Genomic DNA, 57,671 nt, shown 5'->3' with positions numbered 1-57,671 from the left:
GAATCGCAAAGAATTTTGATACTCTCAAGGTCGGAAATACCCGGGGCGAAAAGGACATCCGCTCCCGCTTCCTCAAATGCCTGAAGACGCTTGATCGTGTCATCCAGATCATTTTGTCCCCGCAAGAAGTTTTCGGCACGCGCGGTAAAGACGAAATCGCGCTTCAAAGCACGGGCTGCCTCAGCGGCTGCGGCGACCCTTTCGACGGCATGGGAAAACTCATAGACGGGCTTGTCGGGATCCCCGGAGAAATCTTCGATTGAACAACCTGCCAGCCCTGCAGCTTCCGCTGCAAAGATTGTTTCGGCAGCACTGTCCGCGCTGTCGCCTTTGCCCTTTTCCAGATCGCCGGATACAGGAAGATCCGTGGCGGCAACAAGGTCGCGGCAGTGCTGCATCATGACATCGAATGTTATGGCCCCGTCAGCAAGGCCGCGAGAAAAAGCAAAGCCTGCACTGCTGGTCGCCATTGCCTTGAAGCCAAGTGAAGCAAGAAACTTTGTAGTGCCGGGATCCCATGGATTGGGCATCAGCAACACATCTGGCCCTTGATGCAACAGACGAAATGTTTTGCCTTTGTCCATGGTACCCTCCTAATTGCTATGCAGTACCTGTCGAGCCAAATCCGCCAGAGCCACGTGACGTTTCGCTGGCATGCTGTCGCTCCTCAACGTTGAGCTGCACAACCGGTGCAAGAACAACCTGCGCAATGCGCATGCCCCTCTCAACGTAGAAATCGTCATCGCCCAGATTGATCAGTATCACTTTTACTTCACCGCGATAATCTGAATCAATCGTACCTGGCGTGTTGAGGCAGGTAATTCCATGTTTCAGAGCGAGACCCGAGCGAGGTCTGATTTGCGCCTCATATCCGGCCGGGATTTCGAAGATCAGGCCACTGGGAACCAATGCCCGTTTTCCCGGAAGCAACAGCAATGGTCTGTCTTCCGGAACAGCAGCTCGAAGGTCCATGCCAGCAGAGCCGGATGTTTCGTAGGCGGGCAGGTCCAGCCCCTTGGCGTGGTCAAGGCGGACCAGGCCGAGTGCAGGGTTTTTCGGGTGAGCGGAATCGATTTTCTGTGACATGAAGAGACCTTTTTCACCAGTCAGCGCACACCGTCAACTGACAAGATGCGCTGGGCCCATTGTTTGCACATAATCTGCTATTATCCCAGCAGCGTGCTGGCGATTCGCACAAGTGCAGTTACAGATAATATTATGTTACGAAATCGGGTGATTCATGTGCCGTTGGGCTGCCTATCTTGGACCTGAACTGTTTCTTGAAGATGTTATTGCCTCTCCCTGCCATTCGCTGATTGCGCAAAGCCATGATGCGCACGAGGCCAAAACGCGTACCAATGGTGATGGTTTTGGCGTGGCCTGGTATGGTGCGCGTGACGAACCTGGGCTTTACCGCGATATTCTCCCCGCATGGTCCGATCAGAACTTGCGAAGTCTTTCCCGTCAGATCAAGTCGCATCTTTTCCTGGCTCACGTTCGGGCATCGACCGGCGGGGTGACTAGCCGTATGAATTGCCATCCTTTCGTTTCGGGAAAATGGAGCTTCATGCATAACGGGCAGATTGGCCATTTTGACAGGCTGCGACGTGGTTTGGAGTCTCGTCTGGATGACTCAATTTATGCGCAGAAACTGGGTTCGACAGATTCCGAACTGATATTCTTGCTCATGCTGCAACATGGCCTTGATCAGCATCCCGCGCAGTCTCTTGCTGCAACGGTCAATACAATCAAAGCCGAAGCGGAGCGTATCGGCGTCCCCGCCTTTATCCGGCTGACAGCAGCCTTTTCCGATGGACAGCATCTCTATGCGGTCCGCTATGCAACAGATCGCTTTGCGCCGTCCCTTTATACCGCAACGCTTTCGCCAAATGCGGGTTTATGCGTTGTTTCTGAGCCTCTTGACGGTGAAGCAGGCAATTGGATGCCGGTTCCTCCGAACAGTTTCGTGACTGTCAAAGATACCAAACGCATTGCCATTGAGCCGTTCATGATTGCAGATGAATTCACGCCTGCGCTGGAAAGCGTTTGACCTATTGGAATTGAAGGTCGACGGGAAAGACTGGGGCTGATAGAAGGCGCCAACCTTTCCTTTAGTTTTGAGCCGATTTATGTCTTCTGCTGACCATCCTGTTTCCAAACGTCGTACATTCGCGATTATCGCGCATCCTGACGCCGGTAAAACCACGCTGACCGAAAAGCTGTTGCTTTTTGGTGGAGCCATTCAGCTTGCGGGTGAGGTCAAGGCGAAGAAAGATCGCATCCAAACGCGCTCGGACTGGATGAATATCGAGCGCGATCGCGGTATTTCTGTTGTGACATCCGTCATGACATTCGAATACAAGGATTGCATTTTCAATCTGCTCGATACGCCGGGTCACGAAGACTTTGCCGACGATACCTATCGTACCCTCACGGCGGTAGACAGCGCGGTCATGGTGATTGACGCCGCCAAAGGTATTGAGGCGCGCACGCTCAAGCTTTTTGAAGTTTGCCGTATGCGCGATATCCCGATTGTCACTTTCATCAACAAGATGGATCGTGAAAGCCGCGATCCTTATGAGATCCTTGATGAGATTGAGCAGAAGCTCGCCTTGGATACAGCACCGATCACATGGCCGATAGGACGAGGCAAGAGCTTCGCCGGAACGTATAATCTTCAGAACAATACGGTTCGCCAGCGGGATTCGGAAGAGACTCCGCGCCCCGTCAATGGACCGGAATCCTCCGGCGCAGCCGGTCTCCTGCCCGAAAATGAGCGTCAGGCGTGGATCGACGAAGTAACGCTGGCGCGTGATGCCTGCAACCCATTCGATCTTAAGGCATTTCGCGAAGGCCATATGACGCCCGTTTACTTTGGATCCGCATTGCGCAATTACGGCGTCCGCGATCTCATTGAAGCCTTCTGTGATTTTGGTCCGAGCCCCCGTGCACAGGATGCCGATACGCGCCGGGTCGAAGCCACGGAAGAAAAGATGACAGGTTTCGTGTTCAAGATTCAAGCCAATATGGATCCCAATCACCGTGACCGGATCGCGTTTCTGCGCGTTTGCTCGGGCAAGCTTTCACGTGGCATGAAGGCAAAGCTTGTGCGCACCGGTAAGCCGATGGGCCTTTCGGCGCCTCAATTTTTCTTTGCCCGTAGTCGCCAGATTGCCGATGAAGCATGGGCTGGCGATGTGGTCGGCATCCCAAACCATGGCACATTGCGTATTGGCGATACGCTGACGGAAGGCGAAGATTTGCTTTTCCGCGGTGTTCCAAACTTTGCACCGGAAATCCTGCGTCGCGTGCGGCTGGATGATGCAATGAAAGCCAAAAAGCTGCGCGAAGCGCTCCAGCAGATGGCGGAGGAGGGGGTGGTTCAGCTCTTCCTGCCTGATGATGGCTCTCCCGCTATTGTTGGTGTTGTCGGCGCCCTGCAGATCGACGTTTTGACCGAACGTCTAAAGGTGGAATACACCTTGCCTGTAGGCTTTGAGCCAGCACGCTTTACTGTTGCGCGCTGGATTTCTGCCGATGATCCCGCTGAGCTTCAGCGTTTCATCAATGGTCATCGCGCCGATATCGCGCATGATCTGGACAATGATCCAGTATTCCTTGCGCAAAATTCCTTCTCGCTTTCCTATGAAGCGGAGCGTTGGAAGGCGATCCGTTTCGCGGCGATCAAGGATTATCAGGTGCGCGACAAGGTGGCCTGAAGCTCTTTCCAGTAATAGATTGCCGTATTATAGGAACTGCGTGGGCACCGTCTCATGATCTTTTGGGAAAGTTACAGCCATCGCTTCGCCACCGTGCGTGAGTGATGGAATGTGCTTTCGATATTTGAGGTTATGAAATGAATGACAAGTCCACCAACGCTGTTCACTTCGGGCGTATTGCAGCCGTGCTTCCGGTCAAGGACATGGTCCGCGCACATGATTTTTATACGCGGGTATTTGGCTTCACCAAGACGTTCGAAAACGGAAATCCCGTCGGGTTTATGATTCTGAAGCGCGAGAGTGCCGAGCTGCACTTAAGTTTGCAGAAAGATTATGACGCACCACCGTTCAATGTGGCGCATATCATAGTAGATGATGCTGATGCTCTTCACGCAATTTGCCAGCGGGAAGGGCTACGTATCATCAAAGGACTGCGCGACCACGATTATGGTCTCAGGTCCTTCGTTTTTGAAGACAGGGACGGCAACAGAATTGATGTAGGGCAGCCCGCATAAAATAAGGGAGGGTCGAAGCAATTCCTGGAAAAGCGTGTCGCGGTTTTCCGATCGCAATTGCATAAAAGAGACCCTCCCTTTGTTTTTAGTCCCGCAATTCGCGGCGCAAAATCTTGCCGACATTGCTCTTGGGCAGTTCATCCCGGAATTCGACCACACGCGGACGTTTGTAATTTGTAAGGCGTTCGGCACAGAATGCTTTCACAGCCTCTTCGGTCAATGTCTTGTCCTTGCGCACGATATAAAGCTTCACGGCTTCACCGGAATGCTCATTGGCGATTGCTACGGCAGCAGCCTCGGCAATGCCTGGATGTTCCATGGCCACTTCTTCGATTTCGTTCGGATAAACATTGAAACCAGAGACAAGGATCATATCTTTTTTGCGATCGACGATCTTCGTGTAGCCACGCTCGTCCATATAACCCATATCGCCGGAGCGGAAAAATCCATCCGCAGTCATGACCTTGGCGGTCTCGTCCGGACGGTTCCAATAACCTGCCATGATCTGCGGTCCGCGAATGCAAATTTCGCCAACTTCCAGCAAGGGCAGTTCCTTGCCATCATCATCGCGTATGGAAAAATCCGTCGATGGCATGGGCATGCCAATTGTGCCGGAGAATTCTTTTGCATCAAGCGGATTGGCCGAGGCAACGGGTGAAGTTTCGGAAAGCCCGTAACCTTCGATCATAAGGCTGCCGGTCAACTCCTGCCAGCGATCCGCAACCGGCCTTTGCATGGCCATGCCGCCGCTGAACGACATTCTGAGTTCCTTGAAGTCTAGCTTGCGGAATTCTTCATTGTTCATGAGACCATTGAAGAGGGTACTCAGCCCAGGAAAGAAATGAAATTTGTGCTTCTGCAGCACTTTGACGAATGCGGGGATATCCCTTGGATTCGGGATAAGAATGTTCAGGCCACCCTGCTTGATACCGATCATCGCATTCACGGTAAGCGCGAAAATATGATAGAGCGGCAGCGCGCAGACATAAACAATGCTGTCGGGCTTGCCTTTGGCCCTGAAGCCAACATCACACCACAGACTCATCTGCTCTATATTGGAAAGAATATTGCTGTGAGTGAGAGTCGCGCCTTTTGAAATGCCGGTTGTGCCGCCTGTATATTGCAGGAAAGCAGTGTCGGAGCTTTTGACATCAACCGGCTTGAGGGACATGGAAGCGCCCTTTGCCAATGCTGTCTTGAAAGGAATGTGTCCAGGCAATGACCATGCTGGAACCATCTTCTTTACGCGCCTTACAACCAGATTTACCAGATGGCCTTTCAGGCCCATCATGTCGCCCATAGCGGTAACAACGACATGTTGCACAGAGGTTTTGGTGATGACTTTCTGCAGCGTGGCAGCAAAATTTTCAAGAACAATGATGGCCTTGGCACCGCTATCCTTCAACTGGTATTCCAGTTCGCGCGGCGTATAAAGCGGGTTGACGTTAACAACGATTAGTCCGGCTCGCAAAATACCGGCGATCACAATCGGGTATTGCAAGACATTCGGCATCATGATCGCGACACGGTCGCCTTTGACCAGTCCGCGAGATTGCAGCCAGGCCGCAATGGAGCGGGAGTGTTTGTCGAGCTCCCCATAACTCATGCTTTTGCCCATGCAATTAAATGCAGGCTTGTTGCTGAATTTTTTGAATGCATCGTCAAAGAATGCGCCGAGCGATTGATGAGGCAGGTCCGGAATGTCCGCCGGGACACCCTCGGGATAGTGTTTCACCCACATTTTTGGCGTCGGCAGGATCGGCTTATTGGCTGCCGCTGCCGGTTTGCTCTCAGCAGTCGTCTTGGCTGCAGGCGCTTTGGCCGTCACTTTGCTGGCTGGCACTGCTTTTGCGGCAGTTTTCGACTTTGCAGCAGATGTGGTGGTTGGTTCTTTTTTAGTGGTGGGCGTCGCTGATATCTTTTTTGCCGGGGCTTTTGCGGGTGTGGCTGGTTCTACCGATTTACTTTCAGCAGATTTCTTGGCTGCAGGCGCTTTGGCCGTCACTTTGCTAGCTGGCACTGCTTTTGCGGCAGTTTTCGGCTTTGCAGCAGGCGTGATAGCTGGTTCTTTTTTAGTGGCCGGTGCTTTGGATATGTTTTTAGCTGGCGTTTTTGCGGGTGCGGCTGGTTTTACAGCTGCAGCTACCGGTTTGCTTTCAGCAGAGTTCTGGGAGGCAGGCGCTTTCGCCGTTGCTTTGTTGGCAGCAGCCATTTTTGCAGTCGTAGCTGGTTTAGCAGCAACCGCAGCTTTCTTGGTGGATATTGCTTGCGCGCTGGCTACAGCCTCTTTGACATTTCCGGAGGATTTCTTTGCTGCAGATGGTGCCGTTTTTTTGGTTGCGATCTTGGACGCCGCAATTTTAGACTTTGTTACCGGATTCGCCTGTTTAGCCACATTAACCTCCCAGTTAGTTTTTTAGCTTGGTATCTTTCCCCTACACCATGCTACTCAACAATCTCTCCTATGGCGAGAGCCATACTGTTGCAAGCAATTACATTAACGTAAACGTAAAAAATCTTATTCATCATAGTTTCAATGTAACGCTCCATTTCTTTCATTTGGCCACATCTCGGCACAAAGTTGCCAAGGTTCACCTCGACAAAGCACCGGCACTTCTCTCTCCTGAATATAAGCCCGAAACAGGATTCGCCGTGGAAACGATTACCATTGTCCTTTTGATGCTGCTGGCGGTTGTTGTCAGTGACAGTATTGTGCGTGTGTTGCCTTTGCCGGTGCCGCTGCCATTGGTACAGATTGGTCTGGGCGCGGCGATCGCCTCGGTTGCCAAAGTCCGCGTCGAACTTGATCCCGATATTTTCTTTCTGCTGTTTTTGCCGCCACTATTGTTTCTGGATGGATGGCGCATACCCAAGGAAGGACTGTTCAGGGATAAGGGCATCATTCTGGAGATGGCGCTGGGGCTTGTAATCTTCACTGTTCTTGGCGTCGGTTTTCTGGTTCACTGGATGATACCGTCTGTACCATTGCCCGTTGCCTTTGCCCTGGCGGCAATCGTGTCGCCGACAGACCCGATCGCCGTTTCGGCAATTGCCGCCCGTGTGCCCATTCCGTCCCGAATGATGCATATACTTGAGGGCGAGTCACTGCTGAACGATGCGTCAGGGCTCGTTTGCATGCGCTTTGCGGTAGCAGCCATGTTGACTGGCACATTTTCATTCTCGGCAGCATTTTTCACGTTCCTGTGGCTCGCCTTTGCAGGCATTGCCATAGGCATTGGCGTCACGATTGGCGTCACGCGTGGCAAAGCGTTTCTCACACGGCGACTGGGTGAGGAAAGCGGCTCGCAGATACTTATCAGTCTGCTCATCCCCTTCGGCGCCTATCTTCTTGCCGAGCATGTTCATGCGTCGGGAATTCTTGCGGCAGTGGCCGCAGGCATCACGATGAGCTACGCGGAAAGCTCCAGTCAGTCACTGGCAGTCACGCGGGTGAGGCGCACAGCGGTCTGGGATACCGCGCAATTTGCCGCCAATGGTGCCATCTTCGTTCTGCTTGGTGAACAGCTTCCAAGCATATTCTGGGGCGCGGTCAAAAACGTTCACGCAAACGGATACAGCTATTGGTGGTTGCCAGTTTATGTAGGCGTTATTTTTGCGGCTCTCGTTGGGCTTCGTTTCTTGTGGGTATGGGCCTCATGGCGTTATGCGCTTTCACGCCGCTCCGACGGTCAGCAGACAGTTGTCAGGCCAAGTTGGCAGCTTGTTGCCACAATGTCATTCGCCGGTGTGCGCGGGGCAATCACCCTTGCCGGTATTCTGACATTGCCACTTTTCCTGAACGATGGAAGCCTCTTTCCAGCCCGTGATCTCGTTATTTTCCTGGCCGCCGGTGTGATTATTTTGTCGCTGGTTGCGGCAAGCATATGCTTGCCAAAACTGCTCAAAAACATCGATCTCCCAGCGGAGGATTCACACCAGAAGGAAGAAGATTACGCACGTATTGCCGCCGCCGAAGCAGCGATTATGGCCATTGAAAAAGCCCAGCACGATTTGGCGGCAGGGCGTGCCGATGCCGATATTTTTACGGACGTCGCAACCCGCATCATGGAGCTTTACCGCAAGCGCATCGATGGCCGGATGCATCTTGGTGAAGAGCGTGAATTGACGGCTCTCAGCGAAGAGATTGAAAAGCGGCTACGCATTACCGCGCTTAAAGCGGAGCGGCAGGAAATCTATCGACTGGTTCGGGCTCGGCGGCTGGAAAGCACGATTGCCAGTAAAATGGTGCGCGATATTGATATGATGGAGGCGCGCTATGGATGATCTTCCAAAATCATCTGCGCGCCTTTCGCTCCGACCATCATTGCCGCAGCATTCGTATTGCCGGAAATGATGTTCGGAAATATCGAGCAATCAATAACACGCAGGCCAGATATTCCATGAACCTTCAAGCGCGGGTCAATGACTGATCGGGACGGATCAGGCCCCATTCTGCATGTCGAGACGGGATGATAAACTGTCCCGCTACGTTTGCGAAAATCTTCAATTAGCTCGTCGTCACTGTTGCAATCTGGTCCTGGCAGAAGCTCTTCTTCAATCAGCATGGACATTGTTGGAGTGGCTGCGATTTTTCGCAGGAACTTCACCGCATCCAGCATTTCTGCAACATCATGCTCTGTGGAAAAAGCGTTGGCGATAATTCGCGGCGCATCATGCGCATTATTGGAGCGAATATGAATCGAACCCCTGCTGGTGGGCCGGCAGTTGGAGAGGCCGAGAGAAAAGCCGGGCCATGGATCCGGCGTCAAAATGGGTCGCTCACCATTTTTGGGCACAAGGGTTGAGAATGCCTGAAAATAGAGCTGCATGTTTGCGCGCGTTTGGGAAGGATCGGTCCGGAAAAATCCACCGCCCTGATTCATGCTGATCGATAGCGGCCCCGTTCGGCGCAATAGATATTCCATGCCGGCTACAGCCTTGCCCCACCACGGGCGCAGTATCTGATTGAGCGAGGGTATGTTCGCCCGGTAAGTGTAGTTGATGCCGAGATGATCGCAGAGGTTTTCGCCGACCTGCGGATTATCGTATAGAACCTCTACTCCAAGCGCCTGAAGCCTATTTGCGTCACCAATACCCGACAGCTCAAGCAATTGCGGGGTGTTGACCGAACCGCTGCTCAGGATGACTTCGCGGCCAGCCTTGGCAAGTTCCGTTTTGCCCTTGCGGGTAAATTGCACACCGATAGCGCGCTTCCCATCAAATATGATCCGCGTCGCCATTGCTTGCGTAAGCACCGTCACGTTTCGGCGCTTCATCGCTGGTCGCAGAAATGCCTTGGCGGCTGACATGCGCCGACCACCTTTGGTCGTGAGCTGGAAAGGTCCTACGCCCTCCTGCGCTGCGCCATTAAAGTCGGGGTTGTAAGAAAGACCCGCTTCCTGTGCTGCCGCGATCATCCTGTTAGCCAGAGGATGGAAGAGCCTGGAGCAATCGGTAACATGCAATGGACCATCGTTTCCCAGGCTGGTTGCCGGGCCGTCATGGTGCTCAAGGGAACGGAAGATTGGTGCCACGTCCGCATAACCCCAGCCCGGATTTCCGGTATCGCGCCATTCGTCGAAATCTTCCGGTGCGCCGCGCACATATACCATTGCGTTAATAGAGCTTGATCCGCCGAGCACCTTGCCGCGCGGCCAATAGTCAGCATTGCCGCCGAGACCGGGATCTGGTTCGGCGCGATACATCCAGTTGACCGATTTGTCATAGAAGGTTTTGCCGTAGCCAAGCGGCATGCTGATGAAGAATCGCCGATCAGACCCTCCGGCTTCAAGCACGAGAACGGAGTAACGCCCGTTTTCCGATAGCTTGTTCGCAACGACTGAGCCGGCCGATCCAGACCCGACAATGATGAAATCGTAAATGCGCATGACTGGCTGTCCGGCGCAAAATTGCGCGCCGTCAGCATATCCGCCTTAGCCGATCCTGAGCCAAACGGCTTTCCGCCATGAGCTGTGGAAATTACGACAGCATGGAAGTTATGCGGCAGAAACAGCTTCGTTGAACTTTTCAAAGAAGCGGGTGGCAATTTTGCTCGCCGTCGAAGCAATCAAGCCACTGCCGAATTTTGCGATTTTTCCGCCCACTTGCGCATTCACTGTGTAGATCAGGCGCGTCTCATTTCCATCCTCTACAAGGGCGACATCCGCACCGCCTTTGGCGATACCGGCGATGCTTCCCTTGCCCTCGCAGCTTATCGTATAGGAAAAGGGTGGGTTAAGGTTGCTGAGGTAAATAGCACCGCTGAAACGCGGTTTGATGACACCGAGCCGGACAGCAAGCGTGGCTTCGAGTTCTGTCTCGCTCACCCATTCAAGTTGTTCGCATCCGGGAATGCACGCTTTCAATATGTCCGGATTGTTAAGGGCGTTCCAGACAGTCGCGCGGTTTGCGGCAATCCGTTCTTCACCCGTCAAATCCATATTTGGCATCTCCTGATACATCGCCCGATTTTAGGCATAGCAATCACTTATCGCGGAAAGCCAAGATATTCCACCTTTCGTCGATTGAACTAAAGTCGTTCTAGTGGCAGGTTTGCGCGACATTTGCATGAGACGATTATATCAGGAGATAGACTATGGCCTCAGAACAAGCGAACAGCATCAAGCGTTCGGTTCAGGCGTTGAAAGCCCATTGGAAGAATGGCGCACCCAGAAACATGCGCGATGCATTCGCCGAGGATAAAAAACGGTATTCCCGATATTCCCTCAATCTTGATGACCTTCTGCTTGATTGGTCGAAATGCCTCGTCAATGATGAAACGCTTGCGCTACTTGGTGATCTTGCCAAAGCTGCAAATGTTGAAGGCCGTCGCACAGCAATGTTTGCGGGCGAACCCATCAATAATACCGAGGGCCGCGCCGTTCTCCACGTTGCGCTGCGTAACCGTTCAGGCAAACCTGTCAAAGTCGACGGGCAGGATGTCATGCCGGGCATCAGGGACGTGCTTGACCGTATGGCCGTTTTTGCGACCGGTATTCGCTCCGGGGAAATCAAAGGCGCAAAAAACAAGCCGATCACCGATATCGTCAATATAGGCATTGGCGGGTCTGATCTTGGTCCAGCCATGGCAACGCTTGCTTTGTCGCCCTATCACGATGGGCCGAAAGCCCATTTCGTTTCCAACGTTGATGGTGCGGATATAGCCGACACCTTGGCCCGGCTTGAGCCGTCGACAACCCTTTTCATCATTGCCTCCAAGACATTCACGACGATTGAAACAATCACCAATGCCAAGGCAGCCCGTAAATGGATTGCCGATGCTTTGGGTGAGGAGGCTGTCGGTAAGCATTTCGCGGCTGTCTCGACAGCTCTTGAGAAAGTCGATGCGTTCGGGATTCCGGCAGATCGTATTTTCGGCTTCTGGGACTGGGTTGGCGGACGCTATTCAATCTGGTCCGCCATTGGCCTGCCTTTGATGATCGCCATTGGCCCGGAAGATTTCGGTCGGTTCTTGGATGGCGCCCATGCAATGGACGAACATTTCCGCAAGGCAGCGCTTTCGAAGAACCTGCCAATGATGCTTGGTCTCGTCGGGTATTGGCACCGCGCCATCTCCGGTTATACGAGCCGGGCCGTGATCCCCTATGACCAGCGCCTTGCGCGTCTGCCTGCCTATCTCCAACAGCTTGACATGGAATCGAATGGCAAGGGCGTTACCATTGATGGCAAGCCGGTTTCAGGCCCGACAGGACCCGTTGTCTGGGGCGAACCCGGCACCAATGGCCAGCACGCATTCTTCCAGCTTTTGCATCAGGGCACCGATACGATTCCCGTCGAGTTCATTGTCGCTGCCAACGGACATGAGCCGGAACTTGATAATCAGCACCAGATGTTGCTGGCAAATTGCCTGGCACAGTCTGAAGCTTTGATGAAGGGCCGTACGTTGGAAGAGGCCAAGGCACAGCTCGCTGCAAAAAACCTGCCAAAATCAGAAGTCAATCGCATTGCCCCGCATCGCGTATTCACCGGTAACCGTCCATCGATAACGATCATCCACGATAAGCTTGATCCTTATACGCTTGGCCGTCTCATCGCACTTTACGAACACCGCGTCTTTGTCGAAGCGCAGCTCTACGGAATCAATGCATTTGATCAGTGGGGCGTCGAACTTGGCAAGGAATTGGCTACGGAGCTTCTTCCTGTTGTTTCGGGCGAGGTCAGCGCGAAGGACAAGGACGCATCCACACAAGGACTCGTCGCGCACCTGCGTAAACGCCGCGAAAAATAACAATAGACTACGTAGAAGCAGTCAACAGACCAGGAAATAGCATGATGAAGACCGAGACTATACAGCTGGCTGGCGATGTGCCGGGCAACAGCATTGAGTTGCGCGTGCTGCGCTTTGAGGGCAAGGACGGTCAAGCAAAGAGTGCTTATCTGCAATCGTCCCTCCACGGCTCGGAGCTACCCGGCCAGGCTGCATTGCATTTCCTTATTCCCATGCTGGAAAAAGCTGCCAGGGAAGGGCGTATTGCCGGGGATATAACGGTCATTCCTCAAGCCAACCCGATAGGCTCTGCACAGTGGATGGCCCATCAGCATATTGGTCGCTTCGAATTTTTCTCCAGTACGAACTTCAACCGTTCATTTCCCCTTCTGGAGAATTTTGACACATCATCCTTGCCCGCCATTGATGGACCGGTGCCACTGGCAGAGCGACTGAAAGCCGAACTTCTGCGTCAGGCACTCCCGCACGAGATTGTCCTCGATTTGCATTGTGACGATGAAAGCGAAAGCTACCTCTACATCCACCAGGCGTTTTTGCCGGAAATGTATGATCTGGCGTCCGCCCTCGGCTCTACCGCTATTCTTTCGTGGGACAGCACCGCCGATGCAGCTTTTGAAGAAGCTTGCGCGCATCCGGTGCTCCAACTACCGAAAACAGAACAGAAAACCCGAGCCGTCACCACAGTGGAGTTTCGTGGCCTCAGTGATGTCAATATCGATACTGGAAAGTCTGATGCGGAAGGTCTTTACAAGTTCCTTGTTCATCGCGGCGTCATCGTCGATACGAGTATTGCACTGACGGTAGATTTCAACGGACCTGTCACGCCGCTTGAAAATGTCGAGATGATCAGAGCTCCTCAAGGCGGGATGATCCTGTTCCACGTCGATATTGGTGCTCAGGTGAAGGCGGGCGACAAGCTGGTCACTGTTGTGACCGTGCCGGGGGATCCCGCCGGTGATATAATATTGACCGCTCCACAGGCTGGCCGAGTTCTGACAAGGCGCGGCCATCGCTATACCCGCCGTGGCGACGATCTCCTGAAACTTCTCGGCAGCAGACGATCTGAAAATGCCAAGCCCGGCTCGCTGGAATCATGATGCGAACCACCCAGTCTAAAGAGATACGCGGTATTCTGTTCGACAAGGATGGAACGCTGGTCGATTTCAATAAAACTTGGTTTGGCATCACCATGGAACTGGCGCACATGGCCGCCAAGGGTGATGAAATCCGCGCGAAGGCTCTCGTTGAGGCTGGGGGATATGATTGGGAGATGCAAAAGTTCCGCGGTGGCTCGGTGGTTGCTGCCGGAACCATCAATGATGTTGTTGATCTGTGGCATCCCGAGCTTTCTCTCGAAGAAAAACGGCAATGTATTCGTGACTATGATCATTATACAGTTCAGGAAGGCTCGCGCCGCGCTGTCGGAATCGATGGATTGCACGCAACGCTCGAAGCTCTCGTTGCTCGGGGTTTCGTGCTTGGCATAGCAACCAATGATTCTGAAGCAGGCGCTCGCGCTACAGCTGAAGCCTTGGGGCTATCACCGCTTTTCTCGGCAATCATAGGATATGACTCCGTTGCCCGCGCCAAGCCGCATGCAGACCAGCTTCACCTCTTTGCCGCGAAAACAGGCCTCCCAGTCGAAGCGATTGCCATGGTGGGTGACAATTCCCACGATCTGGAAATGGCCCATGCCGCTGGAGCGGGACTTGCCATAGGCGTCCTGTCAGGAAACAGCACATTGGATGACCTTGCTCACCTTAGTGACGCGATCCTTGGCTCGATTGCAGAGTTGCCCGAGTTTCTGGAAAAGCGTGCCAACGCGGTATTCGTGCCAGATTGATATGATGACAATGATTTGGATGCCTGCTGCATTATAGAATGCTATCGACTGGATAGCTGACAGGAGAGGGCTCATGGATCATCAAAATTTCGCCGCCGGGATTGCCGATATCGAAGCTGCCGCAAAGAGATTGTCCGGGCAGCTTGTGCCGACACGGCTGATGGAATCGGAAAGTCTCAACGACCGCTACAATGCGCGTATTTTCTTCAAGCCAGAATGCCTGCAACGGACCGGCTCATTCAAGTTTCGCGGTGCTTATAACCGTATCAGTCAATTTACGCCGGAAGAGAAAGAGCGCGGGATCGTTGCATTCTCTTCAGGCAATCACGCACAAGGCGTCGCAAGTTCTGCCCGCATATTCGGCATCAAGGCAGTCATCATCATGCCCAGCGATGCGCCACAGGTTAAGGTTGATAATACCCGCTCCTACGGGGCGGAGGTTGTGTTTTTTGACCGTTACACCGAGAGTCGGGACGTGATTGCCGCCCCCTTCATTGAAGAGCGTGGCATGGTTTTGGTGCCGCCTTACGATGACCCATCCATTATTGCGGGTCAGGGCACGATCGGGCTTGAAATTGCTGATGAAGCCAAAGAACGCGGTATCACGCTGGATGATGTATTTGTGCCCAGCGGCGGCGGTGGTCTCATCAGTGGCGTCTCGATTGCAGTAAAAGCGCGCTCTCCGCAAACGCGCATTTGGGGCGTCGAACCGGAAAACTTTGACGATTTGCGCCGTTCATTGGTCGCTGGTGAAATTCGCAGCAATGAGACGGGATATCGCTCAATCTGCGATGCAATTCTTACTGCTCAACCCGGCGATCTCACATTTCCAATCAACAGGCAAAATCTGGCCGGCGGCATCGCTGTTTCCGATATCGCCGTGCGCAAAGCCATGCGCGAGGCAGCAAGCCATTTGAAACTGGTGGTTGAGCCCGGCGGTTCTGTTGGTCTTGCTGCGCTGGCTTCTGGCGAAGTCGATATCAAGGGCAAGACGGTGGCGGTCGTCCTTTCAGGAGGCAATGTGGACCTCGACTCTTTCAGTAAGCTGATTGGGTCTTAATAGGTTTCTGACTTTAATCGTTGGTAGCTACCGCTATAAAAGCTGAACTCTTGTCATCAGTTTGTTACGCTGAACTTCTAGCCATTCTGGAACGGTTCTAATCCGCAACCCAGCCAGACAGCCAGAGGTCACGCCATGAATGATCAAACTCCCGTTTTCAGAACCAGCCAGCTTGAAGAGAATGATGGTCCTGGCCACAATCCGACCGACAATCCTACAATGGGCGAGCTCATTGCAGCTCGATTCTCCCGCCGTGGCTTTCTGAAAGGATCACTCGCGGTTTCAGCTATTGCAGCCACCGTCAGCCCGATGGCGCTGATGCTGGCTGATGATGCTCGCGCTGAAACCAAATCTGCTTTCAGTTTTGAGGAAGTAGAAGCCGGCATTGATGAAAAACACCATGTTGCAGCCGGATATGATGCGGATGTGCTTCTACGCTGGGGCGATGGAATTTTCGTGGATTCTCCAGAGTTTGATCCGCGTAATCAGACTCCGGAATCTCAGGCGAAGCAGTTTGGCTACAATAATGATTATGTCGGTTATATTCCGATAGATGGCTCGTCTGAGCATGGTCTTCTGGTCGTCAACCATGAATACACGAATGAACATCTCATGTTCCCAGGCATCGTTAAGGTTGCTGAGGGCAAGATCGAAGTCGCTCCTGCCGACAAGAAGCGTGTTGATATCGAGATGGCTGCCCATGGAGGCACTATTGTCGAGATCAAGAAGACCGGTGGTAAATGGCAGGTCGTCAAGGACGGCAAGCTGAATCGCCGCATCACCGCCAATACCGAGATGCAATTGTCCGGTCCTGTTGCCGGTCATGACCGTGTAAAAACCAATGCAGATTCCTCCGGCAGAAAAGTCTTCGGGACAATTAATAATTGTGCTGGAGGCGTCACGCCCTGGGGCACCTATGTGATGGCCGAAGAAAATATTCATGGCTATTTCACGGGCGAACTGGCTGCCGACAGCAAGGAAGCGGCAAACTACAAACGCCTCGGCCTTCCGGAGGGCAGTTATGAATGGGGCAAATTCCATGATCGCTTCGATGTCTCGAAAGACCCCAATGAAGCCAACAGGTTCGGATGGATTGTCGAAGTCGACGTGAACGATCCGGTATCTGTCCCCAAGAAACGCACCAGCATGGGCCGCTTCAAGCATGAAGGCGCTGAGTCGATCGTTTCCAAAGATGGCCGAGTCGTGTTTTATCTCGGCGATGACGAGCGTTTCGACTACGTTTATAAGTTTGTAACCACCGGCAAGTTCAATCCTGATGATCGCGCTGCTAATCTGGACCTGCTGGACGAAGGCACGCTTTACGTCGCAAAGTTTGAAGCCGACGGAACTGTTAACTGGTTGCCGATAGTGCATGGCACCGGTCCTTTGACAGCCGAAAACGGGTTCGCCTCGCAAGCGGATGTTTTGATTGAAACCCGTCGTGCAGGCGATCTGTTGGGCGCTACCAAGATGGACAGGCCGGAAGACATCCAGCCGAATGGTGTCAACGGCAAGGTCTATGTCATGCTGACCAATAATACCAAACGCAAGGACGATCAGATCGACGCTGTCAATCCGCGTGCCAAGAACGCGTTCGGCCATATCGTTGAAATTGCCGAGGCTGATGGCGATTTCGCCGCAACAAAGGGCAAATGGGAAATATTGCTCAAGTGCGGCGATCCTTCCATTGCCGATGTCGGCGCATCTTTCTCCACCGAAACCACAAAGAATGGCTGGTTCGGCATGCCGGACAATTGCTCTGTCGATGCTGATGGACGGCTGTGGGTTTCAACGGATGGCAACTCGCCGAAGGATACGGGCCGTACCGATGGTCTATGGGCGGTTGATACGGAAGGTGCGGCCCGTGCTACCTCGAAACTTTTCTTCCGCGTGCCGATCGGCGCAGAAATGTGCGGTCCGCTGATGTTGCCGGATATGGCAACCATGATGGTCGCCGTTCAGCATCCCGCCGATGGCGGCGAAGATTGGGAAGGTTTTGGCCGTCCGTCCTATTATGAAGACCTTTCGACCCGCTGGCCGGACTTCAAGGACGATATGCCCGTCCGCCCGTCCGTCGTCGCAATCACCAAAAAGGGTGGTGGCAAGATCGGCGTCTGATTAGCACAATCATTGAGAAAGGCCCGGCTCTGAAATGGCTCAGAGCCGGGCCTTATCGTATATTACTATTGCGCTTTGCTGTTCTTATTTTGGACAGCGACCATTCGAGGGCCGAACTGATCCCGTCCCAATGTCTGGAACTGGATGTCCGCAAGAGCAACCTTGCCTCTGTCTTTAGGAAACGTCAGCTTGAGTTCTTTCAGATTGTTTAAGTCAATTCCAGCAAATGCTTTCAGTGGTATCGCCACCATGTTGAGAAGCATCTTAACCTGCCCGGTTGAATAGGGCTTGTCGATGGGATCATCAATCATGGGCCGGCCTTCAGCCTTGGTTTTTGGTGCGTTATAGAGCGCACCACTGAAATCGCTGGCTTCGATAGTCGCTTCCTTACCAACATTATCAGTCAGTGTTACCAAAACCTCCTGCCCCATCGGGCGCACGACCGCTATGCGGAAGCTCAAAGTATCGTGGGGCGCTGCCGAAGTGCCAAGTAGATCATTTGTAATTGTTGCGCCAGCTTTGGTCCACGAAAGTTCAGCATGTTCTGCTATGGATCGTAGGCCAGAACCACCCCAACTATTGAATTCAAAACCTGCTATGCGGGCAGGTGAGCAATCGCCTGCGATCAGCGCTCCATCAGGCATGTCACACCGGGCTAAGTTGTTGAAGCCGGTAGAGGTGACCGGGCCGCCGAGCGAATTGATGCTAAGGCTTTCTGCCGATGCGAAGTGCTGAATCAGTTTGCGTTGGCCCTCATTTCGCTGAATTGTCAGGATAACGCGTTCGTCACAGGGGCCGCGTCCTACAGGGCAGGCAGCCTCTGGCAGTTGGGCCATTCCGTTCCACCAGCTTGCAAACTGTTGTTCTCCTCCCACATGATAGCGCATGAAAGAATTAATAAGATAAAGTCCGTTGCGTCGTTGGTCTTCATCGCTGACCCTTATGGTATCTGTGTGGTTCGCCATGCAATGGCCAGGTCCTGCGGTAGTGGAGAAATCGTCATTGATCCAAGTTGTATTGTAATAATTATGGTTGGCGCCTTGAACCGCTATTTGATAGCGTGTTGCCGTATCGCTGCCATTGCCAAATCTGTTGTGATCATAGGAGATTGCTCCTTGCAGATTGAGCATGTCGCCATCGCAGGTGGGTAGAAGTACAGCAAGCGGCACGCCGTTCAAATCCTTGTTGCCGCCGAAATCTGTAGGCGCGAGAAGAAAGGCTGCCCTGAAGTCATAGGGTGAAGCCGTGTCACTACCTTCTGCATAGAAAATATTGTATTTGGCTATCGCTGCTCTGAATTTTTCTTCGTCGAGACTTACAACAGTTTTAGCTGTTTTTGGTATAAACACATCGGCAAAGTCCGGATATGCGGTTATGTATTTTGTTGGATTGACCGAAAGCGCTACTGCCAGTCCCGCATAGCTGGCACCTCGACGGTTCTGGTTGAATTTGATTGTGTTTGCAACACCTTGTCCTCCTCGCGAGTGGCCCATAATGCCAATGCGCTCAAAGTCAAATTTTCCTTTGAGTTTGTTCAGTGCGCCAGCATTGCCATTTTTGTCAACTTGACCATGCTCGTTAATCTGGCGTAGCCGGTCCAATGTCCCTAAAACCAGTTGCGCCCGCGACTGACCGGATTGGTCGCCATCAGCGTTGATGGCGTTAGCGTCAATCGAGAGTACAATATAGCCGTGAGTGGCCAGATTCTCTGCCAGATAATCATAACCCCGATAATTTGGATCTGCTGGGGTGTGCTGTCCATGTAGAAAGACAATGACGGGATATTGGCCTGGCGGCGTCGGCGAGACTGACTTCATGGGATAGCGAATCCATCCCTTGATCGGGGTGATCAGAATCTGCCCGTATGTGAAACTGCTGGAGTCAGTGCTCACGGATGCTACAAGATTGCCGAGATCATACTCATAGGCCGGTGAAGACCAGAATGTCGGATTTTCAATCGTATCGGGCGAGGTTGTGACAAAGCGTGTAACCTCTTCCCGCTCCTTCACAGCTAACGGCGCTATTTCCTGTTCTGTTGTTGTCACCTTCCCACCATCGAATATAACGAGCGGGTCTTGGACCACGACACTCGCCTCGGGCGGGACAGCAGATGACGTGCCGGGAACTGCCGTTACTATCCCCACGACTACTTCGTCCGAGCTATCTACTAAGGCAGGAGATGCGACGATCTTTTCCGCAACGATGGCTGGAAAGGTCGACGCGGTTTCCGAAGTTGTATCGTTACTCTCGCTGCAGCCTGATAAAACGGCAAACAGCGCTGAAAATATGCATGATCGAATAATGCGTTTTCGAAAAATATCCTTCATGAAACACGTAATCCTTATTATTAGGCTGCTAAAATATTCCAGCCACGCGCTTAAAATAAAATTCGGCATTCACTGGCGTGTCGGCTGAGGGCCTCGCGCCAAGTGGATGCCGATAACAGAGCAATAAACGTGCCAAAAAGGCACTTATTCAACGAACGTATTAGGCCGGTTCAGTCCGGCCAATCAAACGCTGGTTCTGCCAGAGCGCGTACATGGTCGCGGATATCCCGCGGCCAGTCCTCCGTCAGTTCGGCGAAGCGCTGGTAGTTTCCGCCATAAAGCGCGCGGGTGACCTCTTCATAATGCGGCTGATTGCCGGCCATGGCCAACATGAAGCGGTCTGCCGCTTCCTGCGCCTGACGCTTTGCCTCGCGCCCACCATTTGCGGCCCGCGCAGCATCCACCAGCTTGCGTAACGTAACGGAGGCGCCGCCCGGTTGCGCTGCGAGCCAGTCCCAATGGCGCGGCAGGAGCGTTACCTCTCGTGCCGTAACGCCAAGTTTCGGGCGGCCAGGCTTGCGCGGTTCACTATTGTCCAGCCGCGCCAATATCTCCGCATCGGTGCCGCGCAGATCAAATTCAATCTGCCTGCCTGTTGCATCATCGAAAACAAGAACCGCCTCGCCATTATCGTCCAGACGCTTCAGCGTCAGAGCCACCTCCGCTGGCGTTCCACTTGCGATTTTCCTGTTGCCCTGAAAGGCGCTCACACTGTTCATAATCATCATCCATTGCTCAAACGTCGCCCTGGATTTACCCGGATAAAACTCTGCCGTCAATATACCCGGGTAAAACTATTCGCAGCGAATATTGCCTGCCGCTACGCTCGCCCTTCCAAATCGCCTGAAAATGCTCTATGTGGCGCGCATGAGCACTCCACTAGATCACATCCGTAATTTCTCCATCGTCGCCCATATCGACCATGGCAAATCCACCCTTGCTGACCGCCTGATCCAATCGACCGGCGGGCTGGAACTGCGCGACATGAAGGAGCAGGTGCTCGACTCGATGGATATCGAGCGCGAGCGCGGCATCACCATCAAGGCGCAGACTGTCCGGCTGCACTACAAGGCCAATGATGGCGAGACCTATGTCCTCAACTTGATCGACACGCCCGGCCATGTCGACTTTGCCTATGAAGTGTCGCGCTCACTCTCGGCCTGCGAAGGCTCGCTGCTGGTGGTCGATGCCTCGCAGGGCGTTGAGGCGCAGACGCTGGCCAATGTCTATCAGGCCATCGACAATAACCACGAGATCGTCGTGGTGTTGAACAAGGTCGATCTTCCCGCCGCCGAGCCGGAGCGTATCCGCGAGCAGGTGGAAGATGTCATCGGCATTGATGCCAGTGAGGCTGTGCTGATTTCGGCCAAGACCGGCCTTGGCATTCCTGATGTGCTGGAAGCCATCGTCAAGCAGCTGCCGCCCCCGCGCGAAGGAGATCGCACCAAGCCGCTGAAGGCCATGCTGGTTGACAGTTGGTATGACTCCTATCTCGGCGTTATCGTGCTTGTGCGTATCATTGATGGCGTGCTCAAAAAGGGCCAGACCATCCGCATGATGGGCACCGGCGCGAAATATCCGGTTGAGCGCACCGGCGTGTTCACGCCGAAAATGGTTGCCATGGATGAGCTTGGACCCGGCGAGTTCGGCTTCATCACCGCTTCGATCAAGGAAGTGGCCGATACACGCGTTGGCGATACGATCACCGAGGACAAGCGCCCGACCGATTCCATCCTGCCCGGCTTCAAGCCTGCGCAGCCTGTGGTGTTCTGCGGCCTTTTCCCCGTCGATGCGGCGGACTTCGAGGACTTGCGCGCTGCCATGGGCCGCCTGCGGCTCAATGATGCGTCGTTCTCATTTGAGATGGAAAGTTCCGCGGCGCTGGGCTTCGGCTTCCGTTGTGGCTTCCTTGGGCTGTTGCATCTGGAAATCATTCAGGAACGGCTGGAGCGCGAGTTCAATCTTGATCTCATCGCCACCGCGCCAAGCGTTGTCTACAAGCTCAACATGACCGACGGCAAGCAGATCGAGCTGCACAATCCAGCCGACATGCCGGACGTGATGAAGATCGCCACCATCGAGGAACCGTGGATCAGGGCAACCATCCTCACGCCCGATGATTATCTCGGCTCGATCCTCAAATTGTGTCAGGACCGCCGCGGCATTCAGATCGATCTCAACTATGTCGGCAAGCGCGCCATGGTCACCTATGACCTGCCGCTCAATGAAGTCGTGTTCGATTTCTACGACCGCCTGAAATCGATCAGCCAGGGCTATGCCTCGTTTGATTATCATCTGTCGGATTACCGCGAGGGCAATCTGGTCAAGATGTCCGTGCTGGTCAATGGCGAGCCCGTGGACGCTCTGTCGATGATGGTGCATCGCGGCGCTGCCGAAAAGCGCGGCCGCGACCTTTGCGAAAAGCTCAAGGACCTCATCCCCAAGCACATGTTCAAAATCCCGATCCAGGCGGCCATTGGCGGCACGGTGATCGCGCGCGAAACCATCTCGGCCCTGCGTAAGGATGTGACGGCAAAGTGCTATGGCGGCGACGTCTCGCGCAAGCGCAAGCTTCTGGAAAAGCAGAAGGAAGGCAAAAAGCGTATGCGCCAGTTCGGCAAGGTCGAAATTCCGCAGGAAGCCTTCATTCAGGCGCTGAAGATGAGCGATAACTAATATAGTGCCGGATGGTGGAACCGCATTGCCGGGATCACGAACCAGACAAAACCGGATAGCGGCCTGCCGCTATCCGCGCTTCCCTCGCGCCATTGTCCGCGCCCAAAGGCCCTTGCGCCTTCTCGGCGCATTTCTTTTCGGCACGCTTGTCCTGTGCACCGCCTCAGCCTGCACCACGCCGCGCCCAGCCCCCACGCCGGTCGTCATCGACCCGCAACGCCCCGAACCTGCCACGCCGGGAATCAAGCCTTTGACGGTCGAGCAGGAGGAGTGGTGAATAACGCAAGCCCCATTCAGTCTATAAGTAATCTAACTTGAATCTGCATCTAAGAAGCTGAGTTGCTCGCCAAGGCTATCGTTACTATAACGCTCCACGTCGAAATGCTTGATGGCACCTATTTCAGAAACAACTTGTGTAATGTGGTGTACCGTATTGACTTGGCGCCAAGTTATAGCATTTCCCGGGTTACCCTTTGAGGAAGCACGATCAGCAATGAACTGGTCCGCCCATGAGTAATCAGATCCTAAGAATTTACCACTTTCCAGAATCATATTTGATACTGCAGCAATTGATGTCGCAGCAGAGTCCTGTTTGTTTCCTCTCGCTACAATCCAACTGTCAGAAGTTGAGTAACGTATATGTGGGATTGGTTTAACTTTTATCGACTTGAAAGTGAATTTTGCGCAATCAGCTCCAAAATCACCAAATGAAAGCAAATCCCGGGCTACGGGGTCTGATTCAATAAAACTTTTCCAGATGTCAAATTCATTACGCTTTAACATGACTACAGTGTTAGTTTTAGCAGGATTGGAATCAGGGTATGAAGTTGCTTGAAGTATTACTCGACGCCAAATTCCGATGGCAAGAAGGCGGTTAAAAGTGTCTTTCAAGTATTCAGAGATAGCCTCTTTGTCATCAAAGCTTGCGTCAGAGAGGTCTAGCAAGACTATAACTTGGGCAGGTTTTGCCACCAGCTTCAAAAGAATGTTTTGTATGCGGATTGCTAGGCGAACGTCAGATAAATCTTCGAGTTGAAGCCTTAACGCGAGATCAGGCCCTATCTTGTCAATAGTGGCTTTAAATCCCTCATAGTGACCACCTTCAATATCAGCCAATGTCATAACTGGGATTGGCAATCCGTTAGCGCCTTTGATCTGGACAAAGAGTGTTGGCAACCACGCGGCTGATCCAAGGTCACCTAGGGCATCGAATAGAAAGCGAACATCTACAAGAGCGGGCCGTAATGGCCAAGTGATGCCGATTCTTCTCGCATTCAAATGAATGAGTTCGTCAGGGGTCAGATGTCGTTTTTTCTCTTGATCTTTCTCAGAGAGCGGAGTCAAAATAAAATGTGGGAGGATACGGTCTGACACCGTTTTATTAAGTCTGCTAAGAGCATTTCGCTCGCCACTCTTAAAACGCAGGGTAGGCACATAGTCTAACGTCTCAATCGGCATCATTTGGGGTCATCCCTTTTGAAGATTAAAGCATTTACGAACTTGTCCTGCTCCGACTCGATCAGAGAATATCTTATAGTTATTTCGTTCCTTTCGCATGCGCCCAAATACAATTGCAGGGTGTATCCCCAACTGCTGTGCAAAAGTTTCAGCTGGTCCAGCAATTTTTGAGATTCTGGCGGGTGAAATCTTCCAAGACTCGTCTGGTATCAATAGTGTTGATGCAAAATTATTGGCCTCAATTTCCATTTGATCGATGTCATCAAAGTCTAAATTATCGAAAAACCCTAATGAAAGGCCAGAGTAGTAGTGAAGATAAACATGCCCCAGCTCATGCATTAGGGTAAACCAAAAATTATCGATGCGATCATGACGGAGTGTCAACGCTATCACTGGTGTGTCGTTGACTACGAAGGCTGCGCCATCCAATGCCAGACCCGAAATCTGAGGCTCTATTACTAATATAATACCGTTTTCTTTAAGCGCTTCACTTGCTAGAGCAGGACCATGCTCTAGCCGACTAATACCCACCAAATGTCGCAACCAATCCAGATTTATCAGATTGAATTTTGGTAACCTAGAATCCAGCACAGTTTTTGCTAAATCCAGTGTTCGAGCGCGCCAAGCTAATAGCGATATGTCGTCTGCTAGTTCCTTAGAGTTGATACCAGTTCTTAACAATGCCGGACTTCCGTAGTTGTCCCTCGCAGAAGATATGTATCTTAGAACTTGATGACTTGTGGCCTCTTTATCTTTTACTTCAAACCAATTTTCCGCCTCAGCATGGTGCACGATCTTGTCTAACGTTTTTTTATCGATGCTTGAGTTTTCATCGTTAAACGAGAGAAAAAAAGGATTGTGAGCATGTTGAACGGTCGCTGTTATATTTACATCAAGCAGTGATGCAACTCGTCTAAAATTTGAAAGGCTGATGGAACGATACCTTTCAGATTCATACCGCTGTATCTGCTGTTCTTTTAGTCCCAATCGTTCCGCGAGTTGCTTCTGGGACAATCCTTTAGCTATCCGCGCAACAATAAGAGAAACGCCTGGATCCATTTTAGAAAGTGAGATGGTCGACAGATCGCCACTTTTTAAAGAATTGTAAGTCTGCAGCGAAGTTGCAGTTCGATCTTTGTAGGACGCAACAACCTTTTGATGGCTCGCGATTAACCATGAGGGGAAACCCTTGGCTGCCAAAGCAATATTCTCGCGAGCTGACAGAGCTATCTCTGCGAGCACTAAATTTTGCTTAGCTTCGCGTGCGTCGCGTTCATTAAGAATCATAGGTGAATTGTTCATAGACTATTACTAACACAACAAAAATGTTGTGTAAATAACATGTCTGCTGTGTATTTCACCACATCATACCTGCCATTCCAATATTGCACTGCACAATCCCGCCATCTCCGCATATCCTATGGCCAACCAAACAGTGCCATAGGATCAGGCCATGAGTTTTATCTTTGATTTTGCCACACGTGGACGTCGCCGCAATGATGCGGATTATCGCAATGCGCTGGCTTTGCTCAACAGCATGAGCGCCGCAGACCGTGCCGATATCGGTATCAAACAGGCGGATTTCACCCGCATCGCCCGCGAGATGACCCGCCGCTAATCTGCTTGATGGCAGTGCACGGCCTGCCGTTTGGCAGGCTCAGTCCTTTGCCAAGCTCAGTATGAGGGCGGGGAAGTCGGAGGCAAGAAAAATGCCTCCACCTTTTCCCTCATCTTCAGCCGCTGGCCATTGCTTTCGGCTTGTCGTGCCTGGATGCCATGGTGGGGTCTTTTGATTTGAGGGCGAAGCCTATGCGGGCATGCGCGTAAATTTCATCACCCAGTTGGTTTCCCATGTCTCGCCGCCATCCTTGGAAAAGGCTTGCTCCCAGAGCGGAGCTTTGGGCGAGGGCGTCCAGTGAAAGCGCACGCGCACCGGCGTGCCATTATCCGTATCATTGCCGTAAAACACGCCTTTGCCATCGTCAAAATGGCCGATGACCGGCGGAAACAGGAAGTTGCTGCGGCTGTCGGCCCAATGCAGAGACCATGATCCATCGCGCGGGTTAAACAGGCGCAATGTGATGCCGGAAAAACCTTGGCTCGGCATGTCCATTTCTTCAAGATTGGCGGTATCGTTCAAAAGCTTGCGCACGGTCGATGTGGCGTGAAACTCATCCCATATATGGCATCCGGCAAAGCGCTCCTTCAGCCGCAAATTGCGAATGTTCCAGTTTCCAATGAGGAAATCAAAATCCGTCGCACTGCCATTGATCTGTGCTGATCCGTCCATGTCCGCGCCTCCCGCCCGTTTCGCGCATATTTTATAGCGCAGGGCTCCTGACAACCTTCTGTCAGGAGGGTGTCAGTTGGGTGGCATGTTTGATTCATAAAATTCCCCTCCCTGACGCTCCGCGTCCCCGGGGCGTCACTTGTCTCTTCCGTCCTTCAGACCCCCACAAGGGGGAGCAACCGCATTGCCCGCGAGATGACCCGTCGCTGATCTGTCTTGATGGCAGTGTTTGTCTTTTGGCTGCATTTGCTGGTGTGCGTGGTTCGACAAGCTCACCATGAGGGAAGTTTTTTGGGTTGCAGAGACAACTTGCTGGCGTTGCAAGAGTTACAATAGTTGCAAGAGTTGGCGCCCTGCAATCAACCGACCTCCCTCATCCTGAGCTTGTCGAAGGGCGCATTTGGTTTGTGCAAATCAGACTTTCCTAAAATAATCTCGACAAACTTATCCAACAGTTCCCGCTCTGAATTATTCTGCTCCTGTCCTTCCCGCGGGGAACAGCTTCCGGAGCCGTTCGAAGTTTGGGGAAGGATGGGCGCCTCCGATGGCGGGTTACGGACCCGCTATCCGGGGACGTTCTGTCCAAGGGTTCCCCTGCCGTTACTAGGAACGGCGCGTGCTGGACGAGCACTTTAAGGGGCACAAGGCCAACGCATGGCGTGCCGCAAATGGCATGCCTTGGGTAGCCGAGGCCTCCCAAGCGGAACGGACAGAATGCAAAATCGCCGGACGGGCGGTCTTCGGATCGCTTTACCTACTACAAAGACGCGCTTCGATGACCGCCCGTCTTTCCCACCATTTCAATAGCCAGACGCAAAAGCGGGCGTGGCAAGGTAAACGCACGGAGAAAATCAGCATGGGTAAGCGCAAAAAATTTTCGCAGGATGATCTGGTGCCATTTTGCTCATTCATACCAAACCCGCTGCCGGAATTGCCCTTCACGCTGCAGCCAAGACATCCGCAACAGACAGATGAGCAATATGCTGCCGATATAGAGGGACAAAAGCGCGCCCACCGCCGCTATGTGGTGATGCTCTCGCTGTTTCAGGCCATGGCAACAGCACTTGGCTACCATAAGATTTGCAACAAGCCCGCCTGCCGCCGCAAACAATGCTGTATAGGACGGCGCGATTTTTTCCCGAAGGACGATTATCCTGTCGTGCTTTTTCCGCTTTGCGGCACGGTGGAGATGGCGGAGCGGGCACGCGCGGCCGTACCCAAGATGCTTGCTATTCTGAAATCCGGTTACAACCCGCTCGTCGCGCCCGACGGCACCTTACATCCCGGCGAGAAAATGCTAGAAGTCGAGCCATGACCACGAAGCCGCGCATCACCATCACCTATTGTACGCAATGCAGCTGGATGCTGCGCTCCGCCTGGATGGCGCAGGAGCTGCTCTCCACATTCGGCGCTGATCTGGGTGAGGTGGCGCTGATTCCCGGCACAGGCGGCATCTTCGAAATCCACGTCAATGGCGACCTTATCTGGGAGCGCAAGCGCGATGGCGGCTTTCCGGAAGCCAAGGTTTTGAAGCAGAAGCTGCGGGATATTGTCTGGCCGGAGCGTGATCTTGGCCATTCCGACGGGCATGAGGCAAAGGGTGCGTCCTTCGACAAGCTCAGGATGAGGAAGGAAGTGCCTGCCAAAGATGGGAGGGAGCCTGCCACAATTCCTCATGGTGAGCCTGTGGAACCACGCGTAACAGGAATCCCAGTCTCACAAGATGAGGCAGAGAATTGAGTAAGCCCGAAATTACCAATACCAAGCTGGATGACGCGGCGCGCGCGGGCTGGCTCTATTATGTTGCCGGCAATACGCAGGATGAGATTGCCGCAAAGCTTGGCGTTTCGCGCCAGTCGGCCCAGCGCATGGTGTCGTTGGCTGTTTCGGAAGGGCTGGTCAAGGTTCGGCTTGATCATCCGATTGCCCATTGTCTTGATCTGGCGGCACAGCTGAAAAAGCGCTTTGGCTTGAAAATGGCCGAAGTTGTGCCGACTGATCCGGGCTCCACCTCGACCACGCTTGGTGTTGCCGATGCGGCGGCGGCGGAAATGACGCGCTGGCTGAAGACGGAAGCGCCGGTGGTTGTCGGTATCGGCACCGGACGCACGCTAAAGGCTGCCATTGAAATGTTGTCGCCCATCGATTGCCCGCAACACAAGGTGGTGTCGCTGACGGGCAATATCGCGCCGGATGGTTCGGCCGCCTTTTATAACGTCATCTTCAATATTGCCGAAAAGATAAAGGCGCGCAGTTTCCCTATGCCGCTGCCGGTCATCGCCTCTTCGCCCGAAGAGCGCGAATTGCTGCACAGTCAGCCAATGATCCGCTCCGTGCTGGAATTGTCGGCCAAAGCGGATGTCGCCTTTATCGGTATTGGCGATCTGGGGGATGACGCGCCGCTTTTTGTCGACGGATTTATTTCCCGCTCCGAATTACAGACCTTGCAGCAGGCGGGTGCGGTGTTTGAAATCGTCGGGCGTGCCTTTGATCGCAATGGTATTGCTATTGAAGGATTGACCAATGAGCGCGTTGCCAGCGCCCTTATTCCTTCCCGTGAGACGGCCATGGTCATTGCCATCGCCAAAGGCGAAAAGAAGATGCCTGGCATAGCGGCCGCCCTCAAGGGCAGTCTTATCAATGGGTTGATCACCGACGAGCACACCGCCGAGGCTCTGCTCGCAGACTAAACTCCCTTTCATTGTGCACTGCAGCGACGAATTGCCCTTGACTAACTTCGCCCATGTGTGAGTATTTGCCCACAATACAAGCAATTGCTCATAACATTCGGGAGGAATGAAATGTTTAAGAGAACGCTTCTGCTCGGCGCGGTTTCTGTCGCGGCGATGGTCAGCTTTGCGCATGCGGAGACATTGACCATTGCCACGGTCAATAATGGCGACATGGTTCGCATGCAGAAACTGACCGAAGATTTCACCAAGAAAAATCCGGACATTCAGCTCGAATGGGTAACGCTGGAAGAAAACATTCTTCGCCAGCGCGTCACAACCGATATCGCCACCAAAGGCGGCCAGTATGACGTGATGACAATCGGCACGTACGAAGTGCCGATCTGGGCCAAGCAGGGATGGCTTTTGCCGCTTGACGGTCTGGGTGCGGATTATGACAAGGCCGATCTTCTGCCATCGATCAGCGATGCTGTTTCCGTTGACGGCAAGCTCTATGCCTCGCCATTCTATGGCGAAAGCGCGATGGTGATGTACCGCAAGGATCTGGCTGAAAAGGCCGGTGTGACCATTCCTGAAAAGCCGACCTGGGACCAGATCGCTGATGCTGCGAAGAAGATGACCGACAAGTCCACTGAGACTTACGGCATTTGCCTACGCGGTAAGGCCGGTTGGGGCGAGAACATGGCGCTGTTGACGGCAACAGCAAACTCCTTTGGTGCGCGCTGGTTCGATGAAAAGTGGACACCGCAGTTCGATCAGCCGGAATGGAAGAAGGCACTCACATTCTATGTCGACCTGATGAAGGAAGCCGGACCTGCCGGTGCTTCATCGAACGGCTTCAATGAAAACCTTGCCCTGTTCCAGACTGGTAAATGCGGCATCTGGATCGATGCTACAGTTGCGGCGTCCTTCGTGACCAATCCGAAAGAATCGAAGGTTGCAGATAAGGTGGGCTACGCCCTCTTCCCCACGGGCGGCGTGGAGAACCACGGCAACTGGCTATGGGCGTGGAATCTTGGCATTCCTGCCGGTACGAAAAAGGCAGAAGCAGCACAGAAATTCGTCTCCTGGGCGACTGACAAGGCTTATACGGAATTGGTTGCGAGCAAGGAAGGTTGGGCAAACGTTCCGCCCGGCACACGCACTTCGCTTTATGCCAATCCGGAATATCAGAAGGCTGCGCCTTTCGCCAAGATTACGCTCGAAGCCATGACGGCAGCCAATACAAGCAAGCCGACCGTCAAGCCGGTGCCTTATACGGGTGGTCAGTTCGTTGCCATACCCGAGTTCCAGGGGCTCGGCACGGCAGTGGGCCAGCAGTTTTCGGCGGCGCTTGCCGGTTCTGTAACCGTTGATCAGGCCTTGCAGAGCGCACAGGCACTGACAACCCGCGAAATGACGAAGGGCGGTTACATCAAGTAGATCCTCCTGGCTCCGGGCGGTTTCGGCGCAAATGCCGGAGCCGCCCGGGCCTCCTTTGCTCATCTGCATTTTCAATGATCGCTGTATTGGATCCTGACCATGGCTACGCTTCAGACACGCGCAACTGCCCGTATCATGATGTCGCCCGCCGTCATCCTCTTGTTCCTGTGGATGATCGTGCCGCTTGTCATGACGCTGTACTTTTCATTCCTGCGCTACAATCTCTTGATGCCGGGAACCGAAGAATATGTCGGCTTTCTCAATTACCAGTATTTTCTGACTGATCCCGCCTTCTTCACTGCCCTTGGCAATACCTTGCTTCTGGTTGGTGGAACATTGCTGATCACGGTGATTGGCGGCATTCTTTTGGCGATTGTTCTGGACCAGCCATTCTGGGGCCAAGGCATTGTCCGCCTTCTGGTCATCGCGCCATTCTTCGTTATGCCAACCGTCTCGGCATTGGTTTGGAAGAATATGCTCATGCATCCCGTCAACGGCTTGTTTGCCTGGATCGCACGATCCTTCGGGATTCAGCCGGTGGACTGGTTTGCGCAGGTTCCGCTGTTTTCGATTATCCTGATCGTTGCATGGCAGTGGTTGCCATTCGCAACGCTTATCCTGTTGACCGCATTGCAGTCGCTGGATGGCGAGCAAATAGAAGCGGCAGAAATGGATGGAGCCGGACCGATATCGCGTTTCATCTATCTGGTCCTTCCGCATCTTGCTCGCGCGATCACCGTTGTTATTCTAATTCAGACCATTTTTCTGCTGAGTGTTTTCGCTGAAATTCTGGTGACCACAAATGGGGGACCGGGCCTGCAGACCACAAACATTGCATATCTGATCTATTCACAAGCGCTTTTGCAATTCGATGTGGGTGGAGCTTCCGCTGGCGGTATTGTGGCGGTCATCCTCGCCAACATCGTTGCCTTCTTCCTGATTCGCCTCATCGGCAAGAACCTGGAGAGGTAGAAAAATGGCTCGGTCCGTTACCACGCAACGCAAACTCATCTTTACAATAATTGGATGGAGTATCGGGTTCCTGATCTTTTTCCCGATCCTGTGGACGTTTCTTACAAGCTTTAAGACGGAAGGAACGGCCGTGGCAACGCCGCCTCAATTCCTGTTCTTCGATTGGACGCTGGAAAATTATCACGAAGTGCAGAGCCGGTCTGACTACGGCAAGCATGTTATGAATTCGATAGTCATTTCGGTCGGCTCGACACTGCTCGGCCTCGTATTGGCAATCCCGGCCGCTTGGGCGATGGCTTTTTCGCCAACCAAACACACCAAGGATATTTTGATGTGGATGCTATCCACCAAAATGATGCCTTCTGTCGGCGTGCTTGTTCCGCTCTACTTGATCTTCCGCGATTGGGGCCTGCTCGACTCGCGTCTCGGCCTTGTTGCGGTTCTCACCATGATCAATCTGCCGATCATTGTCTGGATGCTCTACACCTACTTCAAGGAGATACCAGGCGAGATACTCGAGGCTGCCCGTATGGACGGCGCATCGCTGATGAAAGAGATTATCTATGTGCTGACGCCCATGGCCATTCCCGGCATTGCTTCGACAATGTTGCTGAACATCATTCTGGCATGGAATGAGGCATTTTGGACGCTCAACCTAACAGCCGCAAATGCTGCGCCACTGACAGCTTTCATCGCCTCCTATTCCAGCCCCGAAGGGCTGTTCTGGGCAAAGTTGTCGGCTGCGTCCACCATGGCAATCGCCCCGATCCTGATTATGGGCTGGTTCAGCCAGAAGCAATTGGTTCGCGGTTTGACCTTTGGCGCCGTCAAATAATTTCTGACCTTTGGCCTCGCCAAAAGAGATGGGAACAATATTATGGGAAGCATAACACTTGAAAAAGTATCGAAGTCATTCGGTAGCACTTCGGTCATTCCGGAAATCGATCTTGAAATCAATGATGGCGAATTCGTTGTCTTCGTAGGGCCATCCGGCTGTGGAAAATCAACATTGCTGCGCATGATCGCTGGTCTGGAAGATTTGAGCGGCGGGCGTATCGTTATCGACGGTAAAGACATGTCCAACGAAGCGCCAGCCAAGCGCGGATTGTCGATGGTGTTTCAGTCATATGCGCTCTATCCGCATATGAGCGTCTACCAGAATATAGCTTTTCCGCTGAAGATGGATGGCCAGGAAAAGTCCGCGATAGACAAGAAGGTCAAGGACGCAGCACATATCCTTAATCTGACAAACTATCTCGATCGCAGGCCTGGACAACTATCGGGCGGTCAACGCCAGCGCGTTGCTATCGGCCGTGCTATTGTGCGTCAGCCGAAGGCGTTTCTATTTGACGAGCCGCTTTCCAATCTTGATGCGGCTCTTCGGGGCAATATGCGTCTCGAAATCAGCGATCTACATCATCAGCTAACAACCACCATGATCTATGTGACGCATGATCAGGTGGAAGCCATGACAATGGCAGATAAGATCGTGGTGCTGAATGCAGGTCGCATTGAGCAAGTGGGATCGCCTCTGGAACTCTATAAGAGCCCGAAAAACGTCTTTGTAGCCGGGTTCATTGGATCACCGCGCATGAACTTGGTCGAAGGGCCAGCTGCTGCAAAACACAATGCGGCAACGTTGGGTGTACGGCCGGAACATGTCCAAATTTCCAAAACTGCGGGCTTATGGAAAGGCACTGTTGGAGTAACCGAGCATCTCGGGTCCGATACATTTATCCATGTACAGACGGAGAATACCGGAAAGATCACTGTGCGCACAGATGGCGATTTCGCTACGGAACATGGGCAGTCAGTGTACTTGACACCTGATCCATCCCGTTTGCATCTTTTTGATGCAAACGGCCAGGCCATATAGGCACTCGAAATGAGCAGGCTTGCGGGCAAGACGGCATTTATCACAGGTTCGGCACGAGGTATCGGCCGCGCATTTGCAGAGGCTTATATACGTGAAGGCATAGACCATGTGGTAATTGCTGACATCGATCTGGAGCGCGCGCAGCAAACCGCAACTGAACTGGGCAACAAGGCTCTTGCGGTCCGGCTTGATGTGACCAATCAGCAGTCCATCGATGCGGCAATTACCAAAACGGTCGAGCATTTTGGCGGCGTCGATATCCTGATCAATAATGCAGCGCTTTTCGATCTCGCGCCAATCGTCGATATCACCCGCGATAGCTACAATAAATTGTTTGCAGTAAATTTTGCAGGAACACTTTTCACACTGCAAGCCGTTGCCAAAAACATGATTGCTCGCGGAAAAGGCGGCAAGATCATTAACATGGCCAGCCAGGCGGGACGCCGCGGAGAGCCGCTTGTCGCTGTTTACTGTGCAACGAAGGCAGCAGTAATCAGTCTTACCCAATCGGCAGGCCTCAACCTTATCAAGCACGGCATCAACGTGAATGCCATTGCGCCCGGTGTCGTTGATGGAGAGCACTGGGAAGGCGTGGATGCCCTCTTTGCAAAATACGAGAACAGGCCGCGTGGAGAAAAGAAGCGACTCGTTGGCGAAGCTGTACCATTCGGCAGGATGGGCACCGCAGACGATCTCGTTGGCATGGCCGTTTTTCTGGCTTCAAGTGATAGCGATTACGTCGTCGCACAAACTTACAATGTCGATGGCGGCAACTGGATGAGCTGACTGTAAGTCGGTCGTGATGGACGCTTGCAGCATGAATGAAAAGAAGGGTTGATCCCGATGACAATTAAACTTTCGCAGAACGCTTTGCCCCAATTTTCGGCCAATGTCAGCGTACCCAGTTACAAGCAATCGGATTTGAAAGCCGGGATTATTCACTTTGGTATCGGGAATTTTCATCGTGCACATCAGGCGGTTTATCTTGATGAGTTGTTCAATGCAGGGACGGATCACGAATGGGGTCTGATTGGTGCTGGGGTCTTGCCTTCCGATGAAATCATGCGTCAGAAACTCAAGGACCAAGACTGGCTTACAACTGTAGTTGAACAAGACAGCGGGCATCGCAAAGCATATGTCACGTCATCAATGATCGACTATATTCAGCCGGGTAACGCTGCAAACACAATTGCTCGTCTTGCTGATCCTGAAATCCGGATCGTGTCATTGACCATTACCGAAGGCGGTTATTTTATTGATCCGGCTTCAGGAAAATTCAATCCGCAACATCCTGCCATTGCGGCAGATGCGGCCAATATAGGCAGCCCGAAAACCGTTTTCGGCTTGATTTTGGCTGGCCTGATTCGTCGGCGCAGCGAGGGCACACCTGCTTTTACGGTTATGTCTTGCGACAATATTCCAGGCAATGGCCACGTCACCAGCGATGCCATTTGTGGATTGGCGGCGCTGATTGATCCTGTGCTTGCAGATTGGGTGAAGCAAAATGTGGCTTTCCCGAATGGCATGGTGGATCGTATTACACCAGCAACAACCGACCGCGAGCGCAACTTCCTGGCAACGGAATTTGGAGTTGAAGATAATTGGCCGGTATTTTGCGAACCGTTCAAGCAATGGGTGCTCGAGGATCATTTTCCAACTGGTCGTCCTGCGCTTGAAAAGGTCGGGGTGACGTTTGTCGAAGATGTTGCACCGTATGAATTAATGAAAATACGCATTCTCAATGGCGGGCACGCGGCAATCGCCTATCCGGCTTCACTCATGGACATCCATTTTGTTCACGAAGCGATGGAAGAGCCATTGATACGCAATTTTCTAACGAAGCTTGAGCGCGAAGAGATCATTCCGGTGTTGCCACCCGTACCTGATATGCCTTTCGATCAGTATTTTGATCTTATTATCCGGCGTTTTTCCAATCCAAAAATCGGCGATACCATTCAGCGACTTTGCCAAGATGGATCGAACCGCCAGCCAAAATTCATTCTGCCGACGACTGCCGACAGGTTGAGGGCAGGCGACAGCATTACCGGCCTATCCCTGGTGTCTGCGCTTTGGTGCCGGTTCTGCGCAGGGACAACGGATAGTGGCAAACCGACCGACTATCTGGATGCGAGCGCTGAGCGATTAAAGATCGAGGCTTTGAAGGCAAAGGGCGATCCGAAGGCATTCCTTGCCATGACAGATATTTTTGGCGATGTAGGGACAGCACCGGTTTTCGTCGAATCATTTTCGCGTATTCTCCGGACACTATGGGACAAGGGAGCACGCGAAACTTTGGAACTCTATCTTGAAAATAAACTCTAATGGCTGATCCCTCGCTTATTATTTTCGATTGCGATGGCGTTCTGGTCGACAGTGAACCTATCTCCATAGCGGTGCTGCTGGAGATGATCGCCAAAAGCGGTGTCACCATGTCAGAAGATGATGCCTATGATCGTTTTCTTGGTCGTAGCATGGCGACCATTAGCAAGATTCTCCACGAAGAATACGGTTTCGCTGCCAGCGAAGCCGACCTCGACGAAATGCGGACCAATCTCTATTCGCGCTTCGAATTGGATCTCCAGCCCATCCCCGGCATCGCTGATACATTGAAGAAATTGCCACAGCGCCGCTGTGTTGCTTCGTCGAGCCAGCCAGAACGCATTCGTTTATCGCTAAGGTTGACCGGGCTCATCGACCTGCTTGATCCGCATATTTTCAGCGCCACTATGGTCAAGAATGGCAAGCCCGCTCCAGACCTGTTTTTATTTGCTGCGAACATAATGAATGTCGATCCGGCTGAATGTGTGGTGATCGAAGACAGTCCAGCAGGTATACAAGCTGCCAAAGCGGCGGGTATGCGCGTTTTCGCATTTACGGGCGGGACGCATTCCCGCGGTGGCAGGCTGGAGTCAACGCTTGCGTCTCTTGGCCCAGACCTTATATTCGACGACATGTTGCAATTGCCTGACCTACTCAAGTCGTAGGAAGCCGTACTGAAAGTTCGTTGATGCCGCAATTTGTCTGCGCTGTAGATGTTGGTACAGGAAGCGCCCGTGCGGGCATTCTGGATGCAAATGGCAAGCTTCTGGGCCGCGTGGAGCACCCAATCTTAATGAATCGCCCAATGGGTGATCATGCCGAGCACGATTCAGAAGATATATGGAAATCTGTATGTATTTCTGTGCAAGGTGCGATTGCGGCGGCTAAAATTGATCCTGCAGATGTGGTGGGCTTGAGTTTTGATGCCACCTGTTCATTGGTCGTTCGCGATACCCATGGCAAGCAGCTTACCGTCTCAACATCTGGCGAGCAGCGCTGGGATACAATTGTCTGGCTCGATCATCGCGCTTTGGACGAAGCCGATGAATGCACGGCAACGGGCCACAAAGTCCTCGATTTTCTGGGCGGTGTCATGTCGCCGGAAATGCAGACGCCAAAACTGATGTGGTTGAAGCGTCATTTGCCGACGACTTGGAACAAGACGGGGTATTTTTTTGATCTGGCTGATTATTTGAGCTGGAAAGCAACAGGATCGTTGGCGCGGTCGCAATGCACGTTAACCTGTAAGTGGACCTATCTCGCGCATGAAAAGCAGGGCTGGCAGGTAGATTATCTGGAAGCAATCGGCTTGGAGGACTTGATTGAACGCGGCAATCTTCCGGACGTCGCAAGTCCTGTGGCAACGGATTTAGGCGCACTGACAAGCGAAGCGGCAAAAGAGTTGGGCCTCACGCCAAACTGTCATGTAGGAGCCGGACTCATTGATGCATTCGCCGGCTCGCTTGGCGTTCTAGGTGGCTTTGCTGGCGATCTTTCACAGATTGATCGCCATCTTGCGCTGATAGCCGGAACGTCAAGCTGCTTGATGGCCTTGTCCCGGGAGCCGATCTCGTTTCGCGGTGGTTGGGGCCCCTATCACGGCGTTGCACTTCCAGATGTTTGGCTGAGCGAAGGCGGCCAATCCGTAACTGGTGCCTTACTCGACCATATTATCCGCTGGCATGGGGCTGGAGGCGAGCCAAGTGGCGATGTGCACAGAAAGATCACAGCACGTATCATGGAGCTTCGTGCAACCGAGCCGGATCTCGCAAATCGTTTACACGTCCTGCCCGACTTCCATGGAAACCGTTCGCCGCTGGCTGACCCGCATGCGGTTGGGGTTATCAGTGGTCTGACACTTGATTCATCCTTCGACAGCCTGTGCCGTCTTTATTGGCGTACTGCTATCGGCATATCGCTCGGCGTGCGCCATATTCTGGATGCGTTCAATGACAAGGGTTACGCAATCGACACGATGCATGTCACTGGCGGCCACATCAAGAGCCCGCTGCTTATGGAGCTTTATGCCGATGCGACCGGCTGTACGGTTATAACCTCTGCAGCGGAGGACGCGGTGCTCCTTGGCACAGCGATGGTAGCTGCGGCGGCTGCGGGCGTGTATCCTGATCTACCTTCGGCCTGCACAGCGATGAAGCAGGGCGGGCATATCCGTCGACCTGATCCGGCAGCGCGTCAGCGCCTTGATCGCGACTATCGAATCTTCCTTGAAATGCATGCCCAGCGCAAAGCATTGGACGCTTTGCAGTAACTGGGAAGCGCTCTAATGCGCCGCTTCCCAGTTATGCGCAGCACGTGCGTCCACCTGTAGTGGAACTGATAACGCAATTGCTGGCATGGCCGCGTTTTCCATCACTTCGCGAATGACGGGAAGCGTTGCCTCCACCTCATCCTCAATGGTCTCGAAAACCAGTTCGTCATGCACTTGCAGCAGCATTCGCGCCGTGAGTTTTGCATCTTTTAAAGCGGCATCCATGCGTATCATTGCACGGCGAATAATATCCGCTGCAGAGCCTTGAATGGGTGCATTGATCGCCGCACGTTCGTTGAACGCGCGCAGTTGCGGATTTGACGAACGAATTTCGGGATAATGCGCACGGCGGCCAAAAATGGTTTCGACATAACCGTGTTGACGAGCAAATGCTTTCGTCGCTTCCATATAATCCTTGATCCCCGGGAAGCGTTCAAAATAGGTCCGGATGTATTGGCTGGCCTCTTCGCGCGGAATGGAGAGCTGGTTGGCAAGACCGAATGCGGAAATACCGTAGATAATGCCGAAGTTGATGGCCTTTGCGCGTCGTCGCACTTCCGAAGGCATGCCTTCCACCGGGACGCCGAACATTTCAGAAGCGGTCATGGCATGAATGTCGATGCCATCGGCAAAGGCCTGAGTCAGCTGTGGAATTTCCGCAACATGTGCAAGCACACGGAGTTCGATCTGGCTATAATCTGCCGATATCAGCTTATTACCGGGCGCGGCTATAAAGGCCGTACGGATTTTGCGCCCCTCGGTGGTGCGAACCGGAATGTTTTGCAGATTGGGCTCTGATGACGACAGACGCCCTGTCGAGGTTGCGGCCATGGCATAGGACGTATGGACCCGCTTGGTGTCGGGATGAATGTAGCCGGGAAGGGCGTCGGTATAAGTTGATTTCAGCTTTGTCAGCTGGCGCCAGTCAACGACTTTGCGAGGTAGTTCATGGCCCTCAGCGGCTAAGTCTTCGAGAAGCTGAGCAGATGTTGACCACTGCCCAGTTTTCGTCTTCGATCCCCCCGGCAGCCCCATTTTTCCGAACAGGATATCACCCATCTGCTTGGGAGACCCGATATTGATCTTCTCTCCTGCAAGTTTGTAGATTTCGTCCTCGATAGCCGCTGCTGACTGTGCGAGATCACCTGACAAGCGAGACAGAATCTGTCGGTCGATAGAAATCCCTCGTTCCTCCATACGGGCGAGCACAGGAATAAGGGGCCGTTCGAGCCGCTCGTAAACCGAGGAAAGGCCATCGGCGACAAGCCGAGGCTTCAGAAGCCGCCATAGCCGCAAAGTAACGTCTGCATCCTCAGCGGCGTATTCGGTGGCTCTTTCTATTTCAACTTTGTCAAATGTGAGTGAGGATTTACCAGAGCCGACCAAATCCTTGTAAGACAAAGGCTTGTGGCCCAGCCATCGATCACACAGACTATCCATGGTATGGTGACCTTCGCCAGCATCCAACACATAGGAAATAAGCATGGTGTCATCGACCGGATGAAGATCAATGCCGTGACGATGCATGACCAGCCACTCATACTTCATGGCATGGGCAATTTTGAGAACCGATGCGTCTTCAAGCATCGGCTTCAACAGACGGAAAACCTCTGCTTCAGGAATCTGATGTTCAAGCAGTCCACCGCCAAGCAGATCGCCGTCGCGTGATTTATGATTGATTGGAATATACGCAGCCTTGCCCGGCCGCGTGGCGAGGGATAGGCCCACAATTTCGGTCTGCATTGGATCGGCGGATGTTGTCTCCGTATCGAAAGCGACGATACCCGACGCCATGGCTTCATCAATCCAGATTTGCAGCGAGGCAACATCGCGAATCGTTGTGTAGGCACTGCGATCAATTTTGGCTGACAACGCTTCGTCGGTGCGTGCCTTTACAAGGTCAGCAGGTGCAGCGGACACGTTTGATGATGGCGGTTTGCTGGATACAACCATCTGGCTTGATGCGGTTGCACCTTCAGGGCTGGCATCAGATCCAGCACTATCTAGATCCGGGCCGCGGGCTTCGGCGACGGCCTCAATCTTAAGGTTGGCAGCTTCAATTTCGCTGGCGTCCACTCCGGTTGCCTCGGCAGCGCGACGTGTCAGGGCGTTGAATTCCATCGATTTGAGAAATGCAACCAGCTTTGGTCCGTTCTGAGGCTCGAGTCCGAAATCCTCAAGACCCACGTCAATGGGCGTATCGGTTTTCAGGGTCACAAGCTGGCGGGATATCAATGCCTGCTCGGCATACTGGATTATGTTTTCGCGTCGCTTCTGCTGTTTGATTTCTCCAGCACGCGCAAGCAGCGTATCGAGATCACCAAACTCCTCCAGCAACTGCGCAGCTGTTTTTGGTCCGATGCCGGGAATTCCAGGAACATTATCTGTCGAATCGCCCGTCATTGCCTGTAGATCAATCATTTTTTCGGGCGGCACGCCCCACTTCTCGATTACCTCAGGAATGCCGATCTGCTTGTCCTTCATGCTGTCATACATGGACACCAGCGGCGTAACGAGCTGCATCAAATCCTTGTCTGATGAAATAATCGTAACTTCTGCTCCCACAGCTTCTGCCATACGGGCATAGGTGGCGATGAGATCGTCAGCCTCATAACCTTCCTTCTCAATACACGGCAGATTAAAGGCTTTTGTTGCTTGCCGGATCAAACCGAATTGCGGGATCAAGTCTTCCGGAGGGGCAGAGCGGTTTGCCTTGTACTCCGGATAAATTTCCTTGCGGAAGGTGGTCGAGGAATAATCGAAAATTACTGCGAAGTGTGTGGGCGTATCGCGTACAGACGTGTCTCGCGCTTCCCGCAACAGCTTCCACAACATGTTACAAAAACCTGAAACGGCGCCGACCGGCAGGCCATCCGATTTCCGCGTCAGGGGCGGAAGAGCGTGGTAGGCGCGGAAAATATAGCCGGAGCCGTCGACGAGGAAGAGATGATCACCTTTTTTCATGGCAACAGAAATAAATGAACATGGTAAAAAAGGAAATGACGAGTTGTGTTGTTTCCAGCGACTCCTGTGGGCATCCTGACGTTAATTTCGCTTCACGCCTTTGTTACAAAGATGTAATCTTCTGTGCCCTTGAATTGCCACGGTTTACCCCCCAAATCCAGTTCATCGACATTAGATCGATCGCTGGTTTTTAAGGCTCGTCCCCCGCCTGACACCAGTGTCGCAGCCTCCCATTCCCCTCTCCAGGGTGGCTGCAAATGAGTGTAGTAGTGATCTGGTCGCCTTTGGTCCCCCCGCCAAGGCGGCCATTTCTTTTATAGCGTACCGCCCTGCCATTTTTTTATGCCGTTGGCTTGAAAATACGCTAAGAAGAGCTCCCTTCACGAATCCCGGTCAATGAACTCAGGAAATATTATGTCAGCTCTCGAACCTGTCTTGAATGCGCTTGATACAAACCTCGACAAGAGCTTGGAGCGCCTTTTTGATCTGCTGAGAATCAAGTCCATTTCAACTGATCCGGCGTTCAAAGTGGATTGTCGCAAAGCCGCTGAATGGCTGGTAGCCGATCTGCAATCGATTGGATTTGAAGCAAGTATACGCGACACGCCGGGTCATCCGATGGTTGTTGCACACCATGCTGGCCCTAGCGAAGATGCTCCCCATGTGCTTTTTTACGGCCACTATGATGTCCAGCCTGTCGATCCTCTCGAATTGTGGGAAAACGATCCATTCGATCCTGCGATCAAGGACATGGGCAATGGCCGCAAAATTCTGACCGGTCGCGGCACATCTGACGACAAGGGCCAGTTGATGACCTTTGTTGAAGCCTGCCGTGCTTATAAAGCGGTACATGGCCAATTGCCGATAAAGGTTTCCATTCTGTTTGAAGGCGAAGAAGAATCGGGCTCGCCGTCTCTCAAGCCATTTCTTGAGTCACACAAGAATGAGCTGAAGGCCGATTTTGCACTCGTCTGCGACACTGGAATGTGGGATTCGGAAACGCCTGCGATTTCTGTCGGGCTGCGCGGATTAGTCGGCGAAGAGATTATTGTCAAAGCGGCCGACCGGGACTTGCATTCCGGTATGTTTGGCGGCGCAGCGGCAAACCCGATCCGCATTCTTACTAAAATTCTCGCTGATATTCATGACGAGAATGGCGCGGTGACAATCCCTGGTTTCTATGATGGCGTTGAAGAAACACCCACGCAAATATTGCAGATGTGGGAAGGGCTCGATGCCACGCCGGAAAACTTTCTTGGTCCTGTTGGTCTTTCTATACCATCAGGCGAGCAGGGCCGTTCAATCCTTGAACTGATATGGGCGCGTCCGACCGCCGAATTTAACGGCATAACCGGCGGTTACACGGGACAAGGGTTCAAAACCGTCATTGCGGCCCAAGCCTCTGCAAAAGTATCGTTCAGATTGGTCCACAAGCAAAATCCGGCGAAAATCCGCGAGGCTTTCCGCGCCTTTGTCCAAGCGCGTGTTCCTGCCGATTGCACAGTTGAGTTCCATGAGCATGGTGGATCACCCGCCATCCAACTTTCCTACGAATCGCCGCTGCTTTCCAAGGCAAAAAATGCCCTGAGCGATGAATGGCCAAACCCGGCAGTGCTGATTGCAATGGGTGGCTCAATTCCGATTGTTGGTGACTTCCAGAATATGCTGGGCATGGAATCTTTGCTCGTAGGCTACGGCCTCGAAGATGACCGGATTCATTCTCCGAATGAGAAATATGAATTGAATTCATTCCACAAAGGCCAGCGGTCTTGGGCGCGCATTCTCGACGCCCTCGCGAAATAAACAGGAAAAGAATATGACCATTCGCTTTCACCGCAATGACCTGCCTGACCTGAGCAACTATCAGGTCGATGCGGTTGCCATCGATACCGAGACACTTGGTCTCAATCCGCATCGCGACAGGCTTTGTGTCGTTCAAATTTCACCTGGCGATGGTACAGCGGACGTTATCCAGATCGATAAGGGACAGAAAAGTGCTCCGAATTTGGAGAGGCTGCTGGGCGATAATGCCGTCACCAAGATTTTTCACTTCGGACGTTTTGACCTTGCAGTTCTATTTCATACGTTTGGCATCATGCCGAAACCTGTCTTCTGCACCAAGATCGCATCCCGGCTGATACGCACCTATACGGATCGCCACGGATTGAAAGAGATTTGCAGTGAACTGCTGGAAATCAACCTTTCCAAACAACAGCAGTCTTCAGATTGGGGTGCACCGCAGCTCAGTCAGGCACAGCTGGAATATGCGGCCTCCGACGTTCTTTATCTGCATCGCCTGCGAACCATTCTCCAGCAGCGTCTGGAACGGGACGGGAGAGCAGAAGAGGCGATGGCTTGTTTTGAGTTTTTGCCTACCCGCGCCAAACTGGATTTGATGGGATGGGACGAGCAGGACATTTTTGCGCATAGCTGAGTTATTGCGCGGCGGTGGCTTGAGCTGTTTCCTGGTGTGGAGCGCGATCTACATGCGCCCAAGCCGGTCTTTTGAATAGAAATTCCCCATAGCCAGTGAGTTGAATGATTCTATAAAGAATGACCGGGCCGATGACGCCGCTCATCACCGTCAGTAGTGAAATAGTGCCAATATCAGTGATGATTCCAGTTTTAAGCAATATAGTGCGAGCGGCTGCCATGGGCAGAAAGAAGGCCAGGTACACCACGATTGAGTGAGCACCAAGCCAGCGCAGCGTTGCGTTTATGGGCTTCCATGGCACACTTGCAATAAGAGCTGAGCTTGAAACAATAGCCAGTGCTCCAGCAAAACCGGCGATCAACGAGATAACCGGCACACTTGCCCAGCCACCTCGCCCGCCCGAAGTATAAGTCTCTTGTGGTATCCACGCGCTAAATGGTGCCGGTGCAGGATGGAAGACCAGCCACCCGTTTAAGACAGCCCATGCACCTAGAATGATTGCAGCAATAGCGGGGCTTGCCCTCAATTTCTCGGCCAGTTTGAAGATTGCTGGAGCAAATGCATATCCTGCAAAAAAATACACATATCGGCTGCAAAACTCGTCAATAACAAGCCATCCCGTGTGGATCGGCAACGTTTCTAAAAGTGCCGATGCTGCAAAGACCAGCCAGACATTTGTCGTCTTCAGCAATCGGGTAACGATAAAGAACACCGGCAACAAATATATGAACCACAATGTGCCAAATGGTTGCACAAATGCGAGCAGATAAGCCGATATGGCACCCGTCGCTCCGTCTTGCGCCACAACCCCTGGTGCCTTGAACACAAATTGAATGGTTAGCCAAAGCACGTAGAAATAGGCAAAATGCACGACCTTTCGATCAATATAGCGCAGCCACGAGCGGTTAATGACGACGCTTAGGAAAAGCCCCGATATCAAAAAGAAATCTGGCATCCGAAATGGCTGAGCAAATGCTACAACCGGATGCATCCACCCTTGCGTGCCAGTCTCGTTCTCTACACCCAGAACAGAATGCATCATCACTACAAAAATGATGCAGATACCTTTGGCAATGTCGACCCAGTCTACCCGCATCTTTTCCACGGTACTCATTCGTCGTGCTCCCTCACCATTCGTCTTTGATACGCGAAGATTCAGAATAGGAAGTAAAATTCAGGTCATGGACGAATGCCCGAAGATGTTTCCATAAAACATGATTGCTAGACCGTATTTCGAGCGATCGAATTTTTATTGTAATTATCAGAAGTCGTTCTTCGGAGTGCTACGCGTACGAGACTGTACAAGGCACAAAAAAGCCGGGCAAGAGCCCGGCGAATTGTGAACGCTAATGCGTCCAGAGGGGAACACGCAACGAGCGAAAAATGGGAGGAGAACCGCTCGTTACGCAAGGATTAAAGTATAGCTGATAAAGGAAATATTCAAGAGCCTGCAAATAATAATCTTTTGCTATTGAGCAGCCGGAGATTGTTTTTCAAATTCTTGGCTGTCCTTGCATACCCCGTGTCCCCGTAACTGGCACCCGCCAAGACGGTATTGCGCCTCTGAGTCGGGTGAGGGACTGAGGCGCTTAATGGCACCGCCACCGCATCCGCTAATTCCAATCGTGAGAACTACAAGCATGATAAGGCGCATGAACATTCCTCATTGATACGCAAGATTAACCCCAGCAGATGGATTTCTCAACTGGCGGCAGGTCATTCAAAGCAGCGGACGAAATTGTCCCAAAGATGGCTTTTCCGGCATGCGGGCAAGTTCTTCAAGTTGATTCATCGCACCTGCAAGAGTGAAGCGCTGAAAAAGCCAAGGCTCAACTTTATATGGTAAAGTTTCGAAAAGCGCGATTTTGTCGGACAGCGCTTGGGCGTCGCCGGTGGGAACGAGCCATTGTGCGTAGGAGTCTGTGAGGATCTCTGCCGGTCCATAGGGGCAATCGGTGGATATGATAGGCGTTCCCGAGATAAGACTTTCGACCAGAACGTTTGGAAAGCCTTCAAAATCGGATGACAGCAATAAAGCATCTGCGCGCGCCATATAGGAAAAGGGGTTGTCGCGAAAGTTAAGGGCAGCCACTCGATCTTCCAATGCATATTGCCGCGCAAGTTGCATGGCTTCATCGGGCTTATCAGTCAAAAGCAAGAGCCTGCGTGTTGATCCGCTGCCCTTCAACGCTTCGAACAGCACGTCATGGCGTTTGGCCGCAGCAAATCGGCCCACATGGATATAATACGGTTCGGAGGGCAAATCGGCAGGCTTTTCAGCTGCCAATTTGCGTATGTGTTCAACATTGTAGCCATTATGTATCAGCGTTGCGCTGGATGGGATGGCATCCAGTTTTGCAAGATCGTCAATCACGCCCTTTGATACGCCTATGACCGGTTTTCCGTGATAGATACTAGATAAAAGCCGCGCGCGCCGCCGCCGTTTTCGAAGATCGGACACGCCCGCAATAAGCTCTGATGTCGCAATATGTATCCAATGATGTACGTTTATTAGCCCGGCTCTGGCTACAACGCGGTCAGCCGGCGTGAGCGAAGAAGAAACAAAATCAAAGGGCTGAAGGCGTGAGGCCTGTTTGAACCACTGCCGCAGACGTAACGCGGATTTTATCTGTTGAACGAAACCACTTAGCCTGGTCGTCGAGCGATCCAAAACCTCAAAGTCAACCCCGTCTGGGATGGTCCTTGTCTCGCCATCTACAAGTGCCAAAATCTTGACCTTGTGACCGCGACGCGCCAACTCCCCTGCATAACGGAGCCGTGAATAGGTGACTCCGTTCGGCCCGAGATCTGCTATAATAAAAAGAAAACGCATCAGCCATCGTCCTATCGGAGCATCACGGGCGCGCGAAGAGTCCCAGCTCTGTAAATTGACGGGAATCTCGAAACCTTATGGAGTCCGGCCCAATCAAGCTCACATTTTCTTCGGCACCAAGCACGTCAACCACGTTTTTGTAAACATGTGAGCCACCATAATATTGCGCATCCGCAACAGCGGCCTGCGCGAAAAGCAAGGCATCACTGAAAAATTTGAAATGCAATAGCGAGCCATAAATAGGAGAAAAATTGCGATAGAATGGCAATGGCTTGTGAATACTGGAAGCGAACGCCATCGTCGTCTCCACGTATAGAAGCGGGTATTTCATCAATTCAACATGTTCCTTGAGAATACGTCCGCGAGGGCCACCCGTTAAAGACATGAAACGGTTATCCGCGCTCATGCGATAGCCGGATGCGTCAAACATATCGGCAATTTTCCAAGGCATGATATCGCTGGAACCATCGAACACTGCCGATGACAGCGGGCCCGAAGGATAAAGGTCAATCATGGGCGCTGGACAATGCCTAATGCCCTTCAGCTCAAGATTTGCAATGAGCTCCGGTAACGGTTCTTCTTCGCAATTGTCATAAATGAAATATTCATCGCAATCGACATTCAGATACCAGCGATTGATTCCATACAGTTTCAGAAGTTCATGTCTCCAGAGCTTCCCACGGTCAGCTTCCCCATAGCGTAGGGGTGACTTGAAGAGATCGACATCGGGCTGTTGCAGCAATATGTCTCGGGTAGCATCAGACGAATTATCATCGATACATAGGAAGCGTGTGACACCAATTTTGCGATAGTGAGACAGAAATGAGGGCAGGAAATTTACGCTGTTGCGCGTCAGGAAAATGAGTGGAATGTCCGTATTCTGTAACGGGCGCATTCCAGAACCAAAAGGTGATATCGCGGCAACATTATTTTTTCGGCGCTTCAATCGCGTCTCGATCCGCCACGAATCCAGACGGCTCCTCAGCCTTTGAAAAAGACTGCGCTCGATTGCCGGTGAGCCCTTGTCGGGAAATGCCAAATTCGTTTCTGACAATGTAAAAAGCGTGTCCGATTGCGGTATTGAGTTTTATGTCAGCACGTAAAGACCATGTGCGTATGCGCCCACCAATACCAACATAAAAATGCTTATAATCAAGGCATTAATTCCATTCTTATGCTCACTGTGGCGAGAATGCTGGTAACACAGGCCCGCCGCTGTAACCATTAATGCAAGATAGCTTGCGCTTTCCGCAATCTCTTCTTTTATCTGCATGGAAACTGTGCCGTGCTGTGAATCACAATAGGCACCAATAAGAAGAAAAATTGCCGCGACGTAGAATGGCCAAGCAGATTTGCTGAAAACAAATCGCGCAATTTCGCCAACTGTCCGCCAGCGAAAGGCCAGATAAACACATGCCACCGCAATTATTATAATAGCTTCGTGAATACGGAATACTTTGCTGTTCATATAGGTCGTTATTGGACCCACGCGATCAACCTCAAGCTCACGCAGGAAAAAAACGATACAAAGCACAGCCATGCCAATGGAAAACATTCGGCCAGCTTTATGCTGGAGCAGGCCTGCGATGAAGAACAGGGCAGTTGCACCGGCGATATATGCCAGCTGGAAAGTTTCAATCGCACCCGACTCATCCAGCGAAACAGAGACGTCCAGCGGGTCGATTGAAAACGCGAAATAACCGATGTTGATAACGAGTGCAGCCAGTAAAAGCAGTGCGAAACCCGTTGTGAACTTTGCCTGTTCCATGTCACGGACCTTATAAGACAGCGAAGCGCCGAGACCTAAAGGAAGCTGCACACTATCGCAACCCTTTAGTGTATTAGTTGCAAAAACTGCAACTGCACACGATAGAGCTGCTTTGGCTGGCCTGTCTTCGCGCCGCTGTTTTGTTAAACGAATTTAACTTCACTGGTCCTTAACCGCACCTTAAATCGCCGCATTTACTCTGCAACGCGTGGCTATCACTCCAGATGGGTACAACGGCGCGGAATTTATCATCAATGGCACCACGCGATAAAGGCAGGCAACGCATCGAACCCGGCTTTGGCTCCGGTCGGGATTCGAGCGATGACATGCGTGCAGATCCGGAGGATAGGCCCGTGGCAAAACGCAAATCGGCAGTGCGCAAAGTCTCAAAGTCAAAGCGTAGCAGCTCACGCCGCGGCAAAAACGGCATTGGATTTATTGGGTTGGTGCGCCGTGCAGTTTATTGGTCGTTTGTTTTATGCATTTGGGGTGGAATCGCTCTGACAGGCACGGTTCTCTATTTCGCCGCCAAGATGCCCCAGACGACGACATGGACCATTCCTGACCGTGCACCCAACGTCAGGATAGTTTCCGTGGAAGGCGAATTGATCGCCAATCGTGGCGCTTCGGGCGGAGAGGCAATCGGGCTGCATGATATGTCGCCCTATATACCTGAGGCGGTTATTGCTATTGAAGATCGCCGGTTCTATTCGCATTTTGGCGTCGATCCTATTGGCTTTGCCCGGGCGATAGTAACCAATGTGATTTCGGGTCGCTTGGTACAGGGGGGCTCGACGATCACCCAGCAGTTGGCCAAGAATCTTTTCCTGACACCTGATCGCACCCTTGAACGCAAGGTTCAGGAGGTATTGCTGGCGCTGTGGCTGGAGCAGAAATATACCAAGACACAAATCCTGGAGATGTATCTTAATCGGGTCTATCTGGGGTCTGGCTCTTATGGTGTGGCCGCTGCATCGCACCGGTACTTCAACAAATCAGCCAAAGAAGTGACCTTGCCAGAAGCTGCGCTGCTTGCGGGTCTGCTCAAGGCTCCTTCGCGTTTGTCACCCGCACGTGATCCAAAAGCTGCGCGCGAACGTTCGCAATTGGTGCTTGCTGCAATGCGTGAGCAAGGCATGATCGGCGTTGACGAATTGGATGTGGCGATGAAGCAGCCTACAGCACGCGCCGCTTCCTATTGGTCAGGATCAGAACAGTATGTTGCTGACCGCGTCATGGAGGAGTTGCCAAATCTAATCGGCGACGTATCGAATGATATTGTGGTTGATACCACTGTGGATCTTGGCTTGCAGAAGTTGGGAGAAGCATCGATCCGCGATCTCATCAGTAAAAACGGTGAGAAGTTGAATGTTTCGCAAGGCGCGCTGGTCTCAGTTGATGGAACAGGCGCCGTGCGCGCTCTCGTAGGCGGGTATGATTACGCCAACAGTCAGTTTGACCGGGCCAGCGAGGCAAAGCGCCAGCCGGGATCGGCCTTCAAGCCTTTCGTTTATCTTTCTGCTTTGGAAAAGGGACTTACGCCGGAATCTATTCGCAATGATGCGCCAATCCGCATCGGCAAATGGACACCAGGAAATTACAATGGAAAATATTTTGGCAAAGTAACATTGGCTGAAGCACTGGCCCGCTCGCTCAATTCCGTATCTGCGCAACTTGTCATGGAAGTGGGACCTGCAACCGTTGTCTCAACGGCTCATCGTCTTGGCATCGATTCCAGCCTTACGTCGAATGCTTCGCTGGCCCTCGGCACATCTGAAGTAACTTTGCTGGAACTGACAGATTCCTTTGTCCCATTTGCCAATGGAGGCTACAAGGCGCCTGTCCACATTATTCGCCGTGTCACCACGAATAGCGGTAAGCTGCTTTTTGAGTATAAGGGGCCGACACCGGACCGTGTTGTAAGCCCGCGCAATCTCAGCATGATGAACGCCATGTTGAGCCAGACTATCGAGACTGGCACGGCAACCAAGGCAAGATTTGGCTGGCCGGCAGCTGGCAAGACCGGAACCAGCCAGAACTTCCGTGATGCCTGGTTTATTGGCTATACGTCCAATCTGACGACAGGCGTGTGGTTCGGCAACGATAACGGCAAGCCAACGAAGAAGATCACCGGCGGATCGTTACCGGCAATCGCTTGGAAAGATTTCATGGTGGCAGCCCATAAGGGCGTTCCCATCGCACCGCTTCCCGGAGATTATCGCCTCGATAAATTGATCGAAGAGGGCAATGATATTTTGCCTGATTCGGGTGTTGATCCTTCAGCTCCATCAGCACAACTCGACCCCGGCACGCAGGTTGGACTTGGCGACCAGACTGGATCTACGAGACCTATTCCACCGGGAGACGTGGGTCAAAACGGTCAGGCAGGTCACAAGACAACGCTGTTCGATCTCATCATGGGAAATTGAACGAGCGATACCAAGCGTCTTGCCAGGAACTAACTTGTCAGGGTTCTTTTCACGGCGATCTTCCATCCGGCAATCTTGGCCTTGCGGGTCTTCTCATCCATTTTCGGTATAAAGCGCGTGTCTCTTTCCCATGTTTTGGAGAATTCGCGGCGGTTTGGCCATATGCCCGCCTTGGAGCCGGCAAGCCATGCTGCGCCAAGTGCCGTTGTTTCGAGAATGGTTGGTCGATCCACGGGCGCATCAAGAATATCGGCAAGGCGCTGCATGGTCCAGTCCGAGGCGACCATCCCGCCATCGACGCGCAGCACGGTCTTGGTGTCAGAAGTCTTCCAATCCTTTCGCATGGCGTCAAGGAGATCGCGCGTTTGATAGGCCACAGATTCCAGCGCGGCTCTTGCAAATTCCGCAGGGCCAGAGTTTCGGGTCAGTCCATATATCGCGCCACGTGCTTCTGCGTCCCAATGGGGTGCCCCTAGCCCTACGAAGGCGGGAACGAGATAAACATCTTGGCTCGGGTCTGCCTGATCAGCGAGCTTACCGGTTTCGGGCGCGGATCCAATGATTTTCAACCCGTCCCGCAGCCATTGCACCGCCGCACCTGCAATGAAAATCGAACCCTCCAGCGCATAGGTCGTTTTGCCGTTGAGACGATAAGCGATGGTTGTCAGGAGCCGGTTTTTGGAGATCACCATATCGCTGCCGGTATTGAGCAAGGCAAAACAGCCCGTACCATAAGTGGATTTGAACATTCCCGGTTCAAAACAAGCTTGGCCAATGGTCGCTGCATGTTGATCACCGGCAACACCGAGAATTGGAATTGTTGCGCCAAATAAAGACGCTTCCGCCGAGCCGAAATTTGCCGCGCAGTCTTTAACCTCCGGCAACATTGCACGAGGAACACGGAGAATTTCGAGCAGTTCGTCATCCCACTCATTGGTAGCAATGTTAAAAAGCAGCGTGCGTGAGGCATTGGTGGCATCTGTCGCGTGAACCTTGCCGCCAGTCAGTCGCCAAATCAAAAAACTGTCGATTGTACCGAAAAGCAGTTCGCCATTGGCTGCGCGCTTGCGGGCACCGGGCACTTTATCCAAAATCCAGGAAAGCTTGGTGCCAGAAAAATAGGGATCGAGCAGCAAGCCCGTTTTCCGGGTGAATTTCTTTTCCAGCCCTTGCTTCTTCAGCTTTTGGCAAAGGGAAGCGGTTCGGCGATCCTGCCAAACTATGGCGTTGTGTATCGGTTTGCCCGTTGCCTTTTCCCAGACGATCACCGTTTCGCGCTGATTGGTAATGCCGATTGCCGCAACGTCGCCCGCTTGGATTTTTGCATTCTCGATAGCAACTTCACAAGTTGCCAGAACGGATTGCCAGATTTCATCAGGATCGTGCTCAACCCAGCCAGACTGCGGATATATTTGCGTGAATTCTTGTTGGCTTTTGCCGACAACCTTCCGGCTCTTATCAAAAATGATTGCGCGGCTTGATGTCGTGCCCTGGTCGATGGCCAATACATATCCGTTCATGCTTCCTCCCGCGTTTTGAACGACGTTATTGATTTCGTTCAACGGGATCAATAACGCCGCGAATGTTATGCCTCGATATTCAACTGCTGATCGGGTATGGAGTCTCCAACGGAGAATTTCTCATGAGTGAAAAAGAGCCTCGCAAGGTCCTCGTACTGACCGGCGCAAGCCGCGGTATTGGCCACGCAACTGTTAAGCGTTTTTCGCGTGCAGGTTGGCGCGTCATCACCTGCTCTCGCCAGAGTTTCGATGACAACTGCCCTTGGCCTGCTGGTCCAGACGATCATATCAAGGTCGATCTTGCTGATCCTGCTGATGTAGATCATGCGGTGTCAGAGATCAGGCAGCGGCTTAAGGTCGAAGGCGGGATGCTTAACGCCCTTGTCAACAATGCGGGTATTTCACCAAAGAATGGCTCGGGTAATCGTCTCGATTCCATTGAAACGCCAATGCAGACCTGGATGAGCGTGTTCCAGGTAAATTTCTTTGCCCCAATCATGCTGGCGCGTGGCCTGTTCAATGAGTTGGCCACTGCAAAAGGTTCTGTGGTGAACGTGACATCAATTGCCGGCAGTCGCGTACATCCATTTGCAGGTACAGCCTATGCTACATCCAAGGCAGCTTTGGCGTCATTGACCCGCGAAATGGCATCCGACTTCGGTCCCCACGGAATTCGAGTCAATGCCATCGCGCCTGGCGAGATCGATACGGCAATTCTCTCTCCCGGAACTGACAAGCTGGTAGAGCATTTGCCGCTTCGCAGGCTTGGCAAAACAGCCGAAGTTGCCGAAACGATCTTCTTCCTCTGTTCCGAGGCCTCATCTTATGTGACCGGCTCGGAAATACACATCAATGGTGGCCAACACGTTTGATTCTAAAGGATAAACAAGCTCTCATATGAGAGCTTGTTTATTAGACGTGGCTTTTATCTTTGGTGGTTTAAACGTAGCGATTGACTACATTTTCCAAATATTCCTGACGTCCGGAGCGCGGTTGCGGTTGCAGTCCTGAACCCTCAACTTTGTTCGCAATGTCCTCAAGCGAAAGCTTGCCCGAAAGCATTTGCTGGGCTTCCGGCTTTGACCAGCCAGCATAACGCTCATCGACAAACCCTGTCAGCACCTTGTCTTCGATCATCTTTGCTGCCGCCTTGAGGCCACGAGCGCAAGTGTCCATGCCGCCAATATGAGCAATCAACAAATCCTGCGGATCAAGTGACTGGCGGCGCAATTTCGAGTCGAAATTCGTGCCACCCGACGTAAATCCTCCTGCTTTGAGAATTTCAAAATATGCCAGCGCAACTTCCGGAACGTTGTTAGGGAACTGGTCTGTATCCCAGCCGGACTGATAGTCATTACGGTTCATATCGATTGAACCGAAGATGCCCAGAGCCGAGGCAGTCGCAAGTTCATGCTCAAAGGAATGGCCTGCAAGAATCGCATGACCCTGCTCCAGATTGACCTTCACTTCATTTTCAAGACCGAAGCGCTTGAGGAAGCCGTAAACAGTTGCCGCGTCATAATCGTACTGATGTTTGGTCGGCTCTTGTGGCTTCGGTTCAATAAGGATGGCGCCCTTGAAGCCAATCTTATGCTTATAATCGACGACGAGGCTCAGGAAACGACCCATCTGGTCGAGTTCGCGCTTCATATCGGTATTCAGCAGCGTTTCGTAGCCTTCGCGACCGCCCCAGAGAACGTAGTTTTCGCCCTTGAGCTTCTGCGTAACGTCGATGCAGGTTTTCACCGTTGCAGCGGCATAGGCGAAGACCTCTGGATCGGGATTGGTTGCGGCACCTGACATATAACGGCGGTTGGAAAAGAGGTTGGCTGTGCCCCAGAGAAGCTTTGTTCCTGTCTTCTCCATCTTCCCGGCAAAATAGTCCGCTATTCCATGGAGGCGCTTGTTGCTTTCTGCAAGTGTATCGCCTTCCGGGCGCACATCGGCATCGTGGAAACAGAAATAAGGTGCGCCCAGAATCGAGAACATTTCGAAGGCAACATCTGCTTTCAGTTTTGCTCCTTCCATGGTCTCATTAAACCAGGGGCGCTCGAATGTCTGCCCACCAAACGGATCGCCGCCCGGCCAGACAAAGGAGTGCCAATAGGCAACGGCAAAACGCAAATGGTCTTCAAGGCGTTTCCCCAAAATCACTTCATCCGCATTGTAGAAGCGGTAGGCTAGCGGATTTGTGCTGTCCGGCCCCTCATATTTGACTGGTTTGGTGTCGCCGAAAAATCCGCTGTTCATGACTGAACTCCTTTTAATGCTGGATATAGATTATGATAACGATGATAGGCCGCATCAAATTGAGCGGTCAGTTTTGTTTCTGGCTCGATTGTCGCGGCGGTTGAAGGCGCGACGCATATTTCACGTGGGTTAACTTGCTCGGCGGCGATCAATCCGAGACGCGCTGCCCCGAAAGCTGCGCCGAAATCGCCGTCTGCTGGCACGTCAACTGGGATATTGAGCGCCGTCGCTATGGTTTTCAACCAATAGGTTGAGCGCGAGCCGCCGCCGACAGCCGTAACGCGTTCAAGCTGTGTGCCCGCCGCCGCCAATGCACGCGAACAGTCGCGAAATGCGAAGGCCACACCTTCCAGAACGGCTTGTGTCAATACTGCGCGGTCACTTGCGTGCTCCAACCCATAAAACGACCCGCGAATAGAGGAGTCGTTAAGCGGAGTGCGCTCGCCGGAAAGATAGGGAAGGAACGTGACGCCTGATGGTTCCCGTAAATCTGGCCCAAGCTCGTTTGTGAGCTCAGCTGCATTGCGCGAGGTTATCCCGGCATACCAGTTCAACGCGTCGGTAGCCGACAGAATTACCCCCATCTGATGCCATGTATTCGGCAATGCATGGCAAAACGTATGCACGGCACTTTCCGGATTGGGCAAATAGGCATTGTTTGCGGCAAAAAGCACACCGGACGTGCCTAGAGAAATGAAAGCGTGACCCTCGCCAACAGTTCCCATGCCACATGCGGATGCTGCATTGTCGCCGGCTCCACCAGCAACAACGACGTTACTTTTCATTCCCCAACGCGAAGCAATATCGGATTTTAATGTGCCGGAGACATCTGTGCCTTCCACCAGCGACGGCATATGATCAAGACTTAATTCTGTGGCGGCCAAAAGTTCTTGCGACCAAGCGCGCTTACCAACGTCCAACCAGGATGTGCCCGCAGCGTCCGACATTTCCGAGACGTACTCGCCCGTCAACCAAAGGCGCAAATAGTCTTTTGGTAAAAGAATATGGCGGGTTTTACTGAAGATATCTGGCTCATTGTTTCTAACCCAGTCCACTTTTGGCGCCGTAAAGCCGGGGAAAACAATATTGCCCGTGAGCGCCCTGAATCTCGGATCTGCATCAAGCGTGCTTGCTTCTTTATGGCTTCGTGTATCGTTCCAAAGCATACATGGGCGTAACACCTGATCATTGGCGTCGAGTAGCGTTGCGCCGTGCATTTGACCCGAAAGACCGATGCCCTTTACGGCAGCAAGTTCCTTGCCATGACTGGCACGCAGTTCCTGTACAGCGTGTTCTGTTGCTCTGATCCAGTGCTCAGGGTCTTGCTCCGACCAGCCGGAGTGGGGCCGCGTGACTTCCAGCGATCCATTGCCGGAAGCTATGATCCGCTGTTCATCGTCAATCAATAACGCCTTGACACCTGATGTGCCGAGATCGAGACCGAGATACATAAGATTTCTCCTGAACTATGCTGAAATTGCCCGTTTGACCGGGGCATCTCCGGGGGCAAAAATGTGCGTATCGAGATGAAGCAGGGATGTCATCATGCATCCTTGTAAAATAAGCGGGTGTTCATCAGGATAGCAGCGAATATTGAGGTCCTCTGTCGCGCCCCAGCCGGATGTTCCCGAAATGATGGCGCGCAAATCCTTTTCAAGAAGATCGAAAACACCTGCGCCCGGGCCAACCAGCGCAACGGGAACGGGGTCAATCAGCGAAAAAAGGCTGCGTAGTCCTGAACCGATTGCCTGTCCTGCTTTGGCGAAGGCCGCACGTTCCGGACCATCCTTTGCCCGTGCAATGTCGGCAACCTTGTTGAAACTTGTGGCGTCGACGCCCTGTATAGGTTGTGTTTTTTCATCTTCATCAGCGATGTTTCTCAAGATGGCGTAGTCGCTGGCATAGGCTTCGATACATCCGTGCCGCCCGCACCGGCATAGCGCTCCGTTGGGTACATGCAACATATGCCCGAACTCGGATGCGGAGGAGTAGGCGCCGACAAAGGGCTTTCCCTTCAAGTAAAGGCCCATACCGATGCCGTGAGAAAGTAAAATAGCAGCAAAATCCTCGGTATAATTTTGAGGGTCAGTCCAGCGCAGAGCTTCCGCTATCATGTTGCAATCATTGGTAACGGCTACACCCACTCCATAGCGCTGCGAAAGAGCATTGCCGAATGCGATATTTGTGTCAGGCGTAATGGGAGACCAAAGCATCGCAGAGCTTGCAGCGTCTGTGACGCCCTGCACACCCATTGAGATGTGGAGCAGGGGGCCAGCATTCTTCGGGCTGTTTTCGATTAACTCATCGAGCATGGATGAGACAGTCGCGATCAACTCGCCGGTTGTCGCTTCTAAAGTGGGTAAATGACGAAACTGCTCCGCAGTGACTTGGCCAGTATAGTCGAACAGCACGACATGGATAAGGTTGAGCGCGAGTTCCACCGTAGCGACTGTTGCGATTTCAGGGTTTAAAGCCAAGGCTATTTGAGGTCGTCCCCGCTTCGTTTCAGCCGGGTCGCCGCCGCGGTTTTCGCCAATAATACCTTCGGCTATAAGGGCCGTAGTAATGGCTGAAACCGTCGATGGACTTAGCCCCGTATGGGCCACGATGTCGGTTCTGGATAAATGCTCATGCTGTCGTATGGACCCCAATATAAGCCGCCGATTCTGACGGCGGACATCGTCCGGTCGCGCAATCTCATCCAGCAACAAATGACTTCCTCCCGAAATCTTTTTTTGTGCGACGCAAAAAAGTTGTTGCAGTGCAATGACTTGCGTCTTCAAAAACCAAGTTGACACGGAATTAGTTTTAAGTCACTATTTTTTTCGAGCCTCGAAATAAAGAGGTTTAATTGCTGGGCGGAGGTGAAGCCAGCAATAAATAGTCAGCGTGCTAAAGGCACTGGGAGGGTTATCATGAAGAAATATGCGGCCGCATTGGCGGGGGCAACGATTCTAGCTGTCTCGTTTGCAGGACCTGTTTTGGCGAAGGACAAGATCATCGGTGTGTCTTGGTCGAACTTCCAGGAAGAGCGTTGGAAGACCGATGAAGCTGCCATCAAGAAGGCTCTCGAGGCAAATGGTGACAAGTACATTTCTGCCGATGCGCAGTCGTCTGCGGCAAAACAGTTAACCGACGTAGAAAGCCTGATTTCGCAGGGCGCCAATGCCTTGATCATCTTGGCACAGGATTCCAGCGCAATTGGTCCAGCGGTAGAAAAAGCTGTCGCTGAAGGCATTCCTGTTGTGGGTTATGACCGTTTGATTGAAAATAAAGATGCGTTCTATGTCACGTTCGACAACAAGGAAGTTGGACGCATGCAGGCTCGCGGCGTATTGGCTGTAAAGCCAGAAGGTAACTATGCCTTCATCAAGGGCAGCTCGGCCGATCCTAATGCTGACTTCCTCTTCGCCGGCGCACAGGAAGTACTCAAAGATGCTATCGATTCCGGTAAGATCAAGAATGTCGGTGAGGCTTATACAGATGGCTGGTTGCCGGCCAACGCGCAGAAGAACATGGAGCAGTTTCTCACTGCCAACGACAACAAGATTGACGCTGTTGTTGCTGCCAATGACGGAACGGCTGGCGGTGCCATCGCGGCGCTCCAGGCTCAGGGTCTAGCCGGATCCGTGCCGGTTTCAGGTCAGGATGCCGATTTCGCTGCGCTTAAT

General features: G+C 52.6%; 47 protein-coding genes and 1 pseudogene (2 of these 48 cut by a window edge). 29 read left to right on the top strand and 19 right to left on the bottom strand.

The window, feature by feature from the left end; genetic code table 11:
* On the bottom strand, positions 1-584 hold the 5' portion of the coding sequence (locus V9K92_RS11370; protein WP_115054741.1) for an isocitrate lyase/phosphoenolpyruvate mutase family protein. Its footprint begins 235 nt before the window's first position; the window shows 584 of its 819 coding nt (coding positions 1-584); its start codon is at positions 582-584; the stop codon falls past the left edge of the window.
* A 16-nt stretch (positions 585-600) separates the two neighbouring features.
* On the bottom strand, positions 601-1,086 hold the full coding sequence (dut, locus tag V9K92_RS11365) for a dUTP diphosphatase (protein WP_307282058.1): 486 nt from the start codon (positions 1,084-1,086) through the stop codon (positions 601-603).
* Between the two features lie 154 nt (positions 1,087-1,240).
* Here dut and V9K92_RS11360 point away from each other — a divergent pair, with 154 nt between their 5' ends.
* The 3 genes from V9K92_RS11360 to V9K92_RS11350 all read left to right on the top strand — a co-directional run bounded on the left by V9K92_RS11360 (position 1,241) and on the right by V9K92_RS11350 (position 4,234).
* Positions 1,241-2,050: a class II glutamine amidotransferase gene (locus V9K92_RS11360; protein ID WP_307282061.1), complete on the top strand. Its 810-nt coding sequence runs from the start codon at positions 1,241-1,243 to the stop codon at positions 2,048-2,050.
* 79 nt (positions 2,051-2,129) lie between these two features.
* Complete coding sequence (locus tag V9K92_RS11355; protein WP_115054744.1) at positions 2,130-3,719, top strand: peptide chain release factor 3; 1,590 nt, start codon at positions 2,130-2,132, stop codon at positions 3,717-3,719.
* A 137-nt stretch (positions 3,720-3,856) separates the two neighbouring features.
* Complete coding sequence (locus tag V9K92_RS11350; protein WP_336440454.1) at positions 3,857-4,234, top strand: VOC family protein; 378 nt, start codon at positions 3,857-3,859, stop codon at positions 4,232-4,234.
* A gap of 85 nt (positions 4,235-4,319) precedes the next feature.
* Here V9K92_RS11350 and V9K92_RS11345 read toward each other — a convergent pair whose 3' ends face one another.
* The gene (locus V9K92_RS11345; RefSeq protein WP_443094459.1) at positions 4,320-6,077 is read right to left on the bottom strand and encodes a long-chain-fatty-acid--CoA ligase; all 1,758 of its coding nucleotides are present in this window, start codon (positions 6,075-6,077) and stop codon (positions 4,320-4,322) included.
* Between V9K92_RS11345 and V9K92_RS11340 the strand changes: the two genes are divergently transcribed.
* Together V9K92_RS11340 and V9K92_RS11335 are read left to right on the top strand one after the other, a co-directional pair.
* Positions 6,037-6,654, top strand: coding sequence for a hypothetical protein (locus V9K92_RS11340; RefSeq protein WP_337354030.1), 618 nt, complete (start codon positions 6,037-6,039; stop codon positions 6,652-6,654). The two genes, V9K92_RS11345 and V9K92_RS11340, sit on opposite strands and share 41 nt — an antisense overlap.
* A 232-nt stretch (positions 6,655-6,886) precedes the next feature.
* Positions 6,887-8,518 (top strand): Na+/H+ antiporter, encoded by a 1,632-nt coding sequence (locus V9K92_RS11335; RefSeq protein ID WP_336440452.1) that lies wholly within the window; start codon positions 6,887-6,889, stop codon positions 8,516-8,518.
* On the opposite strand, the gene V9K92_RS11330 is transcribed toward V9K92_RS11335, so the two are convergent.
* On the bottom strand, positions 8,509-10,122 hold the full coding sequence (locus V9K92_RS11330) for a GMC family oxidoreductase (RefSeq protein ID WP_337354029.1): 1,614 nt from the start codon (positions 10,120-10,122) through the stop codon (positions 8,509-8,511). The genes V9K92_RS11335 and V9K92_RS11330 overlap by 10 nt on opposite strands.
* A gap of 108 nt (positions 10,123-10,230) precedes the next feature.
* Positions 10,231-10,674, bottom strand: a complete 444-nt coding sequence (locus V9K92_RS11325) for a CoxG family protein (protein ID WP_115054748.1) — start codon at positions 10,672-10,674, stop codon at positions 10,231-10,233.
* A 155-nt stretch (positions 10,675-10,829) separates the two neighbouring features.
* Here V9K92_RS11325 and pgi point away from each other — a divergent pair, with 155 nt between their 5' ends.
* From pgi to V9K92_RS11300, 5 genes are all read left to right on the top strand, one after another.
* Positions 10,830-12,482, top strand: a complete 1,653-nt coding sequence (gene pgi / locus V9K92_RS11320; protein WP_337354028.1) for a glucose-6-phosphate isomerase — start codon at positions 10,830-10,832, stop codon at positions 12,480-12,482.
* Positions 12,483-12,526: 44 nt separating this feature from the next.
* Positions 12,527-13,579, top strand: coding sequence for a succinylglutamate desuccinylase/aspartoacylase family protein (locus V9K92_RS11315; protein WP_337354369.1), 1,053 nt, complete (start codon positions 12,527-12,529; stop codon positions 13,577-13,579).
* Positions 13,579-14,325, top strand: coding sequence for an HAD family hydrolase (locus tag V9K92_RS11310; protein ID WP_337354368.1), 747 nt, complete (start codon positions 13,579-13,581; stop codon positions 14,323-14,325). The genes V9K92_RS11315 and V9K92_RS11310 overlap by 1 nt, the downstream gene beginning before the upstream one ends.
* Positions 14,326-14,398: 73 nt before the next feature.
* On the top strand, positions 14,399-15,385 hold the full coding sequence (locus V9K92_RS11305; RefSeq protein ID WP_337354027.1) for a threonine ammonia-lyase: 987 nt from the start codon (positions 14,399-14,401) through the stop codon (positions 15,383-15,385).
* A 135-nt stretch (positions 15,386-15,520) separates the two neighbouring features.
* Positions 15,521-17,503, top strand: coding sequence for a PhoX family protein (locus V9K92_RS11300; protein ID WP_337354026.1), 1,983 nt, complete (start codon positions 15,521-15,523; stop codon positions 17,501-17,503).
* A 65-nt stretch (positions 17,504-17,568) separates the two neighbouring features.
* Here V9K92_RS11300 and V9K92_RS11295 read toward each other — a convergent pair whose 3' ends face one another.
* Positions 17,569-19,830: an alpha/beta hydrolase family protein gene (locus V9K92_RS11295; protein ID WP_337354025.1), complete on the bottom strand. Its 2,262-nt coding sequence runs from the start codon at positions 19,828-19,830 to the stop codon at positions 17,569-17,571.
* A gap of 170 nt (positions 19,831-20,000) precedes the next feature.
* Positions 20,001-20,549, bottom strand: a complete 549-nt coding sequence (locus tag V9K92_RS11290) for a DUF2239 family protein (protein WP_337354024.1) — start codon at positions 20,547-20,549, stop codon at positions 20,001-20,003.
* 148 nt (positions 20,550-20,697) lie between these two features.
* Between V9K92_RS11290 and lepA the strand changes: the two genes are divergently transcribed.
* Both lepA and V9K92_RS11280 read left to right on the top strand, forming a co-directional pair.
* On the top strand, positions 20,698-22,506 hold the full coding sequence (gene lepA / locus V9K92_RS11285) for a translation elongation factor 4 (protein WP_307282096.1): 1,809 nt from the start codon (positions 20,698-20,700) through the stop codon (positions 22,504-22,506).
* A 25-nt stretch (positions 22,507-22,531) separates the two neighbouring features.
* Complete coding sequence (locus V9K92_RS11280) at positions 22,532-22,783, top strand: hypothetical protein (protein ID WP_337354023.1); 252 nt, start codon at positions 22,532-22,534, stop codon at positions 22,781-22,783.
* A gap of 32 nt (positions 22,784-22,815) precedes the next feature.
* On the opposite strand, the gene V9K92_RS11275 is transcribed toward V9K92_RS11280, so the two are convergent.
* Positions 22,816-23,967 carry a beta family protein gene (locus V9K92_RS11275; protein ID WP_337354022.1) on the bottom strand — a complete coding sequence of 384 codons (1,152 nt, stop codon included), beginning with the start codon at positions 23,965-23,967 and terminating at the stop codon, positions 22,816-22,818.
* A 6-nt stretch (positions 23,968-23,973) separates the two neighbouring features.
* Positions 23,974-25,266: an XRE family transcriptional regulator gene (locus V9K92_RS11270; RefSeq protein ID WP_337354021.1), complete on the bottom strand. Its 1,293-nt coding sequence runs from the start codon at positions 25,264-25,266 to the stop codon at positions 23,974-23,976.
* A gap of 151 nt (positions 25,267-25,417) precedes the next feature.
* On the opposite strand from V9K92_RS11270, the gene V9K92_RS11265 reads away from it, so the two are divergent.
* Positions 25,418-25,582, top strand: a complete 165-nt coding sequence (locus tag V9K92_RS11265) for a hypothetical protein (protein WP_307282110.1) — start codon at positions 25,418-25,420, stop codon at positions 25,580-25,582.
* Between the two features lie 189 nt (positions 25,583-25,771).
* On the opposite strand, the gene V9K92_RS11260 is transcribed toward V9K92_RS11265, so the two are convergent.
* Positions 25,772-26,254, bottom strand: a complete 483-nt coding sequence (locus V9K92_RS11260; RefSeq protein ID WP_115054756.1) for a hypothetical protein — start codon at positions 26,252-26,254, stop codon at positions 25,772-25,774.
* Positions 26,255-26,870: 616 nt separating this feature from the next.
* On the opposite strand from V9K92_RS11260, the gene V9K92_RS11255 reads away from it, so the two are divergent.
* The 11 genes and pseudogenes from V9K92_RS11255 (at position 26,871) to V9K92_RS11205 (ending at position 37,802) form a co-directional block, all read left to right on the top strand.
* On the top strand, positions 26,871-27,569 hold the full coding sequence (locus V9K92_RS11255; RefSeq protein ID WP_337354020.1) for a hypothetical protein: 699 nt from the start codon (positions 26,871-26,873) through the stop codon (positions 27,567-27,569).
* A pseudogene (locus tag V9K92_RS11250) lies at positions 27,566-27,838 on the top strand (SelT/SelW/SelH family protein); the annotation flags it as partial. The gene V9K92_RS11255 and the pseudogene V9K92_RS11250, both read left to right, overlap by 4 nt.
* Positions 27,839-27,990: 152 nt before the next feature.
* A complete protein-coding gene (locus V9K92_RS11245) occupies positions 27,991-28,944 on the top strand; it encodes a sugar-binding transcriptional regulator (RefSeq protein ID WP_337354019.1) in 954 nt (317 codons plus the stop codon).
* A gap of 111 nt (positions 28,945-29,055) precedes the next feature.
* The gene (locus tag V9K92_RS11240; protein ID WP_115051590.1) at positions 29,056-30,366 is read left to right on the top strand and encodes an ABC transporter substrate-binding protein; all 1,311 of its coding nucleotides are present in this window, start codon (positions 29,056-29,058) and stop codon (positions 30,364-30,366) included.
* Positions 30,367-30,465: 99 nt separating this feature from the next.
* A complete protein-coding gene (locus V9K92_RS11235) occupies positions 30,466-31,338 on the top strand; it encodes a carbohydrate ABC transporter permease (protein WP_307282119.1) in 873 nt (290 codons plus the stop codon).
* A gap of 4 nt (positions 31,339-31,342) precedes the next feature.
* Positions 31,343-32,173, top strand: coding sequence for an ABC transporter permease subunit (locus tag V9K92_RS11230; protein ID WP_115051588.1), 831 nt, complete (start codon positions 31,343-31,345; stop codon positions 32,171-32,173).
* Between the two features lie 42 nt (positions 32,174-32,215).
* Positions 32,216-33,214 (top strand): ABC transporter ATP-binding protein, encoded by a 999-nt coding sequence (locus V9K92_RS11225; protein WP_337354018.1) that lies wholly within the window; start codon positions 32,216-32,218, stop codon positions 33,212-33,214.
* A gap of 9 nt (positions 33,215-33,223) precedes the next feature.
* Positions 33,224-34,000 (top strand): L-iditol 2-dehydrogenase, encoded by a 777-nt coding sequence (locus tag V9K92_RS11220; RefSeq protein ID WP_337354017.1) that lies wholly within the window; start codon positions 33,224-33,226, stop codon positions 33,998-34,000.
* A gap of 57 nt (positions 34,001-34,057) precedes the next feature.
* A complete protein-coding gene (locus tag V9K92_RS11215) occupies positions 34,058-35,536 on the top strand; it encodes a mannitol dehydrogenase family protein (protein ID WP_337354016.1) in 1,479 nt (492 codons plus the stop codon).
* Positions 35,536-36,198 (top strand): HAD family hydrolase, encoded by a 663-nt coding sequence (locus V9K92_RS11210; protein ID WP_337354015.1) that lies wholly within the window; start codon positions 35,536-35,538, stop codon positions 36,196-36,198. Before V9K92_RS11215 ends, V9K92_RS11210 begins: the two co-directional genes overlap by 1 nt.
* Positions 36,199-36,221: 23 nt before the next feature.
* Positions 36,222-37,802, top strand: coding sequence for an FGGY-family carbohydrate kinase (locus V9K92_RS11205; RefSeq protein WP_337354014.1), 1,581 nt, complete (start codon positions 36,222-36,224; stop codon positions 37,800-37,802).
* A 12-nt stretch (positions 37,803-37,814) separates the two neighbouring features.
* On the opposite strand, the gene polA is transcribed toward V9K92_RS11205, so the two are convergent.
* Positions 37,815-40,766, bottom strand: coding sequence for a DNA polymerase I (gene polA / locus V9K92_RS11200; RefSeq protein ID WP_337354013.1), 2,952 nt, complete (start codon positions 40,764-40,766; stop codon positions 37,815-37,817).
* Positions 40,767-41,180: 414 nt separating this feature from the next.
* On the opposite strand from polA, the gene V9K92_RS11195 reads away from it, so the two are divergent.
* Positions 41,181-42,569, top strand: a complete 1,389-nt coding sequence (locus V9K92_RS11195) for a M20/M25/M40 family metallo-hydrolase (protein ID WP_337354012.1) — start codon at positions 41,181-41,183, stop codon at positions 42,567-42,569.
* A gap of 13 nt (positions 42,570-42,582) precedes the next feature.
* Positions 42,583-43,200, top strand: coding sequence for a ribonuclease D (locus V9K92_RS11190; RefSeq protein ID WP_115051580.1), 618 nt, complete (start codon positions 42,583-42,585; stop codon positions 43,198-43,200).
* A gap of 1 nt (position 43,201) precedes the next feature.
* On the opposite strand, the gene V9K92_RS11185 is transcribed toward V9K92_RS11190, so the two are convergent.
* From V9K92_RS11185 to V9K92_RS11170, 4 genes are all read right to left on the bottom strand, one after another.
* Positions 43,202-44,314, bottom strand: a complete 1,113-nt coding sequence (locus tag V9K92_RS11185) for an acyltransferase family protein (RefSeq protein ID WP_337354011.1) — start codon at positions 44,312-44,314, stop codon at positions 43,202-43,204.
* Between the two features lie 606 nt (positions 44,315-44,920).
* Positions 44,921-46,033, bottom strand: coding sequence for a glycosyltransferase (locus V9K92_RS11180; protein ID WP_336442296.1), 1,113 nt, complete (start codon positions 46,031-46,033; stop codon positions 44,921-44,923).
* Positions 46,034-46,055: 22 nt separating this feature from the next.
* Positions 46,056-46,979: a glycosyltransferase family 2 protein gene (locus V9K92_RS11175; protein ID WP_337354010.1), complete on the bottom strand. Its 924-nt coding sequence runs from the start codon at positions 46,977-46,979 to the stop codon at positions 46,056-46,058.
* A gap of 141 nt (positions 46,980-47,120) precedes the next feature.
* Positions 47,121-47,852: a hypothetical protein gene (locus tag V9K92_RS11170; RefSeq protein WP_115051576.1), complete on the bottom strand. Its 732-nt coding sequence runs from the start codon at positions 47,850-47,852 to the stop codon at positions 47,121-47,123.
* A gap of 203 nt (positions 47,853-48,055) precedes the next feature.
* On the opposite strand from V9K92_RS11170, the gene V9K92_RS11165 reads away from it, so the two are divergent.
* Positions 48,056-50,230: a transglycosylase domain-containing protein gene (locus V9K92_RS11165; RefSeq protein ID WP_337354009.1), complete on the top strand. Its 2,175-nt coding sequence runs from the start codon at positions 48,056-48,058 to the stop codon at positions 50,228-50,230.
* A gap of 29 nt (positions 50,231-50,259) precedes the next feature.
* On the opposite strand, the gene glpK is transcribed toward V9K92_RS11165, so the two are convergent.
* On the bottom strand, positions 50,260-51,750 hold the full coding sequence (gene glpK / locus V9K92_RS11160) for a glycerol kinase GlpK (RefSeq protein ID WP_337354008.1): 1,491 nt from the start codon (positions 51,748-51,750) through the stop codon (positions 50,260-50,262).
* A gap of 122 nt (positions 51,751-51,872) precedes the next feature.
* Here glpK and V9K92_RS11155 point away from each other — a divergent pair, with 122 nt between their 5' ends.
* Positions 51,873-52,622: an SDR family NAD(P)-dependent oxidoreductase gene (locus V9K92_RS11155; protein WP_115051552.1), complete on the top strand. Its 750-nt coding sequence runs from the start codon at positions 51,873-51,875 to the stop codon at positions 52,620-52,622.
* A 67-nt stretch (positions 52,623-52,689) separates the two neighbouring features.
* Here the strand turns inward: V9K92_RS11155 and xylA are convergent, their stop codons facing one another.
* From xylA to V9K92_RS11140, 3 genes are read right to left on the bottom strand one after another with little or no spacing between them, the layout of a single operon-like run.
* A complete protein-coding gene (gene xylA, locus V9K92_RS11150) occupies positions 52,690-54,000 on the bottom strand; it encodes a xylose isomerase (RefSeq protein ID WP_337354007.1) in 1,311 nt (436 codons plus the stop codon).
* A complete protein-coding gene (gene xylB, locus V9K92_RS11145; RefSeq protein WP_337354006.1) occupies positions 53,997-55,451 on the bottom strand; it encodes a xylulokinase in 1,455 nt (484 codons plus the stop codon). Before xylB ends, xylA begins: the two co-directional genes overlap by 4 nt.
* Before the next feature lie 15 nt (positions 55,452-55,466).
* A complete protein-coding gene (locus V9K92_RS11140; RefSeq protein ID WP_337354005.1) occupies positions 55,467-56,708 on the bottom strand; it encodes an ROK family transcriptional regulator in 1,242 nt (413 codons plus the stop codon).
* Between the two features lie 207 nt (positions 56,709-56,915).
* Between V9K92_RS11140 and xylF the strand changes: the two genes are divergently transcribed.
* Positions 56,916-57,671 carry the 5' portion of a D-xylose ABC transporter substrate-binding protein gene (gene xylF / locus V9K92_RS11135; RefSeq protein ID WP_115051549.1) on the top strand. The gene runs 288 nt beyond the window's last position, so 756 of the gene's 1,044 nt are visible here — the first part of the coding sequence; the start codon lies at positions 56,916-56,918; the stop codon falls past the right edge of the window.

The organism is Phyllobacterium sp. CCNWLW109, from assembly GCF_037203905.1.
In the GTDB taxonomy this organism is placed as follows: Bacteria; Pseudomonadota; Alphaproteobacteria; order Rhizobiales; family Rhizobiaceae; genus Phyllobacterium; species Phyllobacterium ifriqiyense.
This window is presented reverse-complemented; position numbering and strand designations above follow the sequence as displayed.

Excerpts from the sequence above, each read along its gene's own strand:
- dut (WP_307282058.1), bottom strand. The coding sequence starts at position 1,086 with ATGTCACAGAAAATCGATTCCGCTCACCCGAAAAACCCTGCACTCGGC.
- V9K92_RS11360 (WP_307282061.1), top strand. The coding sequence starts at position 1,241 with ATGTGCCGTTGGGCTGCCTATCTTGGACCTGAACTGTTTCTTGAAGAT.
- V9K92_RS11355 (WP_115054744.1), top strand. The coding sequence starts at position 2,130 with ATGTCTTCTGCTGACCATCCTGTTTCCAAACGTCGTACATTCGCGATT.
- V9K92_RS11350 (WP_336440454.1), top strand. The coding sequence starts at position 3,857 with ATGAATGACAAGTCCACCAACGCTGTTCACTTCGGGCGTATTGCAGCC.
- V9K92_RS11330 (WP_337354029.1), bottom strand. The coding sequence starts at position 10,122 with ATGCGCATTTACGATTTCATCATTGTCGGGTCTGGATCGGCCGGCTCA.
- V9K92_RS11325 (WP_115054748.1), bottom strand. The coding sequence starts at position 10,674 with ATGGATTTGACGGGTGAAGAACGGATTGCCGCAAACCGCGCGACTGTC.
- pgi (WP_337354028.1), top strand. The coding sequence starts at position 10,830 with ATGGCCTCAGAACAAGCGAACAGCATCAAGCGTTCGGTTCAGGCGTTG.
- V9K92_RS11315 (WP_337354369.1), top strand. The coding sequence starts at position 12,527 with ATGAAGACCGAGACTATACAGCTGGCTGGCGATGTGCCGGGCAACAGC.
- V9K92_RS11310 (WP_337354368.1), top strand. The coding sequence starts at position 13,579 with ATGCGAACCACCCAGTCTAAAGAGATACGCGGTATTCTGTTCGACAAG.
- V9K92_RS11305 (WP_337354027.1), top strand. The coding sequence starts at position 14,399 with ATGGATCATCAAAATTTCGCCGCCGGGATTGCCGATATCGAAGCTGCC.
- V9K92_RS11300 (WP_337354026.1), top strand. The coding sequence starts at position 15,521 with ATGAATGATCAAACTCCCGTTTTCAGAACCAGCCAGCTTGAAGAGAAT.
- V9K92_RS11295 (WP_337354025.1), bottom strand. The coding sequence starts at position 19,830 with ATGAAGGATATTTTTCGAAAACGCATTATTCGATCATGCATATTTTCA.
- V9K92_RS11290 (WP_337354024.1), bottom strand. The coding sequence starts at position 20,549 with ATGAACAGTGTGAGCGCCTTTCAGGGCAACAGGAAAATCGCAAGTGGA.
- lepA (WP_307282096.1), top strand. The coding sequence starts at position 20,698 with ATGAGCACTCCACTAGATCACATCCGTAATTTCTCCATCGTCGCCCAT.
- V9K92_RS11275 (WP_337354022.1), bottom strand. The coding sequence starts at position 23,967 with ATGATGCCGATTGAGACGTTAGACTATGTGCCTACCCTGCGTTTTAAG.
- V9K92_RS11270 (WP_337354021.1), bottom strand. The coding sequence starts at position 25,266 with ATGAACAATTCACCTATGATTCTTAATGAACGCGACGCACGCGAAGCT.
- V9K92_RS11265 (WP_307282110.1), top strand. The coding sequence starts at position 25,418 with ATGAGTTTTATCTTTGATTTTGCCACACGTGGACGTCGCCGCAATGAT.
- V9K92_RS11260 (WP_115054756.1), bottom strand. The coding sequence starts at position 26,254 with ATGGACGGATCAGCACAGATCAATGGCAGTGCGACGGATTTTGATTTC.
- V9K92_RS11240 (WP_115051590.1), top strand. The coding sequence starts at position 29,056 with ATGTTTAAGAGAACGCTTCTGCTCGGCGCGGTTTCTGTCGCGGCGATG.
- V9K92_RS11235 (WP_307282119.1), top strand. The coding sequence starts at position 30,466 with ATGGCTACGCTTCAGACACGCGCAACTGCCCGTATCATGATGTCGCCC.
- V9K92_RS11230 (WP_115051588.1), top strand. The coding sequence starts at position 31,343 with ATGGCTCGGTCCGTTACCACGCAACGCAAACTCATCTTTACAATAATT.
- V9K92_RS11225 (WP_337354018.1), top strand. The coding sequence starts at position 32,216 with ATGGGAAGCATAACACTTGAAAAAGTATCGAAGTCATTCGGTAGCACT.
- V9K92_RS11220 (WP_337354017.1), top strand. The coding sequence starts at position 33,224 with ATGAGCAGGCTTGCGGGCAAGACGGCATTTATCACAGGTTCGGCACGA.
- V9K92_RS11215 (WP_337354016.1), top strand. The coding sequence starts at position 34,058 with ATGACAATTAAACTTTCGCAGAACGCTTTGCCCCAATTTTCGGCCAAT.
- V9K92_RS11210 (WP_337354015.1), top strand. The coding sequence starts at position 35,536 with ATGGCTGATCCCTCGCTTATTATTTTCGATTGCGATGGCGTTCTGGTC.
- V9K92_RS11205 (WP_337354014.1), top strand. The coding sequence starts at position 36,222 with ATGCCGCAATTTGTCTGCGCTGTAGATGTTGGTACAGGAAGCGCCCGT.
- polA (WP_337354013.1), bottom strand. The coding sequence starts at position 40,766 with ATGAAAAAAGGTGATCATCTCTTCCTCGTCGACGGCTCCGGCTATATT.
- V9K92_RS11195 (WP_337354012.1), top strand. The coding sequence starts at position 41,181 with ATGTCAGCTCTCGAACCTGTCTTGAATGCGCTTGATACAAACCTCGAC.
- V9K92_RS11190 (WP_115051580.1), top strand. The coding sequence starts at position 42,583 with ATGACCATTCGCTTTCACCGCAATGACCTGCCTGACCTGAGCAACTAT.
- V9K92_RS11185 (WP_337354011.1), bottom strand. The coding sequence starts at position 44,314 with ATGAGTACCGTGGAAAAGATGCGGGTAGACTGGGTCGACATTGCCAAA.
- V9K92_RS11180 (WP_336442296.1), bottom strand. The coding sequence starts at position 46,033 with ATGCGTTTTCTTTTTATTATAGCAGATCTCGGGCCGAACGGAGTCACC.
- V9K92_RS11165 (WP_337354009.1), top strand. The coding sequence starts at position 48,056 with ATGGCACCACGCGATAAAGGCAGGCAACGCATCGAACCCGGCTTTGGC.
- glpK (WP_337354008.1), bottom strand. The coding sequence starts at position 51,750 with ATGAACGGATATGTATTGGCCATCGACCAGGGCACGACATCAAGCCGC.
- V9K92_RS11155 (WP_115051552.1), top strand. The coding sequence starts at position 51,873 with ATGAGTGAAAAAGAGCCTCGCAAGGTCCTCGTACTGACCGGCGCAAGC.
- xylA (WP_337354007.1), bottom strand. The coding sequence starts at position 54,000 with ATGAACAGCGGATTTTTCGGCGACACCAAACCAGTCAAATATGAGGGG.
- xylB (WP_337354006.1), bottom strand. The coding sequence starts at position 55,451 with ATGTATCTCGGTCTCGATCTCGGCACATCAGGTGTCAAGGCGTTATTG.